Genomic DNA, 57,671 nt, shown 5'->3' on the forward strand with positions numbered 1-57,671 from the left:
GCTACACACGTGCTACAATGGATGGTACAACGAGTCGCAAGGTCGCGAGGCCAAGCTAATCTCTTAAAGCCATTCTCAGTTCGGATTGTAGGCTGCAACTCGCCTACATGAAGCCGGAATCGCTAGTAATCGCGGATCAGCACGCCGCGGTGAATACGTTCCCGGGTCTTGTACACACCGCCCGTCACACCACGAGAGTTTGTAACACCCGAAGTCGGTGAGGTAACCCTTTTGGGAGCCAGCCGCCTAAGGTGGGACAGATAATTGGGGTGAAGTCGTAACAAGGTAGCCGTATCGGAAGGTGCGGCTGGATCACCTCCTTTCTAAGGAATATAACGGAAACCCACACATTCGTCTTTACTTTGTTTAGTTTTGAGAGGTCTAATCTTCTCAAAAAAACGCAACTTTGGTTGCAGCAATACGTTGTTCTTTGAAAACTGGATAAAGTTAAAAAGTGTAATTCAAGTAACAAACCAGAAACACACCGAAAAGTTTTAAAAATGAGTTTTTTTAAGGTTCTCATCGAAAGATGAGGTTTAAAAATTAACTGTTAACCATAGGTTAAGTTAATAAGGGCGCACGGTGAATGCCTTGGCACTAGGAGCCGATGAAGGACGGGACTAACGCCGATATGCTTTGGGGAGCTGTAAGTGAGCTTTGATCCAAAGATTTCCGAATGGGGGAACCCAGCATCTTTGATAGGATGTTACTGCTGACTGAATACATAGGTCAGTAGAGGTAGACGCAGAGAACTGAAACATCTAAGTACCTGCAGGAAGAGAAAGAAAAATCGATTCCCTGAGTAGCGGCGAGCGAAACGGGAATAGCCCAAACCAGAAAGCTTGCTTTCTGGGGTTGTAGGACTGAACACATAGAGTCATAAATGAAGTAGGTAGAAGAAGCGACCTGGAAAGGTCTGCCGAAGAAGGTAAAAGCCCTGTAATCGAAACCTATTTCACTCTGATCAGTATCCTGAGTACGGCGGAACACGAGAAATTCCGTCGGAATCCGGGAGGACCATCTCCCAAGGCTAAATACTCCCTAGTGACCGATAGTGAACCAGTACCGTGAGGGAAAGGTGAAAAGAACCTCGGAAGAGGAGTGAAATAGCCCCTGAAACCGTGTGCCTACAAATAGTTAAAGCCCGTTAATGGGTGATAGCGTGCCTTTTGTAGAATGAACCGGCGAGTTACGATCCCATGCGAGGTTAAGTTGATGAGACGGAGCCGCAGCGAAAGCGAGTCTGAATAGGGCGAATGAGTATGTGGTCGTAGACCCGAAACCAAGTGATCTACCCATGTCCAGGTTGAAGGTGCGGTAATACGCACTGGAGGACCGAACCCACGTATGTTGAAAAATGCGGGGATGAGGTGTGGGTAGCGGAGAAATTCCAATCGAACTTGGAGATAGCTGGTTCTCTCCGAAATAGCTTTAGGGCTAGCCTCGGAATTAGAATCATGGAGGTAGAGCAACTGTTTGGACTAGGGGCCCTTCTCGGGTTACCGAATTCAGATAAACTCCGAATGCCATTGATTTATATCCGGGAGTCAGACTGCGAGTGATAAGATCCGTAGTCGAAAGGGAAACAGCCCAGACCACCAGCTAAGGTCCCAAAGTTTATGTTAAGTGGAAAAGGATGTGGAGTTGCTTAGACAACTAGGATGTTGGCTCAGAAGCAGCCATCATTTAAAGAGTGCGTAATAGCTCACTAGTCGAGTGACCCTGCGCCGAAAATTTACCGGGGCTAAACATAACACCGAAGCTGTGGATAGAACCATTGGTTCTATGGTAGGAGAGCGTTCTAAGGGCGTTGAAGCTAGATCGTGAGGACTAGTGGAGCGCTTAGAAGTGAGAATGCCGGTATGAGTAGCGAAAGACGGGTGAGAATCCCGTCCACCGAATGACTAAGGTTTCCTGGGGAAGGCTCGTCCTCCCAGGGTTAGTCGGGACCTAAGTCGAGGCCGAATGGCGTAGACGATGGACAACAGGTTGAGATTCCTGTACCAGTTGGTTTTGTTTGAACAATGGAGGGACACAGTAGGCTAAGGAATACGCGCTGTTGGATATGCGCGTCCAAGCAACAAGTTTTGAAGTGAGTCAAATGCTTGCTTCTTTAAGAACAAGTTGTGATGGGGAGGGAAATTAAGTACCGAAGTTCCCGATGTCACACTGTCAAGAAAAGCTTCTAGTTAGAAACCAACTGCCCGTACCGCAAACCGACACAGGTAGTCGAGGAGAGAATCCTAAGGTGTGCGAGAGAACTCTCGTTAAGGAACTCGGCAAAATGACCCCGTAACTTCGGGAGAAGGGGTGCTGACCAATTGGTCAGCCGCAGTGAATAGGCCCAGGCGACTGTTTATCAAAAACACAGGTCTCTGCAAAATCGTAAGATGACGTATAGGGGCTGACGCCTGCCCGGTGCTGGAAGGTTAAGAGGATGGGTTAGCTCTCGGGCGAAGCTCAGAATTGAAGCCCCAGTAAACGGCGGCCGTAACTATAACGGTCCTAAGGTAGCGAAATTCCTTGTCGGGTAAGTTCCGACCCGCACGAAAGGCGTAACGATCTGGGCACTGTCTCAACGAGAGACTCGGTGAAATTATAGTACCTGTGAAGATGCAGGTTACCCGCGACAGGACGGAAAGACCCCATGGAGCTTTACTGCAGTTTGATATTGAGTGTTTGTACAGCTTGTACAGGATAGGTAGGAGCCATTGAAGCCAGGACGCCAGTCTTGGTGGAGGCGTTGGTGGGATACTACCCTTGCTGTATGACCACTCTAACCCACAGCCCTTATCGGGCTGGGAGACAGTGTCTGACGGGCAGTTTGACTGGGGCGGTCGCCTCCTAAAGTGTAACGGAGGCGCCCAAAGGTTCCCTCAGAATGGTTGGAAATCATTCGCAGAGTGTAAAGGCATAAGGGAGCTTGACTGCGAGACCTACAAGTCGAGCAGGGACGAAAGTCGGGCTTAGTGATCCGGTGGTTCCGCATGGAAGGGCCATCGCTCAACGGATAAAAGCTACCCTGGGGATAACAGGCTTATCTCCCCCAAGAGTCCACATCGACGGGGAGGTTTGGCACCTCGATGTCGGCTCATCGCATCCTGGGGCTGTAGTCGGTCCCAAGGGTTGGGCTGTTCGCCCATTAAAGCGGTACGCGAGCTGGGTTCAGAACGTCGTGAGACAGTTCGGTCCCTATCCGTCGCGGGCGTAGGAAATTTGAGAGGAGCTGTCCTTAGTACGAGAGGACCGGGATGGACACACCTCTGGTGTACCAGTTGTTCTGCCAAGGGCATTGCTGGGTAGCTATGTGTGGACGGGATAAACGCTGAAAGCATCTAAGCGTGAAGCCCCCCTCAAGATGAGATTTCCCATCACGTAAGTGAGTAAGACCCCTGAGAGATGATCAGGTAGATAGGTTGGAAGTGGAAGTATAGCGATATACGGAGCGGACCAATACTAATCGGTCGAGGACTTAACCAAAGCAAGACCCGGTGTACGAAGGTAAGCAAACGAAACACACTTTAGACTTTATCCAGTTTTGAGAGTCCAACGGACTTTCGATTGAAATTGTGTGGTGATGAGGGCAAGAAGGTCACACCTGTTCCCATGCCGAACACAGAAGTTAAGCTTCTTAGCGCCGATGGTAGTGAAGGGTTTCCCTTTGTGAGAGTAGGACGTTGCCACGCAGATTCAATTAAAATTTTATTTCCCATGGAGGTTTAGCTCAGCTGGGAGAGCATCTGCCTTACAAGCAGAGGGTCGGCGGTTCGATCCCGTCAACCTCCACCATGAGTCATTAGCTCAGTTGGTAGAGCATCTGACTTTTAATCAGAGGGTCGCAGGTTCGAATCCTGCATGACTCATAACTAATCATTCAAGTAAGGTTAGTTATGCCAGACTTTATGCGGGTGTGGCGGAATTGGCAGACGCACTAGATTTAGGATCTAGCGTCGAGAGACGTGGGGGTTCAAGTCCCTTCACCCGCACCATTTTTTAGTTGAATGATTAGTGAAGTACCACTTTAGCCGGCTTAGCTCAGTTGGTAGAGCATCTGATTTGTAATCAGAGGGTCGAGGGTTCAACTCCTTTAGCCGGCATTTTTTGCGAAAGTAGTTCAGTGGTAGAACATCACCTTGCCAAGGTGGGGGTCGCGGGTTCGAATCCCGTCTTTCGCTTACTAGTTCAACTAGTGAGGTCATTCGTAAGAATGAAAAGCTGTTCTAATGCCGGGGTGGCGGAACAGGTAGACGCACAGGACTTAAAATCCTGCGGTGAGTGATCACCGTGCCGGTTCGATTCCGGCCCTCGGCACCATTTGCACCCATAGCTCAATTGGATAGAGTACTTGACTACGAATCAAGGGGTTAGAGGTTCAAGTCCTCTTGGGTGCATTTCTTTTGAAAAAAAGAATAACTCAGTAACGGGAAGTAGCTCAGCTTGGTAGAGCACTTGGTTTGGGACCAAGGGGTCGCAGGTTCGAATCCTGTCTTCCCGATTGAAATTTTGGGGCCTTAGCTCAGCTGGGAGAGCGCCTGCCTTGCACGCAGGAGGTCAGCGGTTCGATCCCGCTAGGCTCCACTTTTTATAAAATTTCATCTTTATTACCTTATTATTATGGCGGTGTAGCTCAGCTGGCTAGAGCGTCCGGTTCATACCCGGGAGGTCGGGGGTTCGATCCCCTTCGCCGCTATTATTATTTTTTAAAGATCTTGGACCTTTAGCTCAGTTGGTTAGAGCAGACGGCTCATAACCGTCCGGTCGTAGGTTCGAGTCCTACAAGGTCCATTAATCGGTTAAGATTAAAGTAACCTTGTATCATTATGGAGGATTACCCAAGTCCGGCTGAAGGGAACGGTCTTGAAAACCGTCAGGTGTGTAAAAGCACGCAAGGGTTCGAATCCCTTATCCTCCTTTTTTAAAATGATTCATTTATATTATCGCGGGGTGGAGCAGTTGGCAGCTCGTCGGGCTCATAACCCGAAGGTCACAGGTTCAAGTCCTGTCCCCGCAATTTATCTTTTGAAAAAAAGGTAGTTTTAAAAGTAAAGGTCTCGTGGTGTAGGGGTTAACATGTCTGCCTGTCACGCAGAAGATCGCGGGTTCGATTCCCGTCGAGACCGTTTTTGCGAGTGTAGTTTAGTGGTAAAACCACAGCCTTCCAAGCTGTTGATGCGAGTTCGATTCTCGTCACTCGCTTTTTTTATGGGCCTATAGCTCAGCTGGTTAGAGCGCACGCCTGATAAGCGTGAGGTCGATGGTTCGAGTCCATTTAGGCCCATTGAATAATTTTATAAATCAATAATTATTTTAGTTGTTTTGGGGAAGTACTCAAGTGGCTGAAGAGGCGCCCCTGCTAAGGGTGTAGGTCGTTAACGCGGCGCGAGGGTTCAAATCCCTCCTTCTCCGTATTTTTATTATTGTTAGTTTTCAAGGCCCGTTGGTCAAGCGGTTAAGACACCGCCCTTTCACGGCGGTATCACGGGTTCGATTCCCGTACGGGTCATAAACAATTTTGTTTAATTTAATAGCATCATCTTATCAGTCTTATGGAGGATTACCCAAGTCCGGCTGAAGGGAACGGTCTTGAAAACCGTCAGGTGTGTAAAAGCACGCAAGAGTTCGAATCTCTTATCCTCCTTTTTTAAAATGATTCATTTATATTATCGCGGGGTGGAGCAGTTGGCAGCTCGTCGGGCTCATAACCCGAAGGTCACAGGTTCAAGTCCTGTCCCCGCAATTTATCTTTTTAAAAAAGATAATTTTAAATGCAAAATTGGTCTCGTGGTGTAGGGGTTAACATGTCTGCCTGTCACGCAGAAGATCGCGGGTTCGATTCCCGTCGAGACCGTTTAATTTAATACTTGGCCTGGTAGCTCAGTTGGTAGAGCACTTGATTGAAGCTCAAGGTGTCGGCAGTTCGATTCTGTCCCAGGCCACTTTTTAATGCGGGTGTAGTTTAGTGGTAAAACCACAGCCTTCCAAGCTGTTGATGCGAGTTCGATTCTCGTCACCCGCTTTTTTTTTTTGGGCCTATAGCTCAGCTGGTTAGAGCGCACGCCTGATAAGCGTGAGGTCGATGGTTCGAGTCCATTTAGGCCCATTGTACTACAATTTAGAACGGCCCGTTGGTCAAGCGGTTAAGACACCGCCCTTTCACGGCGGTATCACGGGTTCGATTCCCGTACGGGTCATAAAAATAAGCCGAATAAAAAGGATAAGAGGAAACTTCTCTTATCCTTTTTTGATTCAATAATTTTTAGTAGTTCTACGTCAAGTAACGTAGGTGAAGAATAATAGTCTTGTCATTTCAATAGTTCAGGCAGATTTCATGGCTTGCGTTAAGCATCCATGGAACCTGTTTCTTTAAGAGAATAGCCTCAAAAAGTATAAATGAAGAGCATTATACTAAAAGAGATAAAAAAAGAAATGGCACAGAGTTGCAAAGTTCTTTGTGTTAATTTAGCTGAAATCGATTTTTTTTTGGAAAAAACTAATTGAACGACTTTAACAGTAAAAGGTAAAGTAAGTATAAAGATAAATGATAGGCTCTTGAAAGTAGGAATAAAAGAGATGAAACTGACTGCATAGATCAGAATTAGTAAATATAAAACGATACGTTGAAAGTGTTTGTGATCTAAAAAAAGATTGTTTGGATCATGGTCGTTCAACTGTCCATTAATTTTTGTATAGTTTAATTGAAGTTTTCCCAGCTCAACTAAAAAGACCATTAGTATTAATGGAATACTCCAATAAAAAAGTGTATTAGGGATGAAATTTGCTTGAACAAAAAAACTTAGGTAGGTTAATATACCACCCTTAAATACACTAGAAAAAAATAACATCAGCCACGAATAACCCTGTTTAACAAGATAAAATTGTAAATGAATCACCAAACTATAAAAGAAACATAACAATCCTACTAAATAATGAATGTTGTAAGCAAAGTAATAGATGAGCAGTAAATTTAATACTTCAAAGATAAGAAATGGAATATGATTAAATGAAAAAGGTGATTTAATCGTTTTAAATAAAAAATTTCCTAATAAGTGATTAAAAAAAATAAAACTATACAATAGGAGAAAACGTATAAAATTAAATGAACTATACTGACTAGCATAAAGTGTACCTATTAATAAATAAGAGAAAGGAACAACGAGAACTAAAAATAAAGGATGATAAAGATAATGTGTAACAGTTTTATAAATAGAGTGCACCAATGAAAAAACTCCTTTTAATGATTTGTCTAATCTTATTTTACCTAAAAAAGGGATAATGGTATAGAGAAATGAAGAATAAATAAGCTGAACGGCTAGAAAGTATGATGATTTTGATCAAATTCACTAATTTTAGTAGATTTAATACTAATAAAGTACGAATTATGGTAAAATGTATAAGGTTTGCAAATCGGATTCCCGAGAGGATTCACTTTAGAAGTGGAGAAGCCTTGTAACCGAAAATTTAAAGGGGGAACAAAGTAATGACAGAAAGAAGATTATTTACTTCTGAATCTGTTTCAGAAGGACATCCAGATAAAATAGCTGATCAAGTCAGTGATGCTATATTGGATGCAATTTTAACAAAAGATCCGGACGCACGCGTTGCTTGCGAAACGATTGTAACAACAGGTTTAGTATTAGTGGCGGGAGAAATCTCTACTACAACATATGTTGATATCCAAAAAACAGTACGTGATACGATTCGTGAAATCGGATATACAAGAGCTAAATATGGTTTTGACGCAGATACGTGTGCTGTAATTGTATCTATTGACGAACAATCAAGAGACATTGCTCAAGGTGTTGATGAGTCTATTGAATCTAAAGAAACGAATCAAGATGAGTTAGATCAAATCGGTGCAGGGGACCAAGGATTAATGTTTGGTTTTGCTGTAAACGAAACTCCTGAATTAATGCCATTGCCCATTTCTTTGAGCCATCGTTTAACAAAACGGTTATCTATCGTTAGAAAAGAAAAGTTGGTCTCTTACTTAAGACCAGATGCGAAAGCTCAAGTTACGGTAGAATATGATGAAAATAACAAACCATTGCGTGTTGATACTATTGTTATCAGTACACAGCATCATCCTGATGTAACCTATGAATTATTGAAAAAAGATATGATTGAACTTGTCATTAAACATGAGATACCTAGTGAGCTATTAGATGAAGATACTAAGTACTTTATTAATCCAACTGGGCGTTTTGTTATTGGCGGACCACAAGGAGATGCCGGATTAACAGGACGTAAAATTATCGTGGACACTTATGGTGGCTATGCTCGTCATGGCGGTGGAGCTTTCTCTGGGAAAGATCCTACAAAAGTCGATAGATCAGCAAGTTATGCTGCTCGTTATATTGCGAAAAATATTGTAGCTGCCAAATTTGCGGATAAATGTGAAGTTCAATTGGCTTATGCAATCGGAGTAGCACACCCAGTCTCTATTTCTATTGATACATTTGAAACTGGAACCATTTCAGAATCAAAATTAATTGAAGCAGTACGAGCTAATTTTGATTTGAGACCGGCTGGAATTATCAAAATGTTGGATTTACAAAGACCAATTTATAAACAAACTGCAGCATATGGTCACTTTGGACGTACCGATATTGACTTAACTTGGGAACATACGGATAAAGTTGACGATTTAAAATTATTTTTAGCTAAATAATATAAAAATAAAGAGATGACGCTAAGCTGTCATTTCTTTATTTTTTTCAATAGCTATTAATAAAGGTGGATTGTTTTTTTGATTTAAAAAGTCATAACGTAAAACCGTGTAATCTGTTTGAGAAAGTGTTTGGACATAATTAAGCACACTTTTTTTTTCTTCTTTTCCGCCCTCGTGACCATAATAAACAACGAGTAAAAGCAATCCTCCTTTTCTTAGGCGAGGCAAAATTTCTTTGATGGCGATTAATGTAGTTTCAGCTTTTGTAATAATAGTCTTATCACCTTTAGGCAGATAGCCTAAATTAAAAACAGCTCCAGCTAAAAGAGTATTTTTAGGCAGTACAGAACTAAGCGTCTCATGACCTTGTTGAAATAACACAACTTGATCCGCTAAGCCAGTTAAGAGTAGTTTTTCTTTGGTTTTTTTTATGGCTTCTTCTTGTAAGTCAAAGCCATAAACTTTCCCAGTGTTACCTACTAACGTTGCTAATAGAACTGTGTCATTCCCACTTCCTATTGTGGCATCGATAACAATATCCCCAGGTATAAGAGTATTTTTTAATAAAGTATGACTATAGTGTAGAGCATTTTCAAGCATGATTATTCATCCTTCCTATCCGATCAATGAATGGACTTATTTATTCTATTTTATCATTTATAAATAAATATGGAATAATCAAAAAAGAAGGAAATTGGAGTGAGACGTCAATTTCCTTCTTTCTATTTAAATAATCTTGTTTAGGGGTCTATATGGCTAAAATGTAGTCTTTTTAATTCTGTTAATTTTTTTTAGTTTAATAGAGTAAAAGGCTGCAGAAAGAGCAAACCAAGAACCTGCTAAACAAAATCCAGCAACTACATCAGAAGGAAAATGTACCCCCAAGTAAATACGACTTAAACCAACAATACTAACAATGAGTACGGTTATTAAACAAGTTAACCACTTAATCCATTTTTTTTGAGTGAAGTGGATGATCAAAAAAGCAATTCCACCATAACAAATTAAGGAAGCCATAGAATGACCGCTTGGAAAACTATAACCGTCTTGTAAAACCAAATGTTCAATAGTTGGCCGAGTTCTCTGGAAAAAGAATTTTACGACTTGATTTAAGAGCCCAGCTCCTAGAGCAACATGTAAAATAAACCAATATGCTGTTTTAGTATCTTTCTTTTGCCAAATAAAATAAAGACTGACGATCAACGTAAGAAGTACAATAAAAAAGGTTCCACCCATATCGGTTATAAATGAATAAAAAGCAGTGCTTTTAGGAGAACGATTCATTAAGATAGGAGAGGCGATAAAGTGGTCAAACACATTGATCCACTCAGCTTGCTGTGCGACTCCATATGCAAGTACACTAAAAGGAATGAGTAACACTAGACACAATAAAAAATAATTCGAGGTAAAAAAAGATGTTTTAGATTTCATAATTTTTCTCATACTTTCTATAAATTGGATATACTTATTGAAAAAATAAGTTTAGCATATTCTACGTATAGAATAAACTAAAAGTATTAAACAGAACAAAGACTATCAGTAAAAAAATAATAACTTTTTTTAAAATTCACACTTTCTTATCTCTTTTTTAATAGTTGAAGAATATACTAAATGTAGTAGGTTAAGGGAGTGAAATACATGCTAATTGATGACAGTGAATATGTTCAACTAATAGGGACGTGTCAAATTAAGAGCATTCAATTTCCAAAAATTTTAGTACAAACAGAAAATGGAAAGAGCCTAGTGCTTAATACAACCAAACAACAACAAACAGATTCGGTGTTTTGGGACGCTATTATAGATATTATTGCAGCTGATCTTTGGATACCATACAATAAAGATACATACTTTTTGTTGCAACAAGATTGGATAACAGATACTTCTTTTGCTTAAATGATAAATGAGTCGAATCAACCTAATGTCACTATACATTTAGGTTGATTTTTTTGTCTATTTTAGTGAAACGCTATATGTGTATATTACGGTTGTGTAACGTATATTAAAAAAAGGTCTTCTACTTAACTTAACCTTCCATTCTATCTATGGGAAAGATATAATAAAATAGCAAGTGCTTTACAATAAAGTAGACCTTGAGAATGATTAAAGAATAAAAGTAGGAGGTACTCACTTTGGAAAAAACAAGAAAAGAAAGAATTTCAGCTGAAAAAAATAAAAAAAGTTTTGATCAATCAGGATATACTAATGGATTGATGAAAAAAGGCACAGCTGTTTTTAGCACAACTTTATTAGTGAGTTTACTAGCATTTCCAACTTTTTCTGCATCAGCTAGCGCAAATGAATTAGCTGATACAAGTAGTAAAAAATTGGAAGAAACGCTTGAACATAACAGCAATGTAACTAATGTAACCGAAGAAGCAACCACAAAGACAGCTGTAGAAACGGACAGTAGCGAGTACATATCACAAGACGATTTAATTGAGAAAGAACAAAAAATTAAAGAATTAAAAACTATTATATCTACAGAAGATTTTGAAACTTTAAAATTTGACGAATTATCAGTTGAAGAAATTGATGAATTAATTTTAACTGCTCTAGAAAAATTAACAGAAGAATCAAATGAAGAAATAGAAAATGAAGCAGGTACCGGAATAACTGATGAGTTAAATGATTCTACTACTGAACCAACCGAGGCAGTTAAAGATGAAAGCGATGTTTCAGAAGAAGATACAGCCGAAGAAATTGAAGTGTTAAAACCAGAAGTAGTAGAGGAATCACTTGAGATTGAGGATACTATTTCAAAAGATGAATCTGAAAAAGTAGTAGAAGAAGAAATTGATCTTGTTGCTGAACCGAGCGAATCAGAAGTTGTAGAACTACCAAATGAAATTGAAAAAGATGTACCAGTAGTAGAAGCAATTGAAGCAGTAGAACAAGAAATTATAGAACCAGAAGTTGCAGAACTTCCAAACGAAGCTGAACCTAGTATTCCAGAAGAAGCAGAAGATACGGTTGAAACTATTGTAGAATCTGAAGAACCAGTAGTAGAAGAACCGACAATTGTAAAAGAAGAGGTTAAAAAGGAAGTTGTAAAAGAAACGGTTAAAGCCAAGGTAGTTGCTCCGAAAACTACAACGACTTCGGCTAAAACAACTGCAGTTACTTCAAAAGTTGCAACGACTTCAGCTAAAACAACAGCAGTAGCAACAACTTCTGTAGCAACAGCAAAAACGTACACAGTAAAATCGGGAGATACACTAAATAAAATTAGTAAAGCCAATAATGTGACTGTAGCAAACTTGAAAAAATGGAACAATTTGTCTTCAGATTTAATTAAAGTTGGACAAGTTTTAGCATTAAATGAAGCAGCAGCCAAGAACGTAACAACTCCAACGCCTTCTAAAACAAATGACTCTATTGCAAATGCAACAACACCAGCTGGTTTTGTTAATGCTATTGCCTCTTATGCAAAGCAAGTTGCAGCTAAAAATGATTTATATGCTTCTGTTATGATTGCACAAGCAGCTTTAGAAAGTGGCTATGGCAGCAGTAAACTAGCAACTAGTCCAAACTACAATCTATTTGGTATCAAAGGAAGCTACAACGGAAATACAGTTACGATGTATACTTCTGAATGGAGTTCTTCAACAGGCTGGATTTACATTCCGCAAAACTTTAAGAAATACCCGTCTTATGCTGAGTCTTTACAAGATAATGCAAATTTAATAAAAAATGGAACTTCATGGGATCATGGCTATTATTCTGGAGCTTGGGTAAGTAATTCATCAAATGCATTTGAGGCAACAGCTTGGTTACAAGGGCGTTATGCGACGGACCCAACTTATGCATCTAAATTAAATGCTATTATAAATGCATATAACTTAACACAATATGATACAAAATCTTCAGGAGGATCAACAACAACTCCTGAATCAAATGATAATTCTTCAACAACACCAAGCACTGGAAATACAGGGTCGTCGAATACAGGCGAAACGTCATATACTGTAAAATCTGGTGACACTTTAACAGGTATTGGTTCAAAATACGGCGTATCTGTGTCAAACTTGAAATCATGGAACAACTTAAAATCAGATACGATTTATGTGAATCAAACGTTGACGATTAAAGGAGGTTCAACTTCAGGCGGATCAACGATAACACCAAGTACACCAAGTACAGGAAACACAAGCAGCACATCGTACACAGTCAAATCAGGTGACACATTGACAGCTATTGCATCAAAATACGGTGTATCTGTGTCAAACTTGAAAACATGGAACAACCTAAAATCAGATACAATTTATGTGAATCAAACGTTGACGATTAAAGGCGGTTCAACTTCAAGCGGATCAACGACAACACCAAGTACACCAAGTACAGGAAACACAAGCAGCACATCGTACACAGTGAAATCAGGTGACACATTAACAGGTATTGGTTCAAAACATGGTGTATCTGTAGCGAACTTGAAAACATGGAGCAACTTAAAATCAGATACAATTTATGTGAATCAAACGTTGACAATCAAAGGCGGTTCAACTTCAAGCGGATCAACGACAACACCAAGTACAGGAAACACAAGCAGCACATCGTATACTGTAAAATCTGGAGATACGTTAACAGGTATTGGTTCAAAACATGGTGTATCTGTAGCGAACTTGAAAACATGGAACAACCTAAAATCAGATACGATTTATGTGAATCAAACGTTGACGATTAAAGGCGGTTCAACTTCAAGCGGATCAACGACAACACCAAGTACACCAAGTACAGGAAACACAAGCAGCACATCGTACACAGTGAAATCAGGTGACACATTAACAGGTATTGGTTCAAAACATGGTGTATCTGTAGCGAACTTGAAAACATGGAACAACTTAAAATCAGATACAATTTATGTGAATCAAACGTTGACAATCAAAGGCGGTTCAACTTCAAGCGGATCAACGACAACACCAAGTACAGGAAACACAAGCAGCACATCGTATACTGTAAAATCTGGAGATACGTTAACAGGTATTGGTTCAAAACATGGTGTATCTGTAGCGAACTTGAAAACATGGAACAACCTAAAATCAGATACGATTTATGTGAATCAAACGTTGACGATTAAAGGCGGTTCAACTTCAATCGGATCAACAACACCAAGTACGCCAAGTACAGGAAACACAAGCAGCACATCGTACACAGTAAAATCTGGTGATACGTTAACAGGCATTGGTTCAAAACATGGTGTATCTGTAGCGAACTTGAAAACATGGAACAACCTAAAAACAGATACGATTTATGTGAATCAAACGTTGACGATTAAAGGTGATTCAACTTCAGGCGTATCAACGACAACACCAAGCACACCAAGTACACCAAGCACAGGGAATACGAGCACCACGTCAAACACTGTGAAATCAGGTGACACATTGACAGCTATTGCATCAAAATACGGTGTATCTGTGTCAAACTTGAAAACATGGAACAATCTAAAAACAGATACGATTTATGTAAACCAAGCATTAACGATTAAAGGCGGTTCAACTTCAGGCGTATCAACGACAACACCAAGTACACCAAGCACAGGGAATACGAGCACCACGTCACACACTGTGAAATCAGGTGACACATTGACAGCTATTGCATCAAAATACGGTGTATCTGTAGCAAACTTGAAAACATGGAACAACCTAAAAACAGATACGATCTATGTGAACCAAGCATTAACGATTAAAGGCGGTTCAACTTCAGGTAGTACAACGACAACACCAACTAGTGTAAATATGCATAAAGTCGTCAGTGGCGATACTCTTTGGGATATTGCTCAAAAATATAGTATGTCTATTTCAGATTTGAAATCAGCGAACTACTTAAAATCAGATGTTATATTTGTTGGTCAGTCTTTGATTATCAAATAATCATAAAAGGAGACTCAACATAAAATTTGAGTCTCCTTTTATGTTGCAAGATAACTAAAAAGGGAGTGAAGATGATGATTATTACGACAACAACTTCTGTTGAAGGTTTTGAAATTTCTTCTTATGAAGGAATTGTATTTGGTGAAGTTATCTCTGGTATCAATATGTTTAAAGATATGGGTGCGGGTTTGCGAAACATGTTTGGTGGACGCTCTCAAGGTTATGAGAACGAATTATTAGAAGCTCGTAGTAAAGCATTAGAGGAAATGGAAATAAGAGCTGACGAACAAGGAGCAGATGCTATTGTAGGGGTTAAAATGGACTATGAGACATTAGGATCAGACAATGGTATGATTATGGTTACCTGTAGTGGAACAGCAGTGAAGCTTAAAACAGTTAAATAGTAGACGAATAGTTGAATTGAAAAGAGGCTTTATAGATCAACTGTTAGTTTTTCTTATTGCTCCTATAGTCAATTTTTGTTAAAATGAAAACAATAGTAAAAAACAGTGAAAAGGAATAGTAGAAACGATTTTTTTTTGAGAGAGTGCATGGGTGGTGGAAATGCATAAAAAAGACTTTCGAACTCGCCTTTAGAGTTGCTTTGTTGAAAAAAAGTAGACAAAGACGTAACGCCTGCGTTAAGGGTATGAGGAGTCTTCAATTATTCTATTAGCAAGAAAATGATTGTAGAAAACATAGGTGGTACCACGATAATCAATTGTTTAGTCGTCCTATGAGTACAGATAGTTATCTGCATTCATAGGGCGATTTTTTGTTTTTAAAAAGAGATGAAAGAGGGATAAATATGAGTTTTAATCATAAAACGATTGAAAAAAAATGGCAAAAATATTGGGCATCTAATAATACATTCCGTACAACAGAAGATGCTGAGAAGAAAAATTTCTATGCATTGGATATGTTTCCTTACCCATCTGGACAAGGATTACATGTAGGGCATCCAGAGGGGTATACTGCGACTGATATTCTTTCTCGTATGAAACGAGCTCAAGGATTTAACGTACTGCACCCAATGGGATGGGATGCATTTGGACTTCCGGCTGAGCAATATGCACTGGATACTGGAAATGATCCAGCTGAATTTACAGCTCACAATATCGAAACGTTCCGCCGTCAAATCAATTCATTAGGATTCAGCTATGATTGGGAGCGCGAGATAAATACAACAGATCCTGACTATTACAAATGGACACAATGGATTTTCACTAAATTGTATGAAAAAGGTCTAGCTTATGAAGCAGAGGTAGCTGTTAACTGGTGTCCGGCTCTAGGAACTGTACTAGCTAATGAAGAAGTGATTGATGGAAAAAGTGAACGAGGAGGACATCCAGTTTACCGTAAACCAATGAAACAATGGATGCTGAAAATTACAGTTTACGCTGACCGTTTGTTGGATGATTTAGAGTTAGTAGATTGGCCTGAAAGTATCAAGGACATGCAACGCAATTGGATTGGAAAATCGATTGGAGCAAATGTTGACTTTAAAGTTAAAGGAACGGATCATAAGTTTACTGTCTTTACGACACGACCGGATACATTATTTGGAGCAACTTACAGTGTATTGGCTCCAGAATTAGATTTAGTTAAACAAATTACTACACCGGAACAAGAAGCAGAAGTTAACGCCTATATTGAAAAAGTTAGCTTGAAAAGTGATTTAGATCGTACAGATTTAAACAAAGATAAAACAGGCGTGTTTACAGGTGCCTATGCAGTTAATCCAGTAAATGGGAAAGAAATCCCAATTTGGATTGCAGATTATGTCTTGGCTTCATATGGAACAGGTGCAATTATGGCCGTCCCAGCACATGATGACCGCGATTACGAATTTGCTAAAACGTTTGGACTGGAAATCATCCCAGTACTTGAAGGTGGAGATGTAGCAAATACTGCATTTACAGAAGATGGTCCGCACATCAATTCTGGCTTTTTGGATGGTCTTGGCAAAGAAGAAGCAATTGAAAAAATGAATGAATGGCTAGAAGAAAATGGTGTTGGTAAAAAAGAAACGACTTATCGTTTGCGTGACTGGCTATTTGCTCGTCAGCGTTATTGGGGTGAACCTATTCCTGTTATACATTGGGAAGATGGCACATCAACAACATTACCTGAATCTGAATTGCCATTGATATTGCCTAAAACAGATGAAATCAAGCCAAGCGGAACAGGAGAATCTCCATTAGCAAACATTACTGAATGGGTAAATGTAGTAGATCCTGAAACAGGAATGAAAGGCCGTCGCGACACAAATACAATGCCACAATGGGCTGGAAGTTCATGGTACTTCTTGCGTTTTATCGATCCTAAAAATAAAGAAATGCTGGCTGATCCTGAAAAGCTGAAACAGTGGCTTCCAGTTGATATTTATATTGGTGGAGCTGAGCATGCGGTGTTGCATTTATTGTACGCACGTTTCTGGCATAAATTCCTTTACGATATCGGCGTAGTTTCAACAAAAGAACCATTCCAAAAATTATACAATCAAGGAATGATATTAGGTGGAAATAATGAAAAAATGTCTAAATCAAAAGGAAATGTTGTAAATCCTGATGATGTTGTCGAAAAATTTGGGGCAGATACATTACGCATGTACGAAATGTTTATGGGACCGTTAGATGCTTCGATTGCTTGGAGCGAAAATGGGCTTGAAGGAAGTCGTAAATTCCTGGATCGCGTATGGCGCTTGATCATGGATGAAAATGGTAAAGTTCGTGACCGCATCACGACATTCAATGATGGATCTCTAGATGTGGTTTATCATCAGACTGTCAAAAAAGTAACGGAAGATTTTGAACACTTACGTTTTAATACGGCTATTTCTCAAATGATGGTTTTTGTTAATGAAGCTTATAAAGCAACTGCTTTACCAGTAGATTATATCAAAGCTTTTGTTCAATTACTGGCACCGATTGCTCCGCATATGGGAGAAGAGCTATGGGCTAATTTAACTCATAGTGGTGAAAGTATTTCTTATGTTGCTTGGCCATTGTTTGATGAAAAATTCTTAGTTGAAGATGAAATCGAGGTTGTTTTCCAAGTAAATGGAAAGTTAAAGGCAAAAGCTCAAGCTTCAAAAGAAATTTCTAAAGAAGACTTGGAAACATTAGCTATGAATAATGAAAAAATCAAAGAAGCGATTGAAGGGAAAACAATCCGTAAAGTCATTGTTGTTCCTGGAAGATTGGTAAATATTGTAGCAAACTAACTATTTTTTATGGACGACACTCTAGTGTTATCACACGTATAGGAAAGGAGATGAGACTTTGGTCTTGTCTCCTTTTCACTTATCTAAACTGAATAGATTTTAATTTTTCTTAAAGTTCTGTTTTAAAGGTTCATTGAGCATTGCAACCCACTTACTTAAGAAGTAAAATAGAGCTTGATATACAAAAGGATGAGAGTAGGTTTATGAGTCATGTCAAAAGACACAGTCAGTGATAATAAAATCGAACAACCAATAAAAGAAATAAGTTCCAAAGATAAAATGATTAATGGATCAGCTTGGATGACAGGTGGAAGTATTTTATCCAGATTATTAGGAGCTCTCTACATCATTCCTTGGATGGCTTGGATGGGGAATCAAGATATAGCAGAATCTGCGAATGCTCTTTATACGATTGGGTATACTCCTTATGCATTATTTTTAAACATTGCAACAGCTGGTGTTCCATCGGCAATTGCTAAACAAGTTGCTTACTATAATAGCTTGAATGAATATGAAATAAGTCGGAATATTTACAAAAAAGGATTACAGATCATGGCGATTACAGGTGTTGTATCTGCATTGGTCATGTATGTTGCGGCACCATTTATAGCAGCAAGCAGCCCGAATATATCGGTTGATAATGCAACACAAGTTATTCGATCGCTAAGCTGGGCATTACTTATTATTCCTTGTATGAGTGTGACACGTGGGTACATCCAAGGACATCATGTAATGAAGTATTCAGCTATTTCACAATTTATTGAACAATTAGCGCGTGTTATTTTTATGCTTGCTGCCGTTTTCTTGATCCGTCAAGTATGGAACGGTTCAGTAGTAAATGCTGTTGCAGCTTCTACTTTTGCAGCCGTTATTGGAGCTGTATTTAGTATTGGGTACTTATTTTACATTATCTGGCGTAAAAAGCCCGAGTTGGATGAAAGAGCAGGCCAGAGCTTGAATAAAGTTTCTATCTCCACAACTGAAATTTTTAAATCCATTATTCGTACAGCTGTTCCATTTATTATTATTGGTTCAGGTATTACCCTTTTTCAAATGATCGATCAATTTACTTTCCAACAAATTATGACGTCTATTTCTGAGTTATCGCCAAAACAAATTGTAAATAATTACGGTGTGGCTTCAGGTAACGTCAATAAGTTAATTATGATCGTCATTTCCTTTGGAGGATCAATGGCTATTACTTCGGTGCCACTGATTTCTGAACTGGTCGCTAAAAATGATTTGAACAAAATCGCCCGCCAAATTAGTGATAGCTTACAATTATTTTTCTTTATCATGCTGCCTGCTTCCATTGGCATGATGATAGTAGCCGAACCTTTATATACAGTTTTCTATGGGCATAGTGATTTTGGGACTACAGTATTACAAGTTGCTTCTTTCATGAGTTTATTTTTAGGTTTGTTTGTCCTGATGGGATCAACCATGCAAGCTGCAAATCAAACAAGACCTGCACTTTGGGCTCTTGTAATTGGGTTAGTCGTAAAATTAGGCATGCAATATCCAATGCTGGCATTAGCTGGTACGAACGGGATGTTCCTATCTAATATATTTGGATTTGGCGTTACAGTCTTATTAATGCTAAGAAAGATGTACAAGGTTACTCGTTTTGATGTCGGATTGATTTTCAGACGTGTTTTATTGATGCTGATCATTACTTTAGCAATGGCTGTGGTCACTTTTGCAGTTAAAGAAGTTCTTTACTTAGTGATTGATCCAAAAAATAGGACTAGTGCACTTCTAGTAATGGGTATTTCAGCGGGATTTGGTGGACTTGTTTACATGTATGCCTCTTTAAAAACTCGTTTAGCGGATCGTTTATTAGGAGCTCGTGTTGCGAATATGAGAACCAAGCTGCGCATTAAATAATAGGAACTAGTTGGAACCCAAAAGGCTTCAACTAGTTCTTTTACTTGAATCATATGAAATTGGAGGAGCGTAAATGCGATTAGATAAATTACTAGCCAATATGGGCTTTGGCACAAGAAAAACAGTGAAAACTGTATTAAAATCAAAAGAAGTAACGGTAAATGGAACGATTGAAAAAGAGGGTAAAACGCAAGTAGATCCAGATAAAGATGTTATTGTTGTTTCAGGAGAAGCTGTTCATTACCAAGAATTTGTCTACTTTATGATGCATAAACCTCAAGGAGTTGTCAGTGCAACAACAGATAATTTACATGAAACAGTGATTGATTTGCTCCAGCCACAAGATCAAGTGTTGGATCCGTTTCCAGTTGGAAGGTTAGATAAAGATACAGAAGGATTATTGTTGTTAACTAATGATGGAACGTTAGCGCATAACTTACTCTCGCCAAAAAAACATGTGGATAAGTGTTATGAAGCGATTATAGAAGGTTTAGTGAATGAACAAGACATTCAGGCTTTTAAGGATGGCATCACTCTGAATGACGGGTTTATCTGTCAATCAGCTCAGTTAGAAATCGTATCTACAGATAGTGAAAAAAAACAAACTCTTATTAAAGTCACGATACATGAAGGTAAATTTCATCAAGTAAAACGTATGTTTGAAGCAGTAGGTAAATCGGTTAGTTACTTAAAGCGTTTGTCAATGGGCAAGTTGCAACTAGATGAAACAGTAAAGATAGGCAAGTATAGGCCTCTAACAAAAGAAGAATTAGAGTCGTTAATTGATGCATAAGAAAAAAGGGAAATACAACAAATAGTGTTGACAGCATAAAATAAATTTCTTCTGGAATGAACGATTTTGCTTGTGGAAAGCCTTGGAACCGTCTGAAGCCAAGGACGTCTTCAGACTTTCAAGCCTCAAACAAAACGTACTCGCTGAAGCGCTAACGCTTTATCATTCGCATTGAATTCAATGCAAGCTACAAGCAAAGTCTATTCCTCTAGAAATTTCGTATCATTAATGTAATTAAGCTATCCACACTAAAAATTATTGAACCGAAAAAAGAGGAAGCTGAGATAAATCTCAACTTCCTCTTTTTTTAATTCATCAGTAAAAATCTGATCTATCAGGTGATTCTGTAGGCGGAAAGTCGTCTTCAATTTCTAAGTCGCCATCAGTATTGATGCTGGGATCTAAATCAGTTTCGTCATAATCAAATTCTAAATGTTGATTTCTAATAGAGCGTGGTTGACGTTCACCACGGGCTAAATCAGAAGGCTCATCTTCAAGGTAGACATCTGTTGGATAAATACCTGCTGTATCTTCTTCCATAGTATCGGTCTCAATAGGGTAGTGTGTGACTCTATTGCCGGCAATAGATGTTTCATTATCTAGAAGAACAACAATGTTACCTTGTTCAATAGCATCTTTATAGTCCGAAAAACTATCTTCACGATGTTTCAATGAATAAAGTTTTGTATCTTCATCAGCACCTGAAGAGAAAACTGCTTTTATTTTATCTCCTAATGAGTTTTCAGTAGTTGATTTAGAAGGCGGAACAAATACATCTATATCGGTTTGATTGCGAATGGATTGGCTGATTTTAGCATTTGTCACTAGCGTAATTGAATCCTTTAAACTTCCTTCAGATAAAAGTTGATTAACTTTTTGCAATGCTGCTGTTTCAGATGAGTAACTTCCAATAACGCTTTTTATCATATACACCACTCCTCTTTCTCCTATAATTGGTATTTAGTTATAGTGAGTATACTTGGAAAGAAAAGAGAATACAATTAATAAGGTAAGGCTAACTAATTGGAATAAAAAGAATGAATAAAATACCTATTCAACAAGAATCTAACTAGATTGATCAACACGTTTAAAAAATAAACTTCGTAGAAAATTCCTTCATTGCAAAAGGAATAGACTCGATAATTTGTGAAGGAAGCACAACATACTGTTTTTTAGCTAAATCATCTCCAAGTTTACTGTGTAGAAAAACAGCGGTAATAATCGCAAAACGATAATTTTTAAATTGAGCACTACAACCTGCTATCATACCGGCTAATGTATCTCCCATGCCACCAGTTGCCATTGCAGGATTTCCAGCACTGTTTTTCCAAACGTCATCTAAAAAATAAATTTCAGTTCGAGATTGTTTCAAAACTACAGTTGCTTTTAGTTCTTTTCTAGCTTGGACATTTAGGGTTTCATTTTGCTCAGCGGGCTTTAAGCGAGAGAGCTTTTGCCATTCTCCTAAATGAGGTGTGTACGTTGTTTTAGCTATAGGAGTTTTCAAATTATTTTTAGCCATTAAAGTTATGGCACTGCCGTCAATAATTAACCGCTGCTCTTTTGTGACACTCTCTAGAACAGATTTCAAAATAGCTAGTGATTCAGCAGAGAGACCTAGTCCAGGTCCAATGACAATCACTGTAGCTGTCGACAATTGTTTAAGCAAACGATCTTCATTGTACATATCAATGACCATCGCTTCGGGAAGCCGAGCGTGTAAAGCGACATGGTTCACCTTAGCCGTGGCCACTGTGACTAATCCAGCCCCACTGTAGACAGCTGCGCTAGCTGTGAGGATGATTGCTCCGCCCATATCTTCATTTCCGCCTATCACAAGTACACGTCCATAATCTACTTTGTGGCTATCTGTACTTCTTTTTGGAATCATGCCTTGAATTGTTTCTCTATTTATTTCTTTCACTTAAGACCCTCCATTAACGACAAATAAGTTGTAGTATGTTCCCATTGATTATAGAATGAATAGGTATTTTTTGCACGAATCTTTCTTTGTAGTGTGAGTGAAATAAAAATTAGGACTAGTCGTTGGTCTTAGAAACGAAAAGTGATATGATAGACGTGTTGATAAAATATTAAGGAGTGTTGTATAAATGGCAATTGATTGGAAAAAAGAAGCAGCTGCTCGAAAAGAAGATTTTTTAGCAGACTTAATAGAATTACTTAAAATTGACAGCGTCCGTGATGATAGTAAAGCTACAAATGATGCTCCAGTAGGTCCAGGACCAAAAGAAGCGTTAGAAGCATTCTTGGCTTTAGGAGAAAGAGATGGCTTTGTTACTAAGAACGTGGGAAATTTAGCTGGACATATTGAATACGGTGATGGAGACGAAACAATGGGTGTTTTTGCTCACGTGGATGTAGTACCCGTTGGAACAGGGTGGGAAACCGACCCATTCAGTCCTGTAATCAAAGATAACCGTGTCTATGCTCGTGGATCTAGTGACGATAAAGGACCAGGTGTGGCAGCCTATTATGCGTTGAAAATGATTAAAGATTTAGAACTGCCAATTTCTAAAAAAATTCGCTTTATTATTGGAACAGATGAAGAGAGCGGCTGGATGTGTATGGATCATTACTTAGCTCATGAACCAATTCCAGACTTTGGTTTTTCACCAGATGCAGAATTTCCTATTATTAACGGTGAAAAAGGAATCTTGACTGTCTATGTAAATACAAAAGGAAATAACAAAGGCGGAAAAAATGAGTTGATCAGTTTTGATGCTGGTTTGCGTGAAAATATGGTACCACAAGATGCTACTGCTATTTTTACAACTCAAGAAGCTGAACAAATTGAAAAAGACTTTTATAATTTTGTTGAAGTTTCTCCAATTACTGGAACGATTAAAATAATTGATGATCAAGTTGTGATCGAAGTAGGAGGAAAAGCGGCTCATGGTATGGCACCACATCTAGGGATTAATGCTGGAACTTATCTAGCTGCATTCTTAAATCGCTATTCATTTGGCGGAGATGCTAAAAACTTCTTACAACTGACAACAGACTATTTACACGAAGATACAAAAGCTGAAAAATTAGGATTGAACTATATCGATGACGTCATGGGAGATCTTACAATGAATTCAGGCGTATTTACGTTCACACCTGAAGATGGTGGAGTGATTGCAGTGAATCTGCGCTTCCCTAAAGGTGTAACACCTGAAGGAATCGAAATCAAAATGGAAAGCGAACTTGCAGAATTTGGAGTAACGCTTAGCCGAGGCAAAGAACAAATGCCGCATTATGTATCTGCTGAAGATCCACTAGTGAAAACATTGCTGGATGTTTATCAAAGACAAACTGGTCTAGAAGCTCATGAACAAACAATTGGCGGTGGAACATATGGACGATTGTTAGAGCGTGGAGTAGCTTATGGAGCAATGTTCCCTAACAGCATTGATACAATGCACCAAGCCAATGAGTTTATGGCTATTGATGACTTGATGAATGCAATGAGTATATACGCAGAAGCAATCTACGAACTCATTAAATAAACTATAAAAAACAAGATCTCATATAAGAGATCTTGTTTTTTTAAACTTTTAGTTTCAATTGTTGAGCTAGCTGGTACGTTTTTTCTAAGAGGATTTCTTCAGCATCAATGACAGGGAATTTCTTTAAAGGGTCATGGCTATTAGCAAGGGAGAGTTCGGTGCATCCAAGTAGTGTAATATCGCTTCCCAGCTGCTGAAATTCTTCGAGAATTTCTTGATAGAGTAAGTGATTGATAATAGATTGCTGTTTTATATAAGTATAAACTAATTCATTGATTTTATGTTGAAGTGTAGCATCGGGTAGGATAACTTCGTGCCCGTTAAAGATAAGTTCTTGTTCGTATAATTGACTGTCTAGTGTCCCTTGAGTCACCGCTAACCCAATTTTTTTTGTAGTATTAGAAGGAATCGTGGCTACTGTTTCTTTTATCATGTTGATGATAGGAATAGAGGTAGCATTTATCAAATCATTAATAAAATAATGGGCAGTGTTACAGGGGATAACAATAAAGTCAGGTTTCAAGATATTCAGTTGCTCAATATCTGCTAATAATGCGGGTAGCGGACTAGGGGCTGAGTTATCAAGGATATACAATGTTCGATCAGGAATTTCAGCGTGATTGAACAACATGTAATTAAAGAAATCTTGATCCTTTGTAGGGGTATGTTTTTTGTTTAATTCGACTAAAAAATTAGTGGTGGCCAATGTACCCATGCCGCCTAAAATAGCAAAGAAATTCTTCATGATTAAGACGACCTTTCTGTTATTAGATAGGATCATAAAGTTGAGGAGGTTGAGGGTAAACTTTAAATTTCTTGAAATAATTTAATGTAGCAATAGTAACATACAGTTTTCGTTTCATACTTGGTTCTTCTTGACTTGCTAAAGGATGGTAAACTTCTTTTGATTTATACAATTGTCTGACGATTTTTTTTAGTTCATTTGATTGAATGTTATCCAGTAATAATTTTTTTGGAACGGTAGAGTATAAAATTTGTTTATCTGCAACAGAATAGTCAATAGATTGATTTTCAATAAAATCTTTTACATAGTAAGTAGCGGTATTTTTCCCAGCAGCAGTCACATAATAGTTGCTGCGTCCAAGGCGGGCATTGAGTTCGAAAAATTTATACGTTTGATCACGCGAATCGTATTTGACATCATAATTAGAAAATCCAGTCCATCCTGTAGCTTTGACCAATTTTTTTACATCACGAACAATTTGATCATCTTTTTTTGTTAAAATAGCAAGGTGATTCCCAATAGCTGATGGAGTGTGGTCTTCAAGCAGCGTTTGGCCGAACGAAACAACTTTCACTTCACCTGTGCTATGAGAAGAATAAACAGTAGCAACTCCGACAAAGGAATCATCTCCTGCAATATACTCTTGCAAGATAATTTCATCATCGTATCCATTATCTTTGATGTTTTGGATGATCTTTTTGTAAGACTCTTGATTTTTACAAATATAAACCTTTTCTTTACCAGGGAAGTCAATTGAATGGTATTTCATACTATCAGCAGGTTTTATAATTATTGGAAAGTCAAATGGCAGTACTGCTTCATAATCAGTTATTACTAATGTCTTAGGGTATGGAACCCCTTCTTGTTCACAAATTTTATAAAAACTTGCTTTATTTGTTGCGGGATAAAAAAGTTCTTTATCCACATAAGGAATGACCCAGCTAACAGGAAATAAAATTTTATGATTGATGATCAATTCTACATAATTGTCTGTACTGGCCAGAACGATTTTTTTTGTGTTGGGATAGCGGTTTTCAATAGCGTTTAACAATTTGCCTAGTACTTCTGGTTGCATCATGTTAGGCTCAATTATAGGGTCAATAAATATAGAATGATCTATAGGTCCAGTAATCATCGTACATAAAACAAGCGAAGTTGTATTGTAAGCTTCATAAAATGACCTTGCTGTACTATAGGCACCTAGATTGCCTCCTAAAATAATTGGAATAAAAGGCTGTAATTCAATAGAAGTTGGCATGATTAAACAGTCCTTTCAAGGAAAAAGATAAAAGATAGGAAACTCAGAGGATATTAAACGAAGATAGAGGACTATTTTATAAAAACGGTTTCTTAAATGACAAAATTATAGCATAACTAGTTGATAAAAGCGAAAGATATGAAAGAGAGAAAATGATAAGAGTTTACTTTGTTGCTGGATTATGAAAAAATGATATCAGAGTGTTCGTATGATGAAAGAAAAGGAGGAGTTTTAGTGGATTTAAATTTAGCAGGTAAAACAGCTTTAGTGTTGGCATCTAGTCAAGGATTAGGTAAAGCAATAGCAACAGAATTAGTAAAAGAAGGAACAAATGTTATGTTAGCTAGTCGAGATGATGAAAAACTCCAAAAGGTTCAAAAAGAGTTGACAACCATTGGAAAAGGGAAGGTTGCCTTTTATCCCACCGATCTTACTGAGAATGAAGACATTCAACAACTTATAGAAGAAACACACAAAATTTTTGGCAAAATCGATATTTTGATTAATAATACTGGAGGACCACCCTCTGGTTCTTTTGAAGATTTCTCAGATGAAGATTGGGAAAATGCTTTTCATTTAAATTTACTAAGTTACATTCGAACGATTCGAGCAGTTTTGCCAGATTTAAAAGAAAACGGTGGAAAAATTATTAATATTGCCTCTTCTTCCATTAAACAACCAATTTCAAATTTGATTCTTTCGAATACTTTTCGTTTAGGAATTGTCGGTCTCAGTAAGACGTTAGCGGAAGAGTTAGGTCCATATAACATTTTAATCAATACGGTTGCGCCAGGGCGAATTGCAACAGATCGTATAACAACTCTAGATGAAATTACGGCTAAAAATAAAAATGTGTCTATGGAAGAAATTACAAAAGAAGCTCAAGAAGCTATTCCACTTGGACGTTATGGAACACCGGAAGAATTTGCAAAATTTGTTACTTTTCTTGTATCAGATGTAAATACGTACGTTACTGGATCATCTTTAATAATCGATGGTGGAAGCATCAAAGCGATTTAGTAAAGAGATTAGTTTTAAACTATCCAATTATGCTCAATATAGCCTAGATAGATTTTAAGCAGTTGAACGTTTTCAAGGAGGAAAGAAAATGTTGATAAGTGTCATCATGCCGGTATACAATACAAGTTCAACGCTAGGAGAAGCTGTGAAAAGTGTATTGCAGCAAAGGTATCCTGAATTTGAGTTGATCTTAATTAATGATGGTTCTTCAGATAGCTCCCCAGAAATATGTGATCTATTAGCGAAAACGGATAAGCGTATTAAAGTTGTTCATCAAGAAAATAAAGGCTTATCAGCAGCCAGAAATAAAGGGATAGAAGTAGCTTCAGGTGAATTTATTGCCTTTATTGACAGTGATGATCGATTTGATGAGGAGGCTTTTTTGAATTTTTATAAAGCGAGTATCCAATACAAAGGTATGACTTTATATATCATGAATTTTGATAAGGTATACGGCAGCATCAGTCTACCTAAAAAGAAAAGTAAAAAGAGAATTGTTGTTGAGCCCATTGAACTAATTGAACTGATTTTTAATTCTTCTGGAGTAGCTTTCTATACGTGGAACAAGATTTATCATCATAGTTTGTTTCAAAAAGTAACTTTTCCAGAGGGGAAAATTTTTGAGGATATTGTGACAACTTATCAATTAGCCAAAAATTCTAGTAAGACGGTCATAACAAACGAAATTGGCTATCATTACGTGAGAAGTTCAAATACAATCGTCAGTAGTAGCTTTTCGCCAGAATACTACGATATCCTAACCAAAACGGAACAATTATACGCATTACTAAAAATAGATTTTCCTGAGTTAAAACATTTGGGTTTGCAAAAACTGATGGAAAGTATGATTTCTGTAGGATATAAATTAAGTCAAGCTCCTGAGAATAATGATACTGAAGTTTTTAAACAGAGACTCCAGCAAGACATTGGACTTTATCAAGAAGACATCACTAACGATAAGAAAATACCACTTTATTATAAAGTAGGCATAAAATTGTTGCAGGGTGAGAGCAGTCTCTATAAAGAAAATGATAAAGATTCTTTAAAAAAGCGAATTATCGGGGATGCATCCGAGACAGAAGATAAGTCTTTGTAAGAAAAAGCAAATTTGTTAGTTATTTTGACTAAAATTTCAAAATAAATAACAATAACTATTTGTTTTTGGTAAACTATAAGAAATCATCTGCCTGAGGAGGCTGTAACAAATGCAAAATTATAAAACAAGAAAAGAATTAAAAAATGATACGAAAGCATTGTTTAAAGGAAGATGGAAAGATGCTATTTTATTAAATATTTTTCCAACAATAATTTCAATCGTTATTACGCTACTCTTTGCGGCTTTGGTGGTTGCGTTAGTTAATTACTCAGATGCGGGTTCTAATTATTGGTTAAATGATTCTATGATGTCTGACGATGGAAATGGAACAAGCAATATTGGTGGTGGAATTTTAACAACTTTCTTTACAGTGGGTATTTCATTTACCTTTTTAGATTGGTTTAGAAATCCCAGTATGGAGATTCAGCCAATAAAAATGGGGCTACAAGTATTTACGAAAAAATATTTTCTTAGAGTATTGTTGATTTATATTATATCTACAATTTTTACTACTTTATGGAGTTTGTTGTTTATTATTCCTGGAATCATAAAATCATATGCTTATTCTCAAGCTTACTTAATTTACAAAGATCGCTCTAATCTATCACCAAATGAAAAAATTTCTTCGCTAGACTGTATTACAGAAAGTAAAAACTTGATGAAAGGCAATAAATGGCGTCTATTCTTACTAGATCTAAGTTTTTTAGGTTGGGGTATATTATCCATTTTATCCTTAGGTATAGGGTTATTATGGCTGCTTCCTTATCAAAATGCGACAAAAGTTGCCTTTTATGAAGATTTGATTCAATCTAATTAAGTTTAAAAAAAGATGGACCGCCAGAGTTGGCTGTCCATCTTTTTTTAAACAAAATGGGAAACTACTACGGACTAGTGGTAAAATAAACAAGTGAATTTAATGCGAAACTAAAGAGGGATTTTATGGGACGTATACTAAAAAAAATGAAAACTACAGAGATTGTACTAATAGGGAACTATTTTTTTAAATGGCTATGGTATAGCAGCCTAGTTGGGATAGGAGTAGGGAGTTTATCCGCATTTTTTCTTATCAGTTTAACATTTGTAACAAACTCTCGTATGACACTTCCTTGGCTGCTTTATTTATTGCCGCTGGGTGGAGCAGCTATTAGTTGGTTGTATTGGAAAGTTGGCGGCAATGCCATACGAGGCAATAACTTGATTATACAAGAAGCTCGCGGTACTAAAAAGGAAGTAGAATGGATTCCTAAAAGACTGATTCCACTTACTCTTTTTGGAACATTGGTTACCCATTTATTTGGTGGGTCTGCTGGACGAGAAGGTACTGCAGTCCAAATTGGAGGATCACTGGCCGATGCGGTAGGGCGCGTGTTTCATATGAAAAAAAATGAGAGACGTATTTTGTTAATTGCCGGAATGAGTGCGGGATTCAGTTCTGTTTTTGGAACACCTATAGCTGGAACATTATTTGCAATGGAAGTATTAGCTATTGGATTTGTCCGCCAAGAGGCATTATTTCCGAGCTTATGGGCAGCATTGGTCGGAAATTGGGTGACGACTTTTTTTGGTGCTGCGCATACGCATTATAGTATGGGAATTGTACCAGAGGCAACTCCTAGTCTTATCATCAAAATAGTCATTGCAGCCATTCTTTTTGGGCTTGCTGGGCGTTTATTTAGTTGGACTACGCGGATAACAAAAGTCATTATGACTAACTGGTTCAACAATCCGGTCATAAAAAGCTTTATCGGAGGAGTCATCGTTATTCTTCTGGTGTTCCTTGTAGGCACTAGAGAATTTCTAGGTCTAAGTCTGCCTTTAATTGATCAAGCTTTTCTAGGGGAAAGTGGTCCATTTGATTCCTTGGGTAAATTAATCTTTACAGCTATTACACTGGGATCTGGATTTCAAGGAGGAGAAGTGACACCTTTATTTACGATTGGGGCCACTTTAGGCAGTACACTCGCTCATCTTTTCCATATTTCGGTTCCTTTCTTAGCAGGACTTGGGTTTATTGGTGTTTTTGCAGCGGCTAGCAATACACCCGTTGCCTGTTTTGTGATGGGACTGGAACTTTTTGGTTCAGGAGCATTGCCTTATCTCTTTTTGACATGTGTAGTTAGTTATCTCTTTTCAGGCAATCAAGGTATTTATGAAACTCAGCAAGTCTATTTACGCAAAGGAGATCTTTTTGAAGAGGAATAAAATCATCAAATCTTTGGAAAGAGAATTTTAAAACTCATTCTCTATGCATTATTGAGCAAATGATTTTTGGTGAAAGCTGTTTACTGTTAAGATGTAGTTATAAGTTGATATGGAATTGAGGTGAATCATTTTATGGTAGACAGAACTAAGCAAATTGAAATTTTCTTATTTATTAACCCAATCAGTAAAGCTTCATTGAAAATGGAAGAAGAAGTGCTTAAGTTTGTAAATGCTTATGAAGAGAACACACAAATAACAATTTATCCTTATCACAACACCCAGACTCTTTACCGATATATGAAAAAAAATGACTTGTCAACTGAAATGGCTGTATGGAATAAGCTATACAATGAAAGTTTTCACTTATCATTGGCTTTTATCGCAGCTACTATCCAGGGAAAGAAAAAAGGTAGAGAATTTTTATTAGCTATCCAAAGAAAAATGATTATTCAAAAAAGAGCTCTTTCAAAAGAGTTACTGATTGAATCAGCTGAGCAGGTTGACTTAGATATGGAAATGTTCCTGTTTGATTTCCATTCTCCATTTGTTCAACATCTATTTGACCTTGACCAAGTTGCTTCATGTGCTACGGGAGCAACAGATACGCCATCTTGTTTATTAGTAATAACAGGTGAAGAAAAAAAAGCAACTTTAATAGAAAGATTTGTCACTGCAGAAGACCTGTATCAGATGGTTTAAAAGAATAAACTAAGGCTGTACTACTCTTATTAAGAGTAGTACAGCCTTAGTTTATTCTAATAGCATGGTAACATGGATAACTCCTGAATCCAGGTAGGGCTCAGCGATTTCTTTAAAGCCAAATGAAGCATAGAAATCTTTAATGTATTCTTCAGAATTTAATTCAATTGCTTTTTCTGGGTATTGCTCCTGGCAGTAGGTTAGTGTGTTACGGAATAATGTACGGGCAAAGCCTTTTCCACGATTTTTTTCTGTAACGAGAACACGTCCTATACGAATATTTCCATTATCAGTAACGAAGATGCGGGAATAAGCTAGCAGTTCTCCATCCTCAATATAAGAAATATGTATACTATCAGGATCTCTGCCATCAATGTCGTGGTAAGGAGATTGTTGCTCAAAAACAAAAACTGCACTGCGCTCTTTTAAAAATAAATACAATTCTTCTTTAGTTAATTCATCAAACGTTTTGTATGTCCACATAAAGGTTGCTCCTGTCGCTTTGGATTATAGGAAGTGTTGCGAATCGCTGCAACTTTTCTTCCTTGTGTATTTTCTCAAAAAAACCTCTGTATTGCAATGAAGAGTTTTTAAAGTAAGATGATGACAGAATAGTGAAATTGGTCTAGAAGTATTTATTTTTAGTTGACAAATAAAAATTGGATTGATAATATGAGTTTATATGAATGTGAGATTTTACTTACAGTGAATTAAAAAATAAACTAAGAAAGGAAGAAGCCCTAATGAAAAAGATGAACTGTTTAGACGTGTGTTGTTGTTTATGTTGTATAGACCACTCATGTCGACAAGTATCATTTTTTAATCAAGCTTCTTCTTTTTTGTGAACACAACTATTTGTTATACCCTATGGATTGCTATTAGAAAACAATTCATGAGTAGGTGTATTGAAATGGCTTTCATTAGAAGAAACTAAATTAAATTAGATGATTTGTGCATGAGTGTAAAACTCATGCACTTTTTTTGTCCCTTTTTTTAAAAATTGAGAATGAAGATAAGGAGAAAAGACATGTTATTCAGAAAAACGCAAGATTTGATAGGAAATACTCCATTATTAGAAATTCAGGGTTTTGACCTACCGAATAACAGTAAAATATTCGCAAAGTTAGAAATGTTCAATCCTGGTGGAAGCATCAAAGACCGCTTAGGAGTCAAATTAATAAAAACAGCTTTTGATAAAGGGCTAATAAACAAAAATACAACGATTATTGAACCCACTGCTGGAAATACAGGCATTGGTTTAGCATTAGCAGCTCAAGAATTTGGATTAAGAGTTGTCTTTACAGTGCCAGAGAAATTTAGTCAAGAAAAACAGGAATTAATGAAGGCCCTTGGAGCGAAACTAATTTTTACCCCTACTGAAAAAGGCATGATTGGAGCAATAGAAAAAGCCCAGTCGTTGGCTGAAGAAATTAAAAATAGCTATATCCCGATGCAGTTTGAAAATCAAGCGAATCCATTAACTTATTATGAAACCCTTGGACCAGAAATTATAAAAGATATGGATGGACAGGTGATCCATTCTTTTGTAGCTGGGGCAGGTAGCGGTGGAACTTTTATTGGAACTGCGGCTTATTTAAAAGAAAATAATTCTGCGACTCGTACAACTATCATTGAACCTGAAGGCTCGATTTTAGGTGGTGGAGCAGCTCATGGACATAAAACGGAAGGGATAGGAATGGAATTCATACCTAAGTTTTTAGATAAATCATTAATTGATCATGTTTATACGATTTCTGACGAGGAAGCCTTTTACTATGTTAAACAATTAGCCGCAACAAATGGGTTGTTTGTTGGAAGTTCAAGTGGCGCAGCGTTTGCTGCCTGTTTAAGAGAAGCCCAAGTGTTACCTGAAGGAAGCACGATCATTACAATTTTCCCAGACAGCAGTGAGCGTTATCTAAGTAAAAAAATCTATCAATAGGAGAGTGTTAAAGATGAAAATGAAAACGAAATTAATCCACGGTGGTATTAGTCATGATGAAGCAACAGGTTCGGTAAATGTACCCATTCACCAAACATCAACCTATAAACAAGAAAAAGTGGGCAAACACAAAGGGTATGAATATTCAAGAACAGGAAACCCTACTCGTTTTGCAGTAGAAGAATTAATCAAAGATTTAGAAGAAGGCGTTAGAGGTTTTGCTTTTGGATCAGGATCGGCAGGGACACATACGGTGCTGTCATTATTTTCTAAAGGAGACCATATCATTGTGGGAGATGATGTTTATGGAGGAACGTATCGCTTAATGAATAAGGTACTCGTTCATCTTGGAATAACTTTTACAACTGTAGATACAAGTGATGTAAGCACGATTAAACCAGCTATTCGACCAGAAACTAAAGCAATATTTCTAGAGACACCAACGAATCCCTTGCTAAAAATAACCGATATTGAGGCTGTATCTAAAATTGCAAAAGAGGCTAACCTGATAACTATTGTTGACAATACCTTTGCTACACCTTACCATCAACGTCCGCTTACTCTTGGAGCAGATGTTGTTGTTCATAGTGCCTCTAAATACTTAGGCGGACATAGCGATATTGTTGCAGGATTAGTTACAACAAATAATGAAGAATTAGCTGATAAAATCGGCTTTTTACAAAATGCAATCGGTGGAATTTTAGGGCCGCAAGATAGCTGGATTTTACAAAGAGGGATCAAAACGTTAGGCATCAGAATGGAAGAACATGAAAAAAATGCTCAGGAAGTAGTGCGATACCTAATTAATCATTCGAGTATTGAAAAAGTCTATTACCCTGGATTAGAAAATCATCAAGGGCATACGATTGCTAAAAAACAAATGAGTGGTTTTGGTGGAATGATTTCATTTGAATTAAAAGAAGGATTTTCTGCTAAGGACTTTGTTGAAAAATTAATGATTATCACACTAGCTGAAAGTTTGGGAGCAGTTGAAAGTTTGATTGAAATACCTGCTTTGATGACACACGGATCTATTCCAAAAGAAGTTCGCTTAAAATCAGGAATAAAGGATGAGTTGGTTCGGTTATCCGTTGGTTTAGAAGATGTAGAAGATCTCATTAACGACTTGGATCAAGCATTAGCATTTGTATCGAACGACAAAGGAGAATAAATAATATGGGACGTGAATTTTTAGATATTTTTACAGACTGGTCAAGTGACTATGATGATTTTGTTGAAGGAAATGACCCCGAATATAAAGCAGTTTTTGAAGGATATAGTAATATCTTGAAAGAGATCGTTCGAAGAAGTGGAACAAGTGTTTTGGAATTTGGGATTGGAACAGGAAATCTAACAAAGCAGTTACTTTCCTCGGGTAAATGGGTTTTCCCGATAGAACCTTCTAAAGAAATGCGTAAATTAGCTAAAAAGAAGTTGCCAAGTGAAGTCATCATTTATGACGGGGATTTACAAAATTATCCGAATCCTACCAAAAAATTGGACACCATTGTTAGTTCCTACGTGTTCCATCATTTGACAGATACAGAAAAAGGAATGGCTTTGAAAAAATATGCTAATCAACTTGAAATGGGAGGCAAAGTTATCTTTGCTGATACTATGTTTGAATCACAAGAAGCACTCAATCAAAAAATTATACAAGCTAAAGAACAACAATTTTATGCATTAGCCGATGATTTAGAACGAGAATATTATACTCTTGTTCCAACTTTATTAACTCTTTTTGATTTAGCAGGATTTAACGTATCTATTGAGCAAATGAATGAATATGTTTGGATAATTGAAGGAGAGAAAAGAGCTTAGTAATGAAAAAATAAAACGACACTAATTTATTTAGTGTCGTTTTATTTTGGGTTTAGGACTCTTATCCATAAGTATTTTGATAAACAAATAGTAGTCGTGAATAAAATTTGACGTTTGTCTAAAAAAAAAGTTTGTGAAAGCGTATTTCTTCTTTTAAATGAATTTAAATACGGTATAATAATTATATTGTTAAAAAGATAACAAACTAAAGGTGGGAATCAATTGATGGAAACTCAAAACACTGGTTTAATGTACAATATTGAAAAAAGTATAATGAAAAAACAAAATTTATTTGATACCAGTAAACCACGTTATTTTGTACGTGCAATGTTAGCTTGTTTATTCTTAACATTGGGAACGGCGGTTGCTGTAATGATTGGCCAAGCTGGTGAAGAAATCGTACCTGGCCTAGGTAAAATGCTCTACGCATTTATGTTCAGTTGGTCACTAGTCATGATTATTTATATGAATGCTGAATTAGGGACTTCAAATATGATGTATATGACAGTTGCGGTTCAACGTAAGTGGCTAAAACCTAAAAAAGCGTTAGCAATATTATTTTATTGTATTTTATTCAACTTGATTGGTGGAATTATTGCAAGTTTAGTTATATCTTTCACATATAAGTTCCATGCTCTTCCGAGTGATCATTATCTCTTTACAGCTGTGGCGGGAAAATTAGCTAAAACTCCTTTACAGGTCTTTTCAGAAGGTATATTTGCAAATGTTATTGTTAATACAGCTGTCTTTTGTACCATACGAATGAAAGATGATGCTGGAAAAATTATTGCTATGATCTTTATTATTTTTATTTTTGCTTATTTAGGTTTCGAACACGTTATTGCCAATTTTTCATCTTTTTCTTTAGCTTTCTTTGCTTCTGGCGGAACGGTTCCAGGTATGACCATAGGTGCTGTAGCACTAAATTGGCTCTTAGCTTTACTAGGTAATTATGTTGGTGGAGCATTAGTGATTGGAATGCTGTACTCATGGTTGAATAAGGATCAAACAGAGTATGTTGATTAAAGAATAGCATTGCAGGAAAACCTGATACTTTAGTGTCAGGTTTTTTGTATACTTAAATGAGTAGGACTAAAGATTGACAGAAGATAAAGATAGACTACATAATAAGAGTAAGATAAGTCTTAAAAGTCAAGAAGGAAAAGGAATGGTGAAGTATGAAATTGGTACAGAAGATTCAGGATAAGTTCCAAGGAATCATTCAAGCATGCAGAAGGTATCCATTAACAGTTGTGTTTCTACTTGCTTTTGCAGGGTTAAATGCGTTTTTGATTCAGCAAGAAGCAGAAAACTATACAAGGTATGTGTATAGTTTTTTAGTTGGTATATTTTTAAGTGCGGTAGCACAACAAATCTACGAACGCTTTTTTGAAAAAAATTCTCAGCGCATCCTATTGATGTTCGGTGCAATTATTTTGACCATCGCTTATTATTTTACAATTGGTTCTGCAGCTGATTATGATTTTGAGAGGACTGTTAAAACAGGTATTATCTTTTTTATACTAACCATTGCATTTATCTGGGTACCGACCATAAAAAATGTAGTTTCATTTAATGAAAGTTATTTATCCGCTTTTAAAGCTTTTTTTACAACACTCTTATTCACACTTGTTTTATCTGCAGGTATTGGGTTTATTCTATTAGCAGTTGATCAGTTACTATTTTCTGTAAATTATAAAGTGAATTTGCATGCGTTTAACTTAGTGCTTTCATTGTTTGCCCCTATCTTTTTTCTATCTTATACACCTTTATATTTAAGCAAAAAAGAGGAATCATCTCTAACACCCGAAGAACGAACGGCTAAATTGAAGGAACTGAGAAGTGATGTTTCAGTTCCCAAGATGTTTGAACTGTTGATTTCATATATCATCATTCCGTTAACAACAATTTTTACAGTTATTTTATTGGTTTATCTTTTACAAAATATTACGGGAGATTTTTGGACCAATAATTTGCTGGAGCCCATGTTGGTTTCTTATTCGATTACGGTTATTGTAGTGTATATTTTAGCAAGTAATATAGAAACAAAATCAGCCATTCTTTTCAGAAGAATTTTTCCAAAAGTGTTGATTCCCATTGTTCTGTTCCAAACGATAGCATCTGTTTTAAGAATTCAAGAAACCGGTTTAACCTATGGACGCTATTACGTTATCTTGTTTGGCATATTTGCGACCATAGCTGGAGTTCTTTTCAGCATTTTACCTATTCGAAAAAACGGCTGGGTTGCAGTGGTGCTTATGGTACTTTCGTTGATTTCAATTGTACCGCCAATTGATGCATTCACTGTTAGTCGTGTATCACAAACGAATTTATTAGAAAGAACACTTGAACAAAACCAGATGTTGGAAGGAAATTCTATTATTCCGAATGCTGATATTCCTAAAGAGGATAAAATCAAAATCAGTCAAACGGTCTATTATTTAACAAGTATGGACTATGACGAAGATATTGAGTGGCTGGCACCCTATAACCAGCTGCTTTCCTATCAATTTGAGGAGATATTTGGTTTTCAACCTATTTATGATGAAAATGGTTTTTTGAATGAGCAACCTGTGCAAGACTCTTATTATGCTTCTTTAGATTTGAGGGGTAGTCCCGTAATCTCAATCGAAGAGTATGATAAGATGGTTATATTTTCTTACTATGATTCCAGTATACAACCAAAAATTGAAGTTGAAGTGGATGATGAGAGGTATACGGTATACACCGAAGAGATGGATGGAAAAGAAAAACTTATTCTAATGGATGAAAGTGATGAGACTGTTATGAGTGTTGATATTCAAGCATTTATGGAGAAAATCGCTTCGTCTAGTGAAACAGAGAATATGCTCACGATTGATGAAGCAACAGTAAAAACTGAGAATGAACAAGCTGAATTGAACTTAGTCTTTACCTCTATTAATATTTATGACAATCAGTATGATGCGGAATTTTATCTATTTATTAATATCAAATAAACAAGGTAAAAAACGTGATTGATTCCTAAAGAATCGATCACGTTTTTTTGGTTCATTCATTAGAGTTGAACGAAAAATAATTAGGCTTTTAAAGAACCGGTCATTCCGGCAACGAAGCTTTTTTGCATCATCAAAAAGAGAATTAAAGTTGGAAGAGTAGCAATGACGATGGCCATCATTTGAACGCCGTAATTGGCTACATAAGAAGCTGAAGAAAGGCCAGAGATCAGAAGCGTCATTGTGTATTTGTCTTCAGTCTGTAAGATGATTAAAGGCAATAAATAACTATTCCATGAATTCATGAAGGCATAAATAGCTGCTGCTGCATAAGTTGATTTCATCATTGGAAAAACCAACTTAAAGAAAATTGTATAATTTCCAGCACCTTCTATTTTTCCTGAATCCATAATATCATCTGGAAATGATTTAAAGCTTTGTCTAAAGAAAAAAATAAGGAAAATGTTAGATATATAAGGCAAAATCAAAGCTAAATGTTGGTTAACTAAATTCAGCCCAGCCATCATCTTAAACAATGGAATGACAAGAGTGGCAAATGGAATCATCATAAACAGTAAAAGGATAGAATAGATGAGTTCACTTCTACGAGTGTTAAATTTTTCAAAACCAAATGCAGCCATAGAGGTAACTAACAAACTTAATACAACAGTAACAAGAGAAATTTTTAACGAGTTCCACATGATCAATGGAATGTTATAAGCACCTAGTAATGCACTAAGATTTTTTAAAAAATGAGTTCCTAGAGAAAGCTTTCCTTCAGCAATCTGATTAGAGGTATTCGTTGCTCCTGCAATCATCCAATAAAAAGGGAATATGGAAATAAATGAACAGATAATTAAAAAAGTATATTTTAAAAAGGTTAAGGATTTTGATTTCATACTTCTACACTCCTGACTAATATGAAATTATTTTCGATTGGTAATAGTTAATTGAATAATGGATAGTATAGCTACGATCACTACTAATGCCCAAGATAAAGTAGCGGAGTAACCAAAGTTGGAAGTATAGACAAAGGAATGGTTGTAAATCAGTTGAGCTGCAGTTAATGTTTCATTTGATGGTCCACCACCGGTTAGATTTACTACTTCATCAAATAACTGTATCGTACCAATAGTTGAAGTAATAGTTGTAAAAACAATAACAGGTTTAAGTTGTGGGATAACAACTCGGAAAAATTTCTGGAAATCATTTGCTCCATCTATTTCAGCAGCTTCTAAAGTATCTATCGAGATATTTTGAAGACCAGCAAGATAAAAGACCATATTATAACCTGTCCATCTCCAACATAAAGCAATAATGATGGTAACTTTTGCCCAAAAAGGACTATTTAGCCAATCAATGGGAGATTGAATCAATCCAATTGTCAGCAGAAAATTATTAACGACTCCACTCATTTGAAACATCATTTTAAATAGAACTGCGTAGGAAACTAATGAGGTAAAACAAGGCAAAAAAATAGCTAATCTAAAAAAGGTCTTTCCTTTTAAGTTAGGTGAATTTAAAAGAAAAGCTAACAGTAATCCTAATAGCAGCATAATAGGAACTTGAAAAATCAAATAAATAAAATTATTCATTAATGCTTTTCCAAAGACGTCATCTTGAAACATGCGAATATAATTTCCAAAACCAGTAAAGACTGAATTAAGACCTTTATAGTTGTGGAAGGAGATGTAAATAGAATAAAAAATAGGATAAAGCAAAAATACTGAACTGAAAATAACGGCAAAAGATATAAATTTCCATAAATTAGATCTTTTTGATTCCTGTTTTAATTTCATAAGTTTCACCTCCATACATATTAAGGAAAGACTGCGGTCAGTAAGGAAAAAACTGACTGCAGTCTAATAAATACTACTCTCCTATTTGCATATTGTAATACTCTTCAGCTTGTTCAAGCATTTCGTCTAGAGTCAACTTATCATCAAAGTAATCTTGTAAAACAGATCTTAAGGCTTCATAGGCTACGCTAGTATTAACACCATAATCTACTCCAGGAATTTCTTCCGCCCAGCTAGAAAAATCTTTATAGATTTGAGCATCGTTAAAGTAGGGATCTTTATATTGATAGGCTTCACCTGTTTGGGATGGAAGATAAGTGCCTACAGCCCCATTATCTACAAGGATTTCTTGGTAAAATTCATCATTACCTGCAAATTCTGACTTAAGAAAGTCAATAGCTAGTTCTTTGTTTGGCGAATCTTCTAAGATAAACCAACTAGAACCTCCAAGATTTGAGTAGGGTGTAGCATTTTCAACAGTTTCTAATAACGGAAGATTTGTATAAGCCCATTTTCCTGCTTGATCTTCGGCAGACTTAATGGTAGCGGAATACCAAACGGCTGAATTAACTGCGGCAACTTCGCCACTCGTTACAGCTCCGATACCTTCGGGTGCAAAGTAATTCACCGGTTTGGCTAAGTCATTTTTTTCAATTTCTTTTAATATTTCAGCCATTTCTCGAACGACGGTATTATTTTTTAAAAATATTTTTCCATCTTCATCAAAGTACCAGACACCTGCTGATTGCATAGCCATCTGAATGTAGTGTGTTCCTCGATTTGGAATAAAGGCTAAGAACCACTTCCCAGTCTTTTCTTTCACGTCTTTACCAATTTGAACAAATTTAGACCACGTTAAATTTTGCATGTCTTCTTCGGTATATCCTGCTTCCGCTAAATAATCAGTGCGATAATAGAGACCAGCTGAACCAGAATCAAACGGAACAGCATAAACTCCATCATTATGGGTCACAGCCTCAACTTTATAGGGAGCAAATTGTGAAAAATCAATTTCATCGGATAACTCAGCGAATTTACCTTCATAGTTGATTAAAAAATTTTGAGCAGCATAGTCTTCTACTAACACGATATCGGGTAACCCTTCTGAAACACCTGAAGTAAATCCAGAGACAAGTTTTTGTATAGTATCTTCATTTGACATCTCAACCACATCTAAATTAAATTCATCATTACCATCTTCCACGTAGTATTCTCCAGCACGTTCCATAATGGGAATATTGAAGTTTGCATCCCAAGCCCATACCGTTAAAGTTGAATCATCTGGACTTGCAAATTCATCTGATTCACCTCCAGATTCAGATGAACCCGAACAAGAAGCTAACAACGCAATTGCAAATAGACTACTAGCTAACACAAAAGATTTCTTTTTCATGACTACGCCCCCTAATAATTTATAAACTAAGCGAATGAAAAAAAGTAGAGTAAAATGAAATTATTTTGACAAAGAATAAAAGAAGGAAGAATACGGTTTCATTTTTTTGGGAAAAGGACATATAGAAGAGTGTAAGTTATAATTTGATTGTTACACAAGCATTTCATTAAGTAAAATAATAAGCCATGTGTATAAGAGCTGGTTTAAGTTGATAAAAAAATAGTAAGATAGATTCAAAATGAAGAGGAAAGACAAATAAAGACCAACTAATTACTGCTTCACTTAAGAAGGCTCAGCTGGTCTTTTCTAGCTCTATTAATAGGCTGTTGTTACACGAATAGAAGCCAAAAAGTACAAAATGTTAGTCAAATCGCTTGCGTTTTGGTGAACTAGAAATAAAAAGAGCTTCGCGGTATTTTGTAACGGTTCTTCGTGATATTTCAATACCGTCTTTTTTTAAAAGATCTACAAGCTTTTGATCCGATAATGGTTTTTTAGGATCTTCAGCTTGAACGAACAGTTCAATTTTTTTCTTTATTTGATCAGAAGAGATGGAACCAGTACCCTCTTTAGAAGTTGTCACTAAAGCGTTTGTAAAGAATTTTTTTAACTCAAATACACCAAATTCAGTTGTGATGTATTTCCCATTAATGGAACGGCTGACTGTTGATTCATGAATAGCGAGTTCTTCAGCAATTGTTTTTAGTGTTAAGGATTGAATTGGACGATCCTCAGATAAAAAAAACTCTTTCTGTGCATTTACAATGGCAATACCAATTCTGAGTATCGTTTCTTCTCGTTGAATCAGCGTCTTTTTAAGCCATTCATATTCAGCTTGTTTTTCATTAATGAATGTTGAAACTTCCTTATCCTGCAACATACTTAATTCCTCATAGTATTCTTTTTGAAAAACAATAACAGGAAGCCCAGTTTTAACAGAATGCACAACAATCTCTTGGCTATCCGTTACTTTAACAGATAAATCTGGACGAATATATTGTGTAGGTGCATTTGAAAAAATGGCTCCTGGGTGGGGTGTGAGCGTTTTGACAAAGTCAGAAATTTCTTGAACTTCACCTAATGAAATACCATAACGTTTTGCAATGTGATCCCATTTTCGGTTAGCAAAAGCTTCAAACTCTTCTTCAAGGATCAGGTAAGCAAGATTGGGCGCTTGACCATTTCGTTCTGTTTGAAGCATCAAGCATTCCTGTAAGTTTCTTGCACCGACACCAGCAGGTTCTAATTGCTGTAAAAGAGTCAATGCATCTAATAATTTTAACGGTTCAGCTTGAGTGAGAGTGCTCGCATCATCCAATGACAAAGTCAAATAACCGTTATGATCAATATATTGAGCCAGCCAAATAATTAAATCACGCAAAGCAGTATCTCTGAAAGACAAATGAATTTGATCAATGACCGCAGAATAAAGAGAAGTGGTAGAAGTAGTAGTTGCCAATGTATCCCAGATTGATCCGCTAGTAGATTGATTTGTTCTGGATTGATTGCTATTGTATTTTTCTGTCGAAATTCCTTGTATCTTGGGTGCAGATTTTACAGAAATAGAAATAAAAGGATTCTCTAGCGACTTTTGTTTTAAGAAATCAACTAGGTCTTTTCGGTTATATTGCAGCATCTGAATAGATTGTTGCAATTGAGGTGTCATGGTCAATTGCTGTTTTTGTAGTTGAGTATAATTTTGTTCAAAATTCAAAACGTTTTCACCTCTAGTATTAACAAGTTTTAATAAGGTTATCATAGCATATCAAACTTTAAATGAAAACGGCATCTAAAATAAAGAAGCACTTTAGAGCCACTCGTGTGAATAAATGTTCATATCTTGCTTATGAGTAGCTTACAGCGGAATGGATGGTTATAATTAAAGCAACTAGAATACGAGTAAATGAAAGCAGGCGTTGGACTAATGAAACTATATATTAAAGAAAAACGATTTTCATGGCGTGACCAGCTAATTATCCGAAATGAAAAAGATGAAAAAGTTTATACGGTTAAAAGTGAGCGGATATCCATAGGGAATAAAGTGCACGTTTACAATCAGGCTAACGAGATAGTTGTATCTATTGAAGAGAAAAAAATGGGTTTTTCACCTAAATACGTTATCTATCAACAAAATGAGAAGATTGCTGAAGTAAAAAGAGAAAAGAATATATTTGGTCCAGATTATGATATTGAAAAAATAAATTGGAAAATCAAAGGAAATGTTGAAAAAGAGGATTATGAAATAAAAGAAGGTTATACCGAAGTTGCTTCTTTTAAGAAGAAATTATTTTCTTACGGGGATACATTTGTTTTAGAGACGAAAAACGAGAAAGACGCTCCATTAGCGTTAGGCATTGTTATTGCGATTTGGTGTTTAGAACTAGATGAGCAAGATAAGACCTAAAAGTACACTAATTTTTTAGATATTATTAAGGAGGGATAAGAATGGAAAGATATGTTGTGGGAAGCTATGCAAGTCCTCAAGAGGCAGTAAATGCAGTCAATAAATTGCAAGAAGAAGGCTATCAAAAAGAAGATATCACTTTAATATCTAGCACAGAATCTAAAAATTCCATTTCCAATACTACAGATATAGTAGGAACAACTAATAAAACTGATATAGACACTGAGGATAAGAAAAAAGATAAGGATAATCGCTCCATTTGGAAAAAGATAAAAGAATCCTTTTCTTCAAATGACTCTAATGAAACTGATTCCTCTCAATCAAACGATGATCTTTTGGACGCTTATCAACAAGATATTGAAAATGGTAATATCATTATTGTCGTAAAGGGCGAACCAAAAAAAATTAGTAGTAATGAATCACAATCGACCGATCGCGTTACTCCATTAGATCCACTTTCTATGTTAGAAGCAGATCCATCAGCTCATCCTGAACCAGTTTTAAATTCAGTTAAATATTCTGACAACCCAGTTTCCAAAAACGAAGAACAAATTGAAAAATCTGAAGGAGAAACAATTCAATTAAAAGAAGAGCAATTAGATGTCACAACTAAGGAAGTTCAAACAGGAGAAGTTCGAGCTAGAAAACGTATAGTAGAAGAAACCAAAACAATCCAAGTTCCTGTTAGACACGAAGAAATAGTCATTGAGCAGCATAACTTAAAGGATGACCATTCAGGTAATGCAACAAAAAGTAAAGAAGTGGTTATTCCCGTCACAGAAGAAAAAATTGAAGTAACGAAGCGCCCAGTGGTTAAAGAAGAAGTGTCATTGAATAAAGAGGAAGTAACAGATACAAAACAAGTTAGTAGAACAGTAAAAAAAGAAGATGTTATTGTCGGCACAAAAGGCAACACTCATGTTAAAAAAAATAATGAATAAAATAGTTTAAACAAAAAGAAAACCAAAATAAGATAATCTCTTATTTTGGTTTTCTTTTTGTTTACTAAACGATGCTCTCGTGAAGATTAAGATTTATGAGAACCGTCATCTTTTGGTTTAGCTGTACTCGAGCCATCTATTTGATATTCTTCTACATGAATGTCTTTGCTAGTAGATGGACGAGTTTTTGTACCAGTTGTTTCGGTAGTTTGTACAGTTGAAGTTTGTCCACTTTGCTGAGTTGTTTGATTTTCTTCTAAAGAAGCTAATCGAGTATTAAGACTTTGGATTTCAGCCTCTTTCTTTTGTAATTCCAATTGTGCTTCAGATTCTTTTTTAACTCTGTTAACGGCCTCATCTCTTGAAGATTCCGCATTTTTTAATTCATCATTTTTGTTTTTAATCACTTGTCTATTGCGCGCCCCTTTAGACAATGCAAATAGTGCAGCAATCAACATACCGAGTAATAAAAAGCCGATGAAAAGTAACCATAATGGTAAATCAAAAGACATAAAATAAAGGTTCAAAGTAGCCATTTGCATATTTAAGAATGCTACTATAGCAACTAAAACCAATAAAATAATCGCAATTATTATCATAAATTTCATTCTCCTTCCTAATTTAACTTAATTTGACTAAAGGTAGTGTAAAGAAATGAGTAGAGCTTGTTGAAACAAAATACAGAGCAATTGACAATTGATCAAAGCGCTAGAATAGACTGCCTAACCAGTCAAAAAGATAGTTCTTTACTATAATCCAATTATAAACGTTACAAGGTAAATAATGAAATGATAGCGCTCAAATAAAGAAAGTCTACGAATCTGTTTTATCTAACAGTTCATAAACTTTCTGATTAAATTGATAGAGGGAAGAAAATAATTTTCCGAATTCTGTTGAATTACCTTAAAATAATAAAAATTTAATCATAAAAAAATTGAATAGGTTCATTAATTATATTTTGCAATCCTTTCTTTACTATCGTATAAGCTAGAAATCACAAAATAAACGCCGGCTATTCCTAAAATAATGATGTAACCACTAATTAACCCAGCAGCAAGATAACCCCCTAATGTTATGCCTAAAGCGGCTAAAAGTTGAGATCCTTGGAAGGAAAGAGAGGCAAAACTTAAATAAGAAGCTTGTTTGTCTTCGGGTATCAAACTGACTTGTCGGGCACTTAGGATAGGCGCAGAAGCTAGCTCGCCAAACGTTGCTAAAACTGTTAACGGGATCAATAGATAAATACTATTGGCGGAAGCCATTAAGCCATATCCAGTTACATAAATCAGTAATCCAATGAGCACAACCGTACGTTCTTTTTTCTTCTCAGTTAATCGCGAAACAAGGAAAGTGAAACAAACGACCATAATAGTATTGATCACTTGTAAAATACTAAGCATTCTTACACCGTCGATAGAAACAGACAAAAGTGAAATCGGTTTAAACTCTTTTGATAAACGAATGCCGGTATAATTTTGTAACGAAAATTCTGCAGCACTATAAAGAGCTATTCCTAAAATTAACATGACCCACCGTTTATCTTTAGCAGCAATGTAGTAATTAGTAAACAAATCATGAATAATTGTTTTCCCTTTAGTAAAAGAAACAGTATTTTTATAATTAAGGTTTTTTTGCAGAAAAGCAGAGACGATAAATTGTAAAAGAGCAGCACCTAAAAATAAGTAAACTAGATAATGCTTAAACAAGAAGCCTCCAATTGAAGCACCTAAAGCCATTGATAAGTTAAATGTCCAATATTGTAGTTGATAAACCTTTTTACGTTCAATAGGAACAGTAGAATCGAGTAGAACCGCATCAAAGGCTGAATAATACAAATTATAAGTAACGCCACAAATAAGATAACCAAAGATTATCCAAAAATTTTGTGGTAAGATACCCGCAAAATTTACTGCGACCAGAAGTAAGGATACCCCATATAGATTTTGAAAGATCAACAAGATTTTTTTTCGCTGAAAATTATCTGCTAAATAACCGCCAATAATTCCAGCCATAAAAGAGGTCACAACATTTATCATAACCAAAAGTCCAATGGTTTCTTTGCTAAATATACCAGCTAAATAGATGATAAGATAAGGAATCGTACAAGCGTAAACTAAACTGCTAAAAAAGGAAGTGATTAATGTAGTTTGTATATTTTTTGAAAAAGATGATAGCATAATAATCTCCTTAATAAATAAAGGAACAGTGAATAAGTAGTTAATCCTTGTCCTTATCTTTTTTTGTAAAGCCACAAGAAAACAGATAATGGATTCTTCTTATTCAAGTAACTTAACAAAAAATAGCGTAACATAATTCTAAGAATAAGAGAATAGAAAGATTAGAATTCGTTAACAAATCATTCTATGGATAAACAAAGTTTAGATAAAATTTCATGATTTTATCGTATCGTGTTATGATAGATTGATATAAAGTAGAGACTCATTTGAGCAGGTGAAATGAGTACTAGTTCAGCTAACTCAAAACTGATTTCCATTTAAAAAGCATAAAAAGCCGCTACTTAGTCTGTACTAGGTAACGGCTTTTCTATTTTTAAATAAGGGAAAGAGTTATTTACGTACATCCTCAACTGCGTCTAGTTTTTTAATATCTTCAGGAGAAATACTGAAATCTAATTGACTGTTTTCAATGATGCGTTCTTCATGTGTAGATTTTGGAAGTGGCAATGTTTCGCGTTCTAAACAATAACGAATACATAATTGTGCAGGAGTCACCCCGTATTTTTCTGCCATTTCTTTGATTTCTGGGCTGTTCAATGTTTGACCAGTTGCTAATGGTGAATAAGCTTCTACTACAATATTGTGTTCTTTACAAAAAGCAAGAAGTTCTTCTTGATCATGACCAACATAGAACGGAATTTGATTAGCCATCGGTACGATGTTACAAGCATCAATAAGAGCTTGAATGTCTGTTACAGAAAAATTGGAAACACCGATAGTGCGAATCTTTCCATCATTGTATAATTTTTCCATTGCTTTCCATGATTGAATGTTTCCTTCAGTATAGTCAGCACCTATTTCATCCCAAGGCCATGGAGCATGTATAAGGTAAAGGTCTAAGTAATCCACACCTAAATTAGTGATGGTTGTATTGAAAGCATCTAAGGTTTCATCGTAACCTTTAATTTGAGCGGGTAATTTACTAGTAATAAAGATTTCTTCACGTGGTAAATCAAAATCTTTGATTGCTTTTCCAACATTTTCTTCATTTTGGTAAGCTAATGCTGTATCAATATGAGTATAGCCATTTTTAAGAGCCATTGTTACGGCAGCGTATGCTTCCTCATTTGGAATCTGCCATGTACCAAAACCGATAGTTGGAATCTCAACACCATTGTGAAATACAAAAGAATTTTCTTTCATCATAAATCGTTTCCTCCTCATTTTTAAAGATGTTACTTTCTTATTGTATGCTTTTTTAGAAGCTAAGTAAAATATTATTGTATCCGTTTACCAAGGTGTACCCCATCTTAGAAAAATTTTGAACTTAAAGCAGGTATCTTAAGCAAAGTATATCCCAATGCCCGAAACACTTCTGCTAGTTCGGGATTTGTTATCATATGGATATCTTCGTGAATAACAGAATAGAACACACATTTACCATTCAACAAGAAGAATACATCTATCGTTTGTTCTTGATCTACACTAATGAGAGAACGAGATTTTTTTAATAAAGTATAACTTGATTGATTGTACGCATAAAAATCGACTCTAGCTTTTTTGCTACTGATAGTCCCAGGCCATTTTTTCATCCATTCTGTTTCAAGATGGAAATTTTTTAATGATTTTTTTATGGCTGTCTCGCTATTGTCCGCTGTTGGATAATAGGTCACTATAGCTATTTTATCTGCATGATCTTTTAAAGCTTTGAGTATGATTAAATAATCTTTTTCAAAAATAGGAGACAAGATTCGATAAAACATTTAATTGGTAACCTCTTTCATAGTTTATTTTGGTATCTCTAACTAGCCTAATAAATTTGTATCAGAAACTGTAAAATAAAAACAGCTTCGAAAGCGCAATCAAAACTATTTTATCATTTATAATACGAATTTCTAGTATGAATGATGAAAAAGTTAAGAACATGCCTACCGATATGGTTTGCTAGGATGTATACTGGTAGGTGCATTCATATAAAAAGTTAATTTAGACAGTGGAGGGGTTTAATGAACTACTTTTCAAAAAAAATTAGTTCTTGCATCACTATTTCTACTTATTAGTGGCTACATCCTTATTTTTTCCGGTTTTACGCTTAAGGTGCAGAATAGAGTATTGGGTATTGTGATTATTAGTGTAAAAGTAATTAAATTAATCTTGAAAAATAAGTCAGCAAACGAGTAGAAAGATTTGTATAGTAGTACATAAGAAACTTATATAAAATTTAAAAAGACAGAGAAGGTTTATATTGTTATACTTGTCAATTGGTATGTGGTTAAGTATTATGGAAAAGTATGGTTTTTCTGTTAGCTGTTTATAGTATTAGATTCATCCGTATTCTTAATTTAGTTAAACATAACTAAAAATTAAACAAAAAGTAAAAAAAAATGTGTCATAATATTAAAAGCAGCATAAATAGAATAATAATCACTTTTTTTGTAAAGTGAGTGGAGGTAGAGTTAGTTTTTATGAAAAAAAATGAAGGTATTATAGATTGGGTTTTTCGTTTTGTGAAAGGGATGTTTATTGGATCAGGTGCAATCTTGCCTGGTGTGAGTGGAGGAGCTCTAGCTGCTGTATTTGGAATTTATGAAAGAATGATAGCCTTTCTGTCAAATATTCGCAAAGATTTCCTTGAAAATGTACGTTATTTTATTCCAGTAGGAATTGGTGGCTTGTTTGGTATATTTGTGTTGGCATATCCGATTGATTATTTTTTAAAAAACAATGAGGTTCAGGTTTTATGGTGCTTTATTGGTTGTATTTTGGGAACATTACCGGCTTTATATAAAGAAGCTGGAAAGAATGGACGTAAGTCTTATCACCTTGTGATTACTATAGTTGTGGCGATTATTGCTTTTGTTGGTTTAGTTTATGCAAAATTTAATATGAACGTTGTAGTTGAACAATCTACATTGTCTTGGGTAATGGCCGGCGGGATTTTTGCCTTAGGATTTATAGTTCCTGGATTAAGTCCATCTAATTTTTTGATGTATATGCATTTGTACGAGCCCATGACAGAAGGTATAAAAGATTTGAACTTTTCTATTTTGATTCCTGTTGCGATTGGTGCAGTATTATGTATTTTGTTGCTGTCTAAATTGGTAAGTAAATTAATGGAAATCGCCTATGCCGGTATTTTTCACTTTATTTTAGGTGTTGTCATAGCCTCAACGGTTATTATAGCTCCATTACCTGAACAATACAGCGGCATATCAACTGGAGGAATTGCAGCGGCAGTTGTATTATTCTTTATTGGTTTAGCTGTAGGATTGCTGATGGAGAAACTGGAAGTTGATTATAAACCAGCTGAATTAAATAGATGACAAATTTTAGTCCATCTAAAAAAAGTGTTGCTGAGTGTATCCAGCAACACTTTTTTTAGAATTATTTATTTTTTTATTTTAGAGCCGACACTTTTTTGCAAGAGAACCGCGCCCAATGCTCCAACTATTCCTTGAAGTAAATTTCCAGGAATAGAAATAGCTGCTCCAGCTACACCATACATAAAGCTTTCAGCCACAAAATAGCCAAGTGCCATAAATATGCCAGCAGGGATAGTAGCTAAAAGAGGTTTGTGATAGCCTGTTTTTTGGAAGATCCAAGCGCAAATGTATCCTTGAAGTCCTTTTACTATAAAAGTAATTGGAGCATAAAAAGCATAACCTGCAATAATATCAGCAAGTGCGCTACCTAACCCACCGACAAGGAAACCAGCTTTCTTTCCTAAAAACAATGCAGCAAATAATAAAACCATATCTCCTAAGTTAATATACCCACGAAATGTGGGAATACGAATAAGGAGTGTCATTACGATAGTCATAGCCATGAATAGAGCAACTGTTACAATTTCTTTTGTAGTAATTCTTCGCATTATTCTCATCCTTTATATATATGTATAGAGCTATCTTATCTTTTTTTAGCGTCGATGTCATGAATTTTTTTAATTTTTGAAAAAAAGTACAGATTCTATAATAAGAATTATGCTAGACTAGATAAATAGAAGAAACGAGCGGAAAAGGAGAAGAAGATGAAGCAGCCCAGAATTTTAGTTATCCAAGATATTTCAGCAAGTTGCCGTATTTCAATGAATGTGGCTGTCCCAATTCTGAGTTGTTTAGAAAATTGGGTAAGTATCTTACCTACAGCATTGTTGTCTACACATACCGGTAAAGGTTTTGAAGAGTATACTTTTTTAGATTTAAGTACTGAAATCCCAGCTATTTTAAATCATTGGCATTCATTAGGAATAAAATTTGATGGGATTGTTATTGGTTATCTTGGATCGGTAGAACAAATAAAACTAATGAAAAGCCTAATAACTAAATTTGCTACTGAAGAAGCTCTAATTATTTTAGACCCAGTCATGGGTGATCATGGACAATTATATCCTGGCTATACTCAAGAGCATGTGGAAGCTATGCGTGAATTATGTCAATTTGCGGATGTTTTGATTCCAAATGTCACGGAAGCTTGTCTGCTAACAGGTATACCCTATCCTGAAAAGCCTCATACGAAAGAAAGTATAAAAGCGATTATTGAACAACTAACTAAAAATGCCAAGCAAAGTATGATTTTATCTGGAGTGATTCAAGATGAGAGCAAAGTTGGCACAGCTTTCGTTGCCAAAGGAAGTACAGAAGTTTCGTATGCTTTTTCAAAAGCTTATCCTGGACATTTTGATGGTGTTGGAGATTTGTTTACCAGTGTTATAGCAGGATTTTTATTTCAAAACAAGGGTTTGAAAAGAGCGAATGAAGTAGCTGTAAATTATATTTCAAGAGTGGTCAAACGGACTATTGAAGAACAGATTAATCCTTTGTACGGTATTGCTTTTGAAAAAGACTTGATGTATTTAATGAAAGAACTAAAAAAAGAAACTTTAGACTAATATAAACACTCACTATCGCAGGCTAATTGCCTATAATAGTGAGTGTTTTCTATTTCTAAATGTCGGTTCTTACTGAATAAAAAATCAAAAGGCACCCAATAATTGCCGCAATTGCTCCAGCACTTAACATTTGTGGTACCCCAGTATTATCTAGTAACCATCCGCCTACTAGGCTTCCTGCCACATTGCCAAGTGTAATAGCTCCAATGTTAAAAGCTTGCCCTTTAACATGATCTGTTTTTTGCATTAATTGATTGACATAATAAGTTGAAGCGGGAATGTAAAGCGCAAATGCTAATCCTTGGAATAATTGAGTAACGTTAATCATGAATACCGATCCTGAGAGCAAGAAAAGAATACTTCTTACCACAAAGAAAATAGCCGCTACTTTCAACCAAATACCACTTTTACGTTTAGTTAATAAATAGCTAAATCCTAACATAGCAGGTAATTCACACAAAGCTGTAATCATCAAAGATAAACCAAAGTCCTTATCATTTCCTCCGAGCGAATGAATAATTTGGACTAAATACGAATTCACAATAGTATGAAAAAGAAATAAACAAGCTGCACCGATTAGAAAATATAAAAAGCGAGGATATCTTTTGAAAAATAAATCTTTTTCTTTCGTTAAGGGTTTATCTATTTTTAAATCTAGAGTAGATGGTACTTCAGAAATAGGAGTTTCAGGAAATGTGAAAACAAGTGCTAAAAAAGCAATTAATAAAACAATACAGGCAATAAGTAAAATAGTTGTACTAAAATGTACTAACAATAGCCCTAATGTATAAGAAGTTAAAGCGAAAGCTAAAGAACCAGCTCCTCTAGTTAAACCAAAATTAATTTTTAGGCCACTGTTAATAGTTTCAAATATGAAAGAATTGATAAAAGGCTGCATAGATAATACCAATGAAACTACAGCTATAAATAATAGGGCTTCAACTGCAGGAACAACTGTAGAAAAAAGGAGAGGAACCATAAGGCAAATGGACAAAACTGAAAGGATAATTAAACTCCATTTCAGAGTTAGTTTTTCAAATCTGTCGACTACGGTACCTAAGGCAGGCTGTAAAATAACGGATAAAATATTAGAAAAAGCAAGAATAAGACCAATATCTTGATTTTCGAAATTCCTAGAAAGCAAAAATAGTGAAGAAAACCCATAGATGGAACAAAATACCATCCAGTATAAGCTTTGTAACAGAGCATATTTTATGGTCAGCGTGCGAATTGTTGTCATAAGTTGTTATTCTTCCTCTCATACTAAAACAGAATTGAATTTCTTTATTCATATAAGTATCATAGCATGTACTTAACTAAAAAAAAGAAACTAGATGAGATTTGTAATTTGAACAAATCATTAGGTTTTCTTTCTTTTTTTGGTTATACTTATTAATAGTAAGAAGTATGTTGATGAAAATGATGTAAAAATAGTAGTGTTTGGAGGAAAAAATAATGAAAGCCGTTATTATCGAAGAATATGGTGGGAAAGAAAAATTGAAAGAAGCAGAAGTTCCGATGCCTAAGGCTGAAGCTCATCAAGTTATTGTAAAAGAAAGAGCAACTTCCATCAACCCAATTGACTGGAAATTACGTGAAGGCTATTTGCAACAAATGATGCCTTGGGAATTCCCGATTATTTTAGGTTGGGACGTAGCAGGTGAAATTGTAGAAGTTGGAAGTGAAATAACCAATTGGAAAATTGGAGACCGAGTATTTGCACGACCAGAGACAACACGTTTTGGAACATATGCCGAATATACTGCAGTTGATGATAACCTACTAGCGTACATTCCTGAAAATGTAACTTATGAAGAAGCAGCAGCAGCCCCATTAGCTGGATTAACTGCTTGGCAAGCATTATTTGATTATGGCAAACTTGCTGAAGGCGAAAAAGTCTTGATACATGCAGGTTCAGGTGGAGTAGGGACGTACGCTATCCAATTAGCTAAAAGCAAAGGTGCTTTTGTGATTTCAACAGCCAGTGAAAGTAATCGCGAATTGCTAATGAGCTTAGGAGTAGATCAATTCATTGATTATAAAAATGAAGATTTTACTGAACTGTTAAGTGATGTAGACGTCATTTTTGATACTATGGGCGGAGAAGTTTTAGAAAATAGTTTTAAAGTTGTTAAACCTCATACTGGACGGATTATTTCAATTGTTGGGGATGCAGATAAAGAATTGATTGAGAATGCTGATATCACGTTCAATAATATTTGGTTAGAACCAAATGGAAAACAATTGACGGAGTTAGCTCAATTAATGGAACAAGGAAAAGTGAAATCGATTATTGGAGAAACTTATCCCTTAACTGAAAAAGGAATTTACGATGCCCATGCAATGAGTGAAACCCATCATGCAGTCGGGAAAATCGTGATCAAAGTAGGGGAATAACAAACTACAAATACTATTTTGGTTGTTTGACAAATAGTATTTGTAATTTAAAAGAAATTTCTTCTGGAATGAACGGGTTTGCTTGTATAGAGCCATGGTACCGCCTGAAGCCTTGTAGTCTTCCGGCTTTTAAGCCTCAAACAAAGCGTAATCGCTAAGCTCTAACGCTTTATCATTCGCATTAAATCCTTTACATGGCTACAAGCAAACCCTATTCCAGAAAAAATTCCAAGTAAGTGATCGAACAAATCTATCAACTCTAAAAATTGTAAATCCTTTTTTTATAAAATTAGCGAAAGAAGTAACTGTATTATTCAGTTGCTTCTTTTCTTTTAGAAGACATAGAAACTCCTCTGAAAAATGGTATACTAGAATAAAGTACATTAATTTGGAAGTGATGAATTGCCACAAGAAATCATGGTTCCATAAAAACGGCTGAACCTTTATTTTGAAGATGATCAAGGGAAAAAAATCTCAAATGAAATCACTTTAATTGCAGACAGTGAAAATAGTGTGAGTCAAGACAGAGTTAACCGAGAAAAATTTGTCTTGCTCAACCAAAATTACAATCGCAACACCTATTACTACCTAGTAATGGTGAATGTTAAAGACGAATTGGATAGACAAAAAGAAACTTTCACGATTGATATTGTGGAAGAAATAAATTAAATAAGACATCGCTGCTTTGTATTTGAAGTAGCGATGTCTTTTTTTATTTCGCAATATAATGCTGATATATCAACGTCTTACTGTTTTTTTAGATGTTTTTATATTGTCTTATGATAGAATAAAGGGGTAGAAATTTAAGACGGTGGCTATCTTGGAAAGGTGGTGGTGCTTATGGGAATAAGTGCTGAAATCTTAGAAAGGAGAAGCCTTTTGTCCATAGCAGAATCTTTACAGCTCATGATTGGTTTTGGAAGTCTGTTGATTTCCTTAATCAGTTTAATAGTTGTCTTGATAAAGCTGAATAATGACAAAAAAAATAACCGTCTATTAACTTTAGCGAGTTAACGGTTATTTTTTATCTATAAACTTGCTACCGTCATAAACGGTTCTACATCGAGGGCATGTTACTAGCATGTCCTCTTTTTCTATTTCTATTTTATCATTTCAAAGTGGGATAAACAAATAAAACATAGAGAGGATCCGTTTGCTGTTTCATAATTAATTATGAAAGTTAAAAAGAGATAGTGTAACTTTTTGATTCTGCTATATTACAAGGTGTGAAGTATCAAAATCTGCAATCGATAAGGAAACATTCGTGCCGAGTTTCCTTATACCAAAAGATGTGAGGGTATCAAAATTTGCTAACCAGTCAAAACGGTTACCTAAAGTTTCCTTATACCAAAAGATGTGAGGGTATCAAAATGCACCTATAACCTGGGGAAAGGGAATAAATGTTTCCTTATACCAAAAGATGTGAGGGTATCAAAATCTGTTTCAATTAGCTGATAGACAATCTCCGGTTTCCTTATACCAAAAGATGTGAGGGTATCAAAATTGAAGTAGATGACCTGTTAATAACTGAATAGGTTTCCTTATACCAAAAGATGTGAGGGTATCAAAATAACGTAAGCGATTGGTTATTTTTTGACCGAGTTTCCTTATACCAAAAGATGTGAGGGTATCAAAATAAGTATAAAATTGATTATTAGTGCAATTGGTTTCCTTATACCAAAAGATGTGAGGGTATCAAAATAACGTAAGCGATTGGTTATTTTTTGACCGAGTTTCCTTATACCAAAAGATGTGAGGGTATCAAAATAAGTATAAAATTGATTATTAGTGCAATTGGTTTCCTTATACCAAAAGATGTGAGGGTATCAAAATCTTCATCCGATACTGTAACATAAGCTGTTTGTTTCCTTATACCAAAAGATGTGAGGGTATCAAAATAACCAGTGTATTTAGACTTCATGGCATCTAGTTTCCTTATACCAAAAGATGTGAGGGTATCAAAATTTAATTAATCGTTCTATTTCATTTTCTGATGTTTCCTTATACCAAAAGATGTGAGGGTATCAAAATCATACTCAACGCTGTCTGGGCCTTTCTTAAGTTTCCTTATACCAAAAGATGTGAGGGTATCAAAATCGATTTGTATATAAACGAATATCGTAATTAGTTTCCTTATACCAAAAGATGTGAGGGTATCAAAATGCCCTAATCTAAAGCCCCCAATACCTGAGAGTTTCCTTATACCAAAAGATGTGAGGGTATCAAAATAACCTCTTGCTTTTCGGTTGGACTGACTTTGTTTCCTTATACCAAAAGATGTGAGGGTATCAAAATAACGGCTGTCAATTCGGTTACAGTTGTTTCGTTTCCTTATACCAAAAGATGTGAGGGTATCAAAATCTGAATGTGAAAATGATTTATAAAAGAATGGTTTCCTTATACCAAAAGATGTGGGGGTATCAAAATTGTTGAGTTAGATCCTGCATTAAACAAATCGTTTCCTTATACCAAAAGATGTGAGGGTATCAAAATCCTAGAATGAATCTCTAATTCTGAATTTTGGTTTCCTTATACCAAAAGATGTGAGGGTATCAAAATCTTCTTTAGTATTCATTGTGATTGATTCTTGTTTCCTTATACCAAAAGATGTGAGGGTATCAAAATTTGTGGTAGGTTCTTTCTTGAATTGATCGTGTTTCCTTATACCAAAAGATGTGAGGGTATCAAAATTCTGGTCCTAACTGGTGTTATCAAATGTAGTTTCCTTATACCAAAAGATGTGAGGGTATCAAAATATGATGAAATGGTTGTGTAACGTCCGATTTGTTTCCTTATACCAAAAGATGTGAGGGTATCAAAATCTTCATAACGATAGTTTGAACCAATTTTAAGTTTCCTTATACCAAAAGATGTGAGGGTATCAAAATTTCAACTTTCCATAAGCCATCAGTGTCCAAGGTTTCCTTATACCAAAAGATGTGAGGGTATCAAAATAAGAACTACTGTTTCTACTGGGTTGTGTATGTTTCCTTATACCAAAAGATGTGAGGGTATCAAAATACGTGTATAGGTCTCCATTATCGGGTACGAGTTTCCTTATACCAAAAGATGTGAGGGTATCAAAATAATTGTGCCCCAGTTTTTCTAGGATTCTCAGTTTCCTTATACCAAAAGATGTGAGGGTATCAAAATATGAGGCAAAAAACGCTGGTGACACCCCATGTTTCCTTATACCAAAAGATGTGAGGGTATCAAAATTTCTTCTTCTTGTTCTAAAATCATTACTTGGTTTCCTTATACCAAAAGATGTGAGGGTATCAAAATCAAGCGATTGGGTGGGCATTGATGTTAGAGGTTTCCTTATACCAAAAGATGTGAGGGTATCAAAATATAGTCGTCCAGATAATTCTGAAAGTGTAAGTTTCCTTATATCAAAAGATGTGAGGGTATCAAAATCTCATTGACATTTAAAATAACTGCGTATTTGTTTCCTTATACCAAAAGATGTGAGGGTATCAAAATCTAACAAATGGTTGTACTTGTGGTTTATTTGTTTCCTTATACCAAAAGATGTGAGGGTATCAAAATGTCAAACCAGACCGAGATTATAAAAGGCGGGTTTCCTTATACCAAAAGATGTGAGGGTATCAAAATTGAATTCTTTTGCGTTAATTTGTTTCTCAAGTTTCCTTATACCAAAAGATGTGAGGGTATCAAAATATGGTCAATATAATGTAAGTACTGGAATAAGTTTCCTTATACCAAAAGATGTGAGGGTATCAAAATTTAATAGATTGTAATCTCTTTCTCCTTTATGTTTCCTTATACCAAAAGATGTGAGGGTATCAAAATTTAATAGATTGTAATCTCTTTCTCCTTTATGTTTCCTTATACCAAAAGATGTGAGGGTATCAAAATATGGTCAATATAATGTAAGTACTGGAATAAGTTTCCTTATACCAAAAGATGTGAGGGTATCAAAATTTCCATATAAAACTAT

42 protein-coding genes, 25 tRNA genes, 3 rRNA genes, 1 CRISPR repeat array, 1 riboswitch and 1 other annotated feature (2 of these 73 cut by a window edge) are annotated in these 57,671 nt (G+C 35.9%); of the genes, 53 read left to right on the plus strand and 17 right to left on the minus strand.

All coding sequences use genetic code 11. The features are described 5' to 3' along the window. The 29 genes from BLT48_RS11460 to metK form a co-directional block, all read left to right on the plus strand. A 16S ribosomal RNA gene (locus tag BLT48_RS11460) occupies positions 1–323 on the plus strand; it begins 1,239 nt to the left of the window's first position. A gap of 236 nt (positions 324–559) precedes the next feature. Continuing rightward, positions 560–3,480 (plus strand): 23S ribosomal RNA (locus BLT48_RS11465). 90 nt (positions 3,481–3,570) lie between these two features. After that, positions 3,571–3,686 (plus strand): 5S ribosomal RNA (gene rrf, locus BLT48_RS11470). Together the 16S, 23S and 5S rRNA genes with 25 tRNA genes alongside form the textbook arrangement of a ribosomal RNA operon. Positions 3,687–3,713: 27 nt before the next feature. Next, a tRNA-Val gene (locus BLT48_RS11475) sits at positions 3,714–3,789 on the plus strand. Between the two features lies 1 nt (position 3,790). Then, positions 3,791–3,863 (plus strand) — tRNA-Lys (locus BLT48_RS11480). A gap of 41 nt (positions 3,864–3,904) precedes the next feature. Continuing rightward, positions 3,905–3,989 (plus strand) — tRNA-Leu (locus BLT48_RS11485). A 35-nt stretch (positions 3,990–4,024) separates the two neighbouring features. Next, positions 4,025–4,097, plus strand: a tRNA-Thr gene (locus BLT48_RS11490). A 6-nt stretch (positions 4,098–4,103) separates the two neighbouring features. Then, positions 4,104–4,175 (plus strand) — tRNA-Gly (locus BLT48_RS11495). Between the two features lie 50 nt (positions 4,176–4,225). After that, positions 4,226–4,314: transfer RNA gene (locus BLT48_RS11500), tRNA-Leu, on the plus strand. A 3-nt stretch (positions 4,315–4,317) separates the two neighbouring features. Next, a tRNA-Arg gene (locus BLT48_RS11505) sits at positions 4,318–4,391 on the plus strand. 30 nt (positions 4,392–4,421) lie between these two features. After that, positions 4,422–4,495, plus strand: a tRNA-Pro gene (locus tag BLT48_RS11510). 10 nt (positions 4,496–4,505) lie between these two features. After that, positions 4,506–4,578 (plus strand) — tRNA-Ala (locus BLT48_RS11515). A gap of 38 nt (positions 4,579–4,616) precedes the next feature. Further along, positions 4,617–4,690: transfer RNA gene (locus BLT48_RS11520), tRNA-Met, on the plus strand. A 21-nt stretch (positions 4,691–4,711) separates the two neighbouring features. Beyond that, a tRNA-Ile gene (locus BLT48_RS11525) sits at positions 4,712–4,785 on the plus strand. A 37-nt stretch (positions 4,786–4,822) separates the two neighbouring features. After that, positions 4,823–4,912 (plus strand) — tRNA-Ser (locus tag BLT48_RS11530). Between the two features lie 26 nt (positions 4,913–4,938). Beyond that, positions 4,939–5,011, plus strand: a tRNA-Met gene (locus BLT48_RS11535). A 36-nt stretch (positions 5,012–5,047) separates the two neighbouring features. Next, positions 5,048–5,120: transfer RNA gene (locus BLT48_RS11540), tRNA-Asp, on the plus strand. A gap of 5 nt (positions 5,121–5,125) precedes the next feature. Further along, positions 5,126–5,196 (plus strand) — tRNA-Gly (locus BLT48_RS11545). An 8-nt stretch (positions 5,197–5,204) separates the two neighbouring features. Next, a tRNA-Ile gene (locus BLT48_RS11550) sits at positions 5,205–5,278 on the plus strand. Between the two features lie 40 nt (positions 5,279–5,318). Beyond that, positions 5,319–5,406: transfer RNA gene (locus BLT48_RS11555), tRNA-Ser, on the plus strand. 25 nt (positions 5,407–5,431) lie between these two features. Further along, positions 5,432–5,503: transfer RNA gene (locus BLT48_RS11560), tRNA-Glu, on the plus strand. 45 nt (positions 5,504–5,548) lie between these two features. Next, positions 5,549–5,638, plus strand: a tRNA-Ser gene (locus BLT48_RS11565). 26 nt (positions 5,639–5,664) lie between these two features. Beyond that, positions 5,665–5,737 (plus strand) — tRNA-Met (locus BLT48_RS11570). A 38-nt stretch (positions 5,738–5,775) separates the two neighbouring features. Continuing rightward, a tRNA-Asp gene (locus BLT48_RS11575) sits at positions 5,776–5,848 on the plus strand. Between the two features lie 15 nt (positions 5,849–5,863). Beyond that, positions 5,864–5,936, plus strand: a tRNA-Phe gene (locus tag BLT48_RS11580). Between the two features lie 9 nt (positions 5,937–5,945). Next, a tRNA-Gly gene (locus BLT48_RS11585) sits at positions 5,946–6,016 on the plus strand. A 10-nt stretch (positions 6,017–6,026) separates the two neighbouring features. Next, a tRNA-Ile gene (locus BLT48_RS11590) sits at positions 6,027–6,100 on the plus strand. 19 nt (positions 6,101–6,119) lie between these two features. Then, positions 6,120–6,191 (plus strand) — tRNA-Glu (locus BLT48_RS11595). Positions 6,192–7,392: 1,201 nt separating this feature from the next. Further along, a riboswitch (SMK box riboswitch) is annotated at positions 7,393–7,480 on the plus strand. Next, a complete protein-coding gene (gene metK, locus BLT48_RS11605) occupies positions 7,478–8,668 on the plus strand; it encodes a methionine adenosyltransferase (RefSeq protein ID WP_089978091.1) in 1,191 nt (396 codons plus the stop codon). Its footprint overlaps the riboswitch before it by 3 nt. A 21-nt stretch (positions 8,669–8,689) precedes the next feature. Here metK and mnmM read toward each other — a convergent pair whose 3' ends face one another. Together mnmM and BLT48_RS11615 are read right to left on the minus strand one after the other, a co-directional pair. Next, positions 8,690–9,268 (minus strand): tRNA 5-(aminomethyl)-2-thiouridylate-methyltransferase MnmM, encoded by a 579-nt coding sequence (gene mnmM, locus BLT48_RS11610; protein ID WP_089978094.1) that lies wholly within the window; start codon positions 9,266–9,268, stop codon positions 8,690–8,692. Between the two features lie 156 nt (positions 9,269–9,424). Further along, positions 9,425–10,048 carry a phosphatase PAP2 family protein gene (locus BLT48_RS11615; protein WP_244885823.1) on the minus strand — a complete coding sequence of 208 codons (624 nt, stop codon included), beginning with the start codon at positions 10,046–10,048 and terminating at the stop codon, positions 9,425–9,427. A gap of 258 nt (positions 10,049–10,306) precedes the next feature. Between BLT48_RS11615 and BLT48_RS11620 the strand changes: the two genes are divergently transcribed. The 6 genes from BLT48_RS11620 (at position 10,307) to BLT48_RS11645 (ending at position 20,441) form a co-directional block, all read left to right on the plus strand. Further along, positions 10,307–10,561, plus strand: a complete 255-nt coding sequence (locus BLT48_RS11620; RefSeq protein WP_023177035.1) for a hypothetical protein — start codon at positions 10,307–10,309, stop codon at positions 10,559–10,561. Between the two features lie 236 nt (positions 10,562–10,797). Next, on the plus strand, positions 10,798–14,535 hold the full coding sequence (locus BLT48_RS14360; protein ID WP_089978097.1) for a LysM peptidoglycan-binding domain-containing protein: 3,738 nt from the start codon (positions 10,798–10,800) through the stop codon (positions 14,533–14,535). Between the two features lie 74 nt (positions 14,536–14,609). Further along, a complete protein-coding gene (locus BLT48_RS11630) occupies positions 14,610–14,939 on the plus strand; it encodes a putative heavy metal-binding protein (protein WP_035021643.1) in 330 nt (109 codons plus the stop codon). A 96-nt stretch (positions 14,940–15,035) separates the two neighbouring features. Further along, positions 15,036–15,275: a binding site (T-box leader), on the plus strand. A gap of 68 nt (positions 15,276–15,343) precedes the next feature. Then, positions 15,344–17,761 carry a leucine--tRNA ligase gene (leuS, locus tag BLT48_RS11635; protein ID WP_089978100.1) on the plus strand — a complete coding sequence of 806 codons (2,418 nt, stop codon included), beginning with the start codon at positions 15,344–15,346 and terminating at the stop codon, positions 17,759–17,761. 210 nt (positions 17,762–17,971) lie between these two features. Continuing rightward, on the plus strand, positions 17,972–19,648 hold the full coding sequence (locus BLT48_RS11640) for a putative polysaccharide biosynthesis protein (protein WP_089978103.1): 1,677 nt from the start codon (positions 17,972–17,974) through the stop codon (positions 19,646–19,648). Positions 19,649–19,721: 73 nt separating this feature from the next. Then, positions 19,722–20,441, plus strand: a complete 720-nt coding sequence (locus tag BLT48_RS11645) for a pseudouridine synthase (RefSeq protein ID WP_035021651.1) — start codon at positions 19,722–19,724, stop codon at positions 20,439–20,441. Positions 20,442–20,756: 315 nt separating this feature from the next. Here the strand turns inward: BLT48_RS11645 and BLT48_RS11650 are convergent, their stop codons facing one another. Both BLT48_RS11650 and BLT48_RS11655 read right to left on the minus strand, forming a co-directional pair. Continuing rightward, a complete protein-coding gene (locus BLT48_RS11650; protein WP_089978107.1) occupies positions 20,757–21,368 on the minus strand; it encodes a general stress protein in 612 nt (203 codons plus the stop codon). 160 nt (positions 21,369–21,528) lie between these two features. Further along, entirely contained in the window at positions 21,529–22,365 is an 837-nt protein-coding gene (locus tag BLT48_RS11655; RefSeq protein WP_089978110.1) for an NAD(P)H-hydrate dehydratase, read from the minus strand. Positions 22,366–22,552: 187 nt separating this feature from the next. Between BLT48_RS11655 and pepV the strand changes: the two genes are divergently transcribed. Then, positions 22,553–23,953, plus strand: a complete 1,401-nt coding sequence (gene pepV, locus BLT48_RS11660) for a dipeptidase PepV (protein WP_035021660.1) — start codon at positions 22,553–22,555, stop codon at positions 23,951–23,953. Between the two features lie 40 nt (positions 23,954–23,993). Here the strand turns inward: pepV and BLT48_RS11665 are convergent, their stop codons facing one another. Together BLT48_RS11665 and BLT48_RS11670 are read right to left on the minus strand one after the other, a co-directional pair. Continuing rightward, entirely contained in the window at positions 23,994–24,698 is a 705-nt protein-coding gene (locus BLT48_RS11665) for an amino acid racemase (RefSeq protein WP_089978113.1), read from the minus strand. A 22-nt stretch (positions 24,699–24,720) separates the two neighbouring features. Further along, positions 24,721–25,956, minus strand: a complete 1,236-nt coding sequence (locus BLT48_RS11670; RefSeq protein ID WP_089978116.1) for a carboxylate--amine ligase — start codon at positions 25,954–25,956, stop codon at positions 24,721–24,723. A 234-nt stretch (positions 25,957–26,190) separates the two neighbouring features. Here BLT48_RS11670 and BLT48_RS11675 point away from each other — a divergent pair, with 234 nt between their 5' ends. The 5 genes from BLT48_RS11675 to BLT48_RS11695 all read left to right on the plus strand — a co-directional run bounded on the left by BLT48_RS11675 (position 26,191) and on the right by BLT48_RS11695 (position 30,973). Beyond that, positions 26,191–26,976 (plus strand): SDR family oxidoreductase, encoded by a 786-nt coding sequence (locus BLT48_RS11675; RefSeq protein WP_035021668.1) that lies wholly within the window; start codon positions 26,191–26,193, stop codon positions 26,974–26,976. An 88-nt stretch (positions 26,977–27,064) separates the two neighbouring features. Then, positions 27,065–28,072, plus strand: a complete 1,008-nt coding sequence (locus BLT48_RS11680) for a glycosyltransferase family 2 protein (RefSeq protein ID WP_089978120.1) — start codon at positions 27,065–27,067, stop codon at positions 28,070–28,072. Positions 28,073–28,181: 109 nt separating this feature from the next. Beyond that, the gene (locus BLT48_RS11685; RefSeq protein ID WP_089978123.1) at positions 28,182–28,889 is read left to right on the plus strand and encodes a DUF975 family protein; all 708 of its coding nucleotides are present in this window, start codon (positions 28,182–28,184) and stop codon (positions 28,887–28,889) included. A 122-nt stretch (positions 28,890–29,011) separates the two neighbouring features. Further along, positions 29,012–30,274 (plus strand): chloride channel protein, encoded by a 1,263-nt coding sequence (locus BLT48_RS11690; RefSeq protein ID WP_035021672.1) that lies wholly within the window; start codon positions 29,012–29,014, stop codon positions 30,272–30,274. 132 nt (positions 30,275–30,406) lie between these two features. Next, positions 30,407–30,973, plus strand: coding sequence for a DsbA family protein (locus BLT48_RS11695; protein ID WP_035021673.1), 567 nt, complete (start codon positions 30,407–30,409; stop codon positions 30,971–30,973). 51 nt (positions 30,974–31,024) lie between these two features. On the opposite strand, the gene BLT48_RS11700 is transcribed toward BLT48_RS11695, so the two are convergent. Next, positions 31,025–31,456, minus strand: a complete 432-nt coding sequence (locus BLT48_RS11700; RefSeq protein WP_035021675.1) for a GNAT family N-acetyltransferase — start codon at positions 31,454–31,456, stop codon at positions 31,025–31,027. Positions 31,457–32,000: 544 nt separating this feature from the next. On the opposite strand from BLT48_RS11700, the gene BLT48_RS11705 reads away from it, so the two are divergent. The 5 genes from BLT48_RS11705 to BLT48_RS11725 all read left to right on the plus strand — a co-directional run bounded on the left by BLT48_RS11705 (position 32,001) and on the right by BLT48_RS11725 (position 37,714). Then, complete coding sequence (locus BLT48_RS11705; RefSeq protein ID WP_035021677.1) at positions 32,001–32,915, plus strand: PLP-dependent cysteine synthase family protein; 915 nt, start codon at positions 32,001–32,003, stop codon at positions 32,913–32,915. Positions 32,916–32,928: 13 nt separating this feature from the next. Then, the gene (locus BLT48_RS11710; RefSeq protein ID WP_089978127.1) at positions 32,929–34,086 is read left to right on the plus strand and encodes a cystathionine gamma-synthase; all 1,158 of its coding nucleotides are present in this window, start codon (positions 32,929–32,931) and stop codon (positions 34,084–34,086) included. Between the two features lie 5 nt (positions 34,087–34,091). After that, positions 34,092–34,736 (plus strand): class I SAM-dependent methyltransferase, encoded by a 645-nt coding sequence (locus BLT48_RS11715; protein ID WP_089978131.1) that lies wholly within the window; start codon positions 34,092–34,094, stop codon positions 34,734–34,736. 225 nt (positions 34,737–34,961) lie between these two features. After that, complete coding sequence (locus BLT48_RS11720; protein WP_089978134.1) at positions 34,962–35,762, plus strand: formate/nitrite transporter family protein; 801 nt, start codon at positions 34,962–34,964, stop codon at positions 35,760–35,762. A gap of 152 nt (positions 35,763–35,914) precedes the next feature. Further along, complete coding sequence (locus BLT48_RS11725) at positions 35,915–37,714, plus strand: DUF4153 domain-containing protein (RefSeq protein WP_089978137.1); 1,800 nt, start codon at positions 35,915–35,917, stop codon at positions 37,712–37,714. Positions 37,715–37,794: 80 nt separating this feature from the next. Here the strand turns inward: BLT48_RS11725 and BLT48_RS11730 are convergent, their stop codons facing one another. The 4 genes from BLT48_RS11730 to rpoN all read right to left on the minus strand — a co-directional run bounded on the left by BLT48_RS11730 (position 37,795) and on the right by rpoN (position 42,617). Continuing rightward, positions 37,795–38,610, minus strand: a complete 816-nt coding sequence (locus tag BLT48_RS11730) for a carbohydrate ABC transporter permease (protein WP_089978140.1) — start codon at positions 38,608–38,610, stop codon at positions 37,795–37,797. Positions 38,611–38,637: 27 nt separating this feature from the next. Next, positions 38,638–39,510: a carbohydrate ABC transporter permease gene (locus BLT48_RS11735; RefSeq protein WP_089978144.1), complete on the minus strand. Its 873-nt coding sequence runs from the start codon at positions 39,508–39,510 to the stop codon at positions 38,638–38,640. A gap of 73 nt (positions 39,511–39,583) precedes the next feature. After that, entirely contained in the window at positions 39,584–40,903 is a 1,320-nt protein-coding gene (locus BLT48_RS11740; RefSeq protein WP_089978148.1) for an ABC transporter substrate-binding protein, read from the minus strand. Between the two features lie 361 nt (positions 40,904–41,264). Further along, entirely contained in the window at positions 41,265–42,617 is a 1,353-nt protein-coding gene (gene rpoN / locus BLT48_RS11745) for an RNA polymerase factor sigma-54 (RefSeq protein ID WP_089978150.1), read from the minus strand. 210 nt (positions 42,618–42,827) lie between these two features. On the opposite strand from rpoN, the gene BLT48_RS11750 reads away from it, so the two are divergent. Then, the gene (locus BLT48_RS11750; RefSeq protein ID WP_089978781.1) at positions 42,828–43,307 is read left to right on the plus strand and encodes an LURP-one-related/scramblase family protein; all 480 of its coding nucleotides are present in this window, start codon (positions 42,828–42,830) and stop codon (positions 43,305–43,307) included. A 41-nt stretch (positions 43,308–43,348) separates the two neighbouring features. Beyond that, entirely contained in the window at positions 43,349–44,248 is a 900-nt protein-coding gene (locus tag BLT48_RS11755) for a YsnF/AvaK domain-containing protein (protein ID WP_089978153.1), read from the plus strand. A gap of 86 nt (positions 44,249–44,334) precedes the next feature. Here BLT48_RS11755 and BLT48_RS11760 read toward each other — a convergent pair whose 3' ends face one another. The 4 genes from BLT48_RS11760 to BLT48_RS11775 form a co-directional block, all read right to left on the minus strand. Beyond that, positions 44,335–44,847 (minus strand): lipopolysaccharide assembly protein LapA domain-containing protein, encoded by a 513-nt coding sequence (locus BLT48_RS11760; protein ID WP_176944124.1) that lies wholly within the window; start codon positions 44,845–44,847, stop codon positions 44,335–44,337. Between the two features lie 348 nt (positions 44,848–45,195). Continuing rightward, on the minus strand, positions 45,196–46,425 hold the full coding sequence (locus BLT48_RS11765) for an MFS transporter (protein WP_089978161.1): 1,230 nt from the start codon (positions 46,423–46,425) through the stop codon (positions 45,196–45,198). A 390-nt stretch (positions 46,426–46,815) separates the two neighbouring features. Beyond that, positions 46,816–47,631, minus strand: a complete 816-nt coding sequence (locus tag BLT48_RS11770; RefSeq protein WP_035021696.1) for an aldo/keto reductase — start codon at positions 47,629–47,631, stop codon at positions 46,816–46,818. 104 nt (positions 47,632–47,735) lie between these two features. After that, complete coding sequence (locus BLT48_RS11775) at positions 47,736–48,188, minus strand: hypothetical protein (RefSeq protein ID WP_089978164.1); 453 nt, start codon at positions 48,186–48,188, stop codon at positions 47,736–47,738. A 702-nt stretch (positions 48,189–48,890) separates the two neighbouring features. Between BLT48_RS11775 and BLT48_RS11780 the strand changes: the two genes are divergently transcribed. Continuing rightward, a complete protein-coding gene (locus tag BLT48_RS11780; RefSeq protein WP_089978167.1) occupies positions 48,891–49,748 on the plus strand; it encodes a DUF368 domain-containing protein in 858 nt (285 codons plus the stop codon). 65 nt (positions 49,749–49,813) lie between these two features. Here BLT48_RS11780 and BLT48_RS11785 read toward each other — a convergent pair whose 3' ends face one another. Continuing rightward, positions 49,814–50,296: an ECF transporter S component gene (locus tag BLT48_RS11785; protein WP_035021699.1), complete on the minus strand. Its 483-nt coding sequence runs from the start codon at positions 50,294–50,296 to the stop codon at positions 49,814–49,816. Between the two features lie 156 nt (positions 50,297–50,452). Here BLT48_RS11785 and BLT48_RS11790 point away from each other — a divergent pair, with 156 nt between their 5' ends. Then, positions 50,453–51,313, plus strand: coding sequence for a pyridoxamine kinase (locus BLT48_RS11790; protein ID WP_089978171.1), 861 nt, complete (start codon positions 50,453–50,455; stop codon positions 51,311–51,313). Between the two features lie 55 nt (positions 51,314–51,368). Here BLT48_RS11790 and BLT48_RS11795 read toward each other — a convergent pair whose 3' ends face one another. Further along, the gene (locus BLT48_RS11795) at positions 51,369–52,553 is read right to left on the minus strand and encodes an MFS transporter (RefSeq protein ID WP_035021701.1); all 1,185 of its coding nucleotides are present in this window, start codon (positions 52,551–52,553) and stop codon (positions 51,369–51,371) included. A 215-nt stretch (positions 52,554–52,768) separates the two neighbouring features. On the opposite strand from BLT48_RS11795, the gene BLT48_RS11800 reads away from it, so the two are divergent. From BLT48_RS11800 to BLT48_RS11805, 3 genes are all read left to right on the plus strand, one after another. Then, positions 52,769–53,710: an NADP-dependent oxidoreductase gene (locus BLT48_RS11800; protein ID WP_089978174.1), complete on the plus strand. Its 942-nt coding sequence runs from the start codon at positions 52,769–52,771 to the stop codon at positions 53,708–53,710. Positions 53,711–54,223: 513 nt separating this feature from the next. After that, positions 54,224–54,379 carry a hypothetical protein gene (locus BLT48_RS13930; RefSeq protein ID WP_156097344.1) on the plus strand — a complete coding sequence of 52 codons (156 nt, stop codon included), beginning with the start codon at positions 54,224–54,226 and terminating at the stop codon, positions 54,377–54,379. A gap of 171 nt (positions 54,380–54,550) precedes the next feature. After that, on the plus strand, positions 54,551–54,724 hold the full coding sequence (locus BLT48_RS11805) for a putative holin-like toxin (protein WP_081896480.1): 174 nt from the start codon (positions 54,551–54,553) through the stop codon (positions 54,722–54,724). A 257-nt stretch (positions 54,725–54,981) separates the two neighbouring features. Then, positions 54,982–57,671: a CRISPR direct-repeat array (repeat unit 36 nt; unit sequence GTTTCCTTATACCAAAAGATGTGAGGGTATCAAAAT) (it continues 181 nt past the right edge of the window).

The sequence above is a fragment of the Carnobacterium viridans genome, from assembly GCF_900102725.1.
In the GTDB taxonomy this organism is placed as follows: domain Bacteria; phylum Bacillota; class Bacilli; order Lactobacillales; family Carnobacteriaceae; genus Carnobacterium_B; species Carnobacterium_B viridans.

Coding starts and splice junctions, on each gene's coding strand:
- BLT48_RS11805 (WP_081896480.1), top strand. CDS start 54,551: ATGGGAATAAGTGCTGAAATCTTAGAAAGGAGAAGCCTTTTGTCCATA.
- BLT48_RS11690 (WP_035021672.1), top strand. CDS start 29,012: ATGGGACGTATACTAAAAAAAATGAAAACTACAGAGATTGTACTAATA.
- BLT48_RS11640 (WP_089978103.1), top strand. CDS start 17,972: ATGTCAAAAGACACAGTCAGTGATAATAAAATCGAACAACCAATAAAA.
- metK (WP_089978091.1), top strand. CDS start 7,478: ATGACAGAAAGAAGATTATTTACTTCTGAATCTGTTTCAGAAGGACAT.
- BLT48_RS11715 (WP_089978131.1), top strand. CDS start 34,092: ATGGGACGTGAATTTTTAGATATTTTTACAGACTGGTCAAGTGACTAT.
- BLT48_RS11735 (WP_089978144.1), bottom strand. CDS start 39,510: ATGAAATTAAAACAGGAATCAAAAAGATCTAATTTATGGAAATTTATA.
- BLT48_RS11725 (WP_089978137.1), top strand. CDS start 35,915: ATGAAATTGGTACAGAAGATTCAGGATAAGTTCCAAGGAATCATTCAA.
- leuS (WP_089978100.1), top strand. CDS start 15,344: ATGAGTTTTAATCATAAAACGATTGAAAAAAAATGGCAAAAATATTGG.
- BLT48_RS11730 (WP_089978140.1), bottom strand. CDS start 38,610: ATGAAATCAAAATCCTTAACCTTTTTAAAATATACTTTTTTAATTATC.
- BLT48_RS11770 (WP_035021696.1), bottom strand. CDS start 47,631: ATGATGAAAGAAAATTCTTTTGTATTTCACAATGGTGTTGAGATTCCA.
- BLT48_RS11685 (WP_089978123.1), top strand. CDS start 28,182: ATGCAAAATTATAAAACAAGAAAAGAATTAAAAAATGATACGAAAGCA.
- BLT48_RS11785 (WP_035021699.1), bottom strand. CDS start 50,296: ATGCGAAGAATTACTACAAAAGAAATTGTAACAGTTGCTCTATTCATG.
- BLT48_RS11780 (WP_089978167.1), top strand. CDS start 48,891: ATGAAAAAAAATGAAGGTATTATAGATTGGGTTTTTCGTTTTGTGAAA.
- BLT48_RS11630 (WP_035021643.1), top strand. CDS start 14,610: ATGATTATTACGACAACAACTTCTGTTGAAGGTTTTGAAATTTCTTCT.
- BLT48_RS11705 (WP_035021677.1), top strand. CDS start 32,001: ATGTTATTCAGAAAAACGCAAGATTTGATAGGAAATACTCCATTATTA.
- mnmM (WP_089978094.1), bottom strand. CDS start 9,268: ATGCTTGAAAATGCTCTACACTATAGTCATACTTTATTAAAAAATACT.
- BLT48_RS11775 (WP_089978164.1), bottom strand. CDS start 48,188: ATGTTTTATCGAATCTTGTCTCCTATTTTTGAAAAAGATTATTTAATC.
- BLT48_RS11650 (WP_089978107.1), bottom strand. CDS start 21,368: ATGATAAAAAGCGTTATTGGAAGTTACTCATCTGAAACAGCAGCATTG.
- BLT48_RS11645 (WP_035021651.1), top strand. CDS start 19,722: ATGCGATTAGATAAATTACTAGCCAATATGGGCTTTGGCACAAGAAAA.
- BLT48_RS11795 (WP_035021701.1), bottom strand. CDS start 52,553: ATGACAACAATTCGCACGCTGACCATAAAATATGCTCTGTTACAAAGC.
- BLT48_RS11750 (WP_089978781.1), top strand. CDS start 42,828: ATGAAACTATATATTAAAGAAAAACGATTTTCATGGCGTGACCAGCTA.
- BLT48_RS11720 (WP_089978134.1), top strand. CDS start 34,962: ATGGAAACTCAAAACACTGGTTTAATGTACAATATTGAAAAAAGTATA.
- BLT48_RS11755 (WP_089978153.1), top strand. CDS start 43,349: ATGGAAAGATATGTTGTGGGAAGCTATGCAAGTCCTCAAGAGGCAGTA.
- BLT48_RS11670 (WP_089978116.1), bottom strand. CDS start 25,956: ATGCCAACTTCTATTGAATTACAGCCTTTTATTCCAATTATTTTAGGA.
- BLT48_RS11790 (WP_089978171.1), top strand. CDS start 50,453: ATGAAGCAGCCCAGAATTTTAGTTATCCAAGATATTTCAGCAAGTTGC.
- BLT48_RS11740 (WP_089978148.1), bottom strand. CDS start 40,903: ATGAAAAAGAAATCTTTTGTGTTAGCTAGTAGTCTATTTGCAATTGCG.
- BLT48_RS11700 (WP_035021675.1), bottom strand. CDS start 31,456: ATGTGGACATACAAAACGTTTGATGAATTAACTAAAGAAGAATTGTAT.
- BLT48_RS11665 (WP_089978113.1), bottom strand. CDS start 24,698: ATGAAGAATTTCTTTGCTATTTTAGGCGGCATGGGTACATTGGCCACC.
- pepV (WP_035021660.1), top strand. CDS start 22,553: ATGGCAATTGATTGGAAAAAAGAAGCAGCTGCTCGAAAAGAAGATTTT.
- BLT48_RS11620 (WP_023177035.1), top strand. CDS start 10,307: ATGCTAATTGATGACAGTGAATATGTTCAACTAATAGGGACGTGTCAA.
- BLT48_RS11710 (WP_089978127.1), top strand. CDS start 32,929: ATGAAAATGAAAACGAAATTAATCCACGGTGGTATTAGTCATGATGAA.
- BLT48_RS11765 (WP_089978161.1), bottom strand. CDS start 46,425: ATGCTATCATCTTTTTCAAAAAATATACAAACTACATTAATCACTTCC.
- BLT48_RS11680 (WP_089978120.1), top strand. CDS start 27,065: ATGTTGATAAGTGTCATCATGCCGGTATACAATACAAGTTCAACGCTA.
- BLT48_RS11800 (WP_089978174.1), top strand. CDS start 52,769: ATGAAAGCCGTTATTATCGAAGAATATGGTGGGAAAGAAAAATTGAAA.
- BLT48_RS11760 (WP_176944124.1), bottom strand. CDS start 44,847: ATGATAATAATTGCGATTATTTTATTGGTTTTAGTTGCTATAGTAGCA.
- BLT48_RS11695 (WP_035021673.1), top strand. CDS start 30,407: ATGGTAGACAGAACTAAGCAAATTGAAATTTTCTTATTTATTAACCCA.